Origin of the sequence: Romboutsia sedimentorum (assembly GCF_030131845.1) — a bacterium.
Taxonomy (GTDB): Bacteria; Bacillota; Clostridia; order Peptostreptococcales; family Peptostreptococcaceae; genus Romboutsia_D; species Romboutsia_D sedimentorum.
The window spans coordinates 1-57,671 of the sequence record NZ_JASKYM010000002.1; the positions used below are offsets into that span (position 1 = coordinate 1).

A 57,671-nucleotide genomic window follows, 5' to 3' on the forward strand; every position below is an offset into this window, starting at 1 on the left:
GGATAAGCGCTGAAAGCATCTAAGCGCGAAGCCGACTTCAAGATAAGATTTCCCACCGTAAGGGTAAGACCCCAGGAAGACTACCTGGTTGATAGGTCGAAGGTGTAAGTGCAGTAATGTATTTAGCTTACCGATACTAATAGGTCGAGGACTTGACCAAAATAAAATCTAACGATTTTATATCGCAACTGAAACAGTTGCTAAAAATTTAAATGATTAAAACCTAAATGTATACAGTTTTCAGAGTATTAACTCTAAAATTTAATTAAGAAATTAATTAAAACATAAAGATTATGTGGTTATTATAGCAAAGAGGATACACCTGTTCCCATTCCGAACACAGAAGTTAAGCTCTTTAGCGCTGATGGTACTTGGTGGGCAACTGCCTGGGAGAGTAAGACGTAGCCACGTAATCTTTTTTTTGCGTTCAAAAATATATTATTTTCATATCTCTATTTTAAATACTTATGCATATAATGAAACGTAAGTATTTTATAAAGTCGAGGTGTTTATATTGGATGATAATAAACGTAAAAAGAGAGCTATAGGGTATTCTTTAGCTACAATGTTAATACTTATAGGTGTGTTAGGTCTAATTGTAGATGATGCACTTGCAGGTGACGGATTAATTGGATTAATATTCTTTTTCGTATGTCTAATAATTTCGGTTGGTATGTATGTATATTTAGGATGTATGGATGAACGTGATATAAGTTATGAGCAAAAGAGTAGTAAGAACCATAAGGTAAACTCTCCTATATCAAATATTATTTGGTTAATAGCTACTTCTATTTTCTTTATGATTGGGTTTATATTTGATGGATGGGATTATGCTTGGGTGGCTTTTTTACTTGGGGCAGCGGCTGAATCAATAGCTAGATTATATTTAGATTATAAAACAAAAGATTAATAATATATAAATAAGAAAGGTGGTTTACTCTTTATAAAGAGTAAACTATCTTTCTTATTATTTTTGTAAAAAATAGGTAGTTAAGCCTAAAAACATATAGTATAGCCTCAAAAAACATATTTCAGTCCCTAAAATAGACATTTTAGTCCATAGTACTTGTTTTTTCCTTATATTAATGTAATTAATATAGGTAGTAATTAAAAAAGTTACTATAATTTTTTAAGGGGGAAGTTAAACAATGGGGTGTAAATTTTTTAAGAAAGCGTTAAGTACATTTTTATTCGGGATGATTTTTGTATCAATGGGATGTACATCTAATGCATGGGATGGTAAAAAAGATGGAACAGGTACACATGCTTTAATTGTTGACCAAGCAGTAAAAATAATAGAAAATGATTTAGATGAATCACAGCCACAAATAGTTAGAGATAATATAAATACTCTAAAAACATATTTACAAGACTTAAAAGAGGGTTCTACTTATCCAGATTATAATCCAAATGCGTATGATTTATATCAAGATCACTTTTGGGACCCAGATACAGGGAATAATTTTACAATAGATAATTCTTGGTATGTAGGGCCAGCTATATATGATACTGCTGAATTACAAGTTAGAAAATTCACAGCATCAGCTAAAAATGAATGGTCAAAAGGGAATTATAAACAAGCTACATTTTTATTAGGACAAGGTTTACATTACTTAGGTGACTTAAACAATCCATATCATGCAGCTAACGTAACTGCTATTGATAGTGCCGGGCATGTTAAGTTTGAAACTTATGTTGAAGAGAGGAAAGAAAGCTATGCGCTAAACTCTATGGATTATAACACTCTTGAGGGAGTATATGCAGATGCACTACAAAATAAAGACTTTAATAATTGGATGACTCAAAATTCTACAACATATGCTAAAGAAGCAAAAAAATTATACTATAGCCACTCTACAATGAGCAATAGCTGGGAAGATTGGGAATATTCAGCAAAAGAATCTATGAAAAATTCTCAAGTATGTACAGCAGGATTTATATATAGATTTTTAAATGAAGTATCAGGTACAGTAGAAAACAATACAGATATGAGTAAAATAAATGAATTTAATGTATTAATAAAAACTGGAAATGAAACTTATGCAGGTACAGATAATAATGTATACTTTGGACTTGAAACAGCCGATGGCAAACAATACGAATGGTTATTAGATAATGCAGGAAATGACTTTGAAAAAGGGCAAGAAGATAGCTATATATTAAAAATAAAAGATGGTTCAAGTGTAAGCCTAAATGATATAACTAAGTTTTGGGTTAAAAAAGATAACGTTGCAGGAGTAAGTGATGATTGGAAACTTCAAGATATAAAAGTTATAGCAAATGCACAGATTATACTAGACCAAGAGAGCAACAAGTTATTTAAAGGAAATGAAACATATTTTATAAATAGATAAATTAAATATTTTGGATAAAATTAAAATACATAGTTAAAATTAACTTTTGACATAATTTTAAAGTTATGCTAAAATAGTAGAAGTCAATTGAATATTAAGTAAGCCAGATAATCGCAGGTAGCATTGCTACGTGAGGAAAGTCGGAGCTCCATAGAGCAGGGTGCTAGGTAACGCCTAGTGGGAGTGATCCTAAGGAAAGTGCAACAGAAAATTACCGCCACGCAAGTGGTAAGGTTGAAAAAGTGAGGTAAGAGCTCACTATGGGCTAGGTGACTAGTTTCATGTGTAAACCCCACCTGGAGCAAGACCAAGATAGGGCTAAAAGGATGTAGCTCGCATCCTCCGGTAGGTAGGTCGCTTGAGTCTATTGGCGACAATAGACCTAGAAAGATGATTATCTAATACAGAACTCCGCTTATAGACTTGCTCAATATTTTGATACTAACACTAGATACTCTAGTGTTTTTTTATTGTGAAAATTGAAGAAAAAGTATAAATATGGTATATTAAATAGACAATAGTATAAAATTATGGAGGAAATAAAATATGACAGTAAAAAAAGCTATAATACCAGCGGCTGGGCTAGGGACTAGATTTTTACCTGCAACAAAGTCACAACCAAAGGAAATGCTTCCAATCGTAGATAAACCAACATTACAATATATAATAGAAGAAGCTATAAATTCAGGAATAGAAGAAATATTAATAATAACAGGAAGAAACAAAAAATCAATAGAAGATCACTTTGATAAATCTGTTGAGTTAGAATTAGAACTAGAGCAAAAAGGGAAAACAGAAATGTTAGAAATGGTAAGAGATATATCTAACATGGTAAACATACATTATATAAGACAAAAAGAGCCAAAAGGACTTGGACATGCTATACACTGTGCAAAAAGTTTTATAGGGAATGAGCCTTTTGCAGTTTTATTAGGTGATGATATAGTTGATTGTGAAAAACCTTGTTTAAAGCAATTAATAACTGCATACGATGAGTATAAAACAAGTATATTAGGGGTACAAGAAGTAGCTACAGAAGATGTCAACAAATATGGAATATTAGACGTTAAACATATAGAAGATAGAGTATACAAAGTAAAAGATATGGTAGAAAAGCCTGCAATAGAAGAAGCACCATCAAACGTAGCAATATTAGGTAGATATATAATAACACCTGCTATATTTGACATATTAGAAAACCAAGCACCTGGAAAAGGTGGAGAAATCCAATTAACAGATGCACTTAAAACTCTTGGAAACAACGAAGCAATATATGCATATAACTTTGAAGGTAGAAGATATGATGTTGGAGATAAATTAGGATTCTTAGAAGCAACTATAGACTTTGCTTTAAAAAGAGATAACTTAAAAGATGATTTATTAGCTTATATGAAAAAAGTAATAGAAAAAGAAGAAAAAAATGACAGAGACTACGTACAAGAAGTAGCGATAGATAAGCAATAATATAAGATAAAATATATATTATAGGAAGGTGTGAAATTTATGGCAGTTTTAGTAACTGGAGGAGCGGGATATATTGGGAGTCATACTTGTATAGAACTTTTAGAATCAAATCATGAAGTAATTATAGTAGACAACCTATGTAACAGTGACAAAATAGTAGTAGATAGAATAAAAGAGTTATCAGGGAAAGCTCCTAAATTTTATGAAATAGATATAACAAATAAGAAAGACTTAGAAATAGTATTTAAAGAAAATAAGATAGATTCAATAATACATTTTGCAGCACTTAAAGCAGTAGGAGAATCTGTTAATATGCCTGTAGAATATTATTCAAATAACTTAATAAGTACTTTAGTATTATTTGAACTTATGAAAAAATATGATATCAAGAAATTCGTATTTAGTTCATCAGCAACAGTATATGGAGATCCACATGTATGCCCTATACTAGAAGACTTCCCATTATCAGTTACAAATCCTTATGGAAGAACAAAACTGATAATAGAAGATATGCTAAGGGATATATGCTATGCAGACAAATCATTAGATGTAGCAATACTTAGATACTTCAATCCAATTGGAGCTCACAAAAGCGGTAAAATAGGTGAAGAGCCAAACGGAGTACCAAATAATATAATGCCATATATAACTAAAATAGCTGTAGGTAAATTACCACACTTAAACGTATTTGGAGATGACTACGATACACCAGATGGTAGTGGCGTAAGAGACTATATACACGTACTTGATTTAGCTCATGGACATGTAAAGGCATTAGAAAAATTATCAGAAAAACCTGGATTAGTTACATATAACTTAGGAACTGGTAAAGGATATAGTGTAATAGAATTAGTAAAAGCATTCTCAGAAGCTAATAATATAGAAATACCATATAAAATAGCGCCAAGGAGAGAAGGCGACATAGCGACTTGTTATGCAGACCCATCAAAAGCCGAAAAAGAACTTGGATGGAAAGCTAAATATACAATAGAAGAAATGTGCCAAGACTCATGGAGATGGCAAAGCAACAACCCAGACGGATACAAAAATGGCAAATAGTGTAATAATAGTAGAGCATATATTTGTGATATAATGTATTGAAGGAGTTGAGCTTATGGAAAAACAAATAATAGATATGTTAATGAAAATGCAATTAAGTATAGATGAAGTTAATAATAAAGTTGATGGAATACAAGAACAGGTTAGTAATATAAATGAAGAAGTAACTGGCCTTAAGCAAGAAGTAAACAGTATAAAAAAAGAGATGAACGAAAGATTTGATGTAGTTGACATAAGATTACATTGTATAGAAGGCAAGATTATGCAAGTAAATAGAAAGTTAGACGGAACAACTGATCAAGTTGTAAGAAATATAGAACAATTAGAGTTATTAAAAAATAGAATATAGTATTTATTTTTTTCTAAAAAGCACCTCATTGCGAGGTGCTTATTTTTTTTACAACAAATAATATTTTCTAAAAAGTTGAAAATGGGTAGAAAATGGGGTATTTGCAGGGATATAGGGTGAATAAAACTAAAGGAAACAGGTAGCTATTAGTCTAAATAGTAACTATCATAGGGGGGGAAATAAATGAAGAAAAAAATAAATAAATATTTAGCAACAATGCTAACAATGTGTCTACTAATAGGAAGTACGGGTGTGTTATCACAAGCTGCGACTAAACACCTATTAATTATAAACACTAAGAAAAATACAATGGGGTATTATGTTAACAATAAGTTAGTAAAAGAATTTAGAGTAGCAACAGGTAAATCGAATACACCAACACCAACAGGAAAAACTACAATAGTAAATAAAATAAAAAATAGACCTTACTACTCTGGAGGAATACCAGGAGGAGATCCTAGAAATCCATTAGGGGATAGATGGCTAGGACTAAACTTAAAAGGATCATATGGAGACACTTATGGGATACATGGAAACAATAATGAAAACTCTATAGGCCAACACGTATCAGGTGGGTGCATAAGAATGCATAACAATGATGTAAGATGGCTATTTGATCAAATACCAAATAAAAGTGATGTAATATTAAAATATACAGATCAAAGTTTTAAACAAATAGCAGCAGGATACAAAATAACATTAGATGATAATTCAAAACCTAAGCCACCAGATAAACCAAATCCTCCAGCTAAAAAAGGATGGGAAACTAAGGATGGCAAGAAATACTACTATGATTCAAAAGGTCAAAAGGTAACAAACTTACAAACAATAGATGGAAATAAATATTACTTTGATAAAAATGGAGTAATGCAAACCGGATGGCAAAGTGTAGTAGAGGGTAGAAGAAGTTACTTTGGAAGTGATGGAGCTATGAAGGCAGGATGGCAAGATATAGACGGTAACAGATATTACTTAAATAATAGTAATGGAGTAGCACTTAGATACTGGCAAGAAATAGATGGTAATAAGTATTACTTTGGAAGTGATGAAATAGTAAAAACAGGATGGCAAGACATAGACGGAGGTAAATACTACTTTAACAGTGATGGATCAATGCAACAAAGATGGGAGAATTTAGATGGTAGTATTTATTACTTTGGTGAAGACGGAAGAATAAGAAGTGGATGGCAAGAGATAAATGGAGAAGCATATCACTTCAATAATGATGGAGTAGCACAAGTAGGATTACAAGACATAGATGGTAATAAGTATTACTTCTATGAAGATGGTAAGATGGCAAGAGATACTGTAGTAGAAGATGGAATAGAAATAGATGAAAATGGAATAGTAACAAGCGTGGGAGAAGGAGCTTAATAATAAATAACTATCTAATTTTAGAAGCTATAACTTAGCTGATAAATTTATGATAGTTATTTTTTATATAAATGCTATATTGACGAGATTTATCGGAATATAACGACTAATACTTTACTTGTTTTACTTAATATGTTAAAATATGTAGCGGAAATTAATAAAGTAATATAGATTCGTGAAGGGAGACAAATGACAAAAAAATTTATGTATGAAATTAAGGGTTTTATTAGAAGTAGAAATGTGATTTATTGTTTTCTTTCATCATTATTTTTCGGATTATTATCATATTTATATTTCTTTACAAATAATTTAAATAACTATGATAATATATCGGTTACACCAGTTGGATATGGAACAGGAACAAGTAGTGGAAGATGGTTTTTAGGCGAATTTGGAGATTGGATAGGAGAACTGTGGGGGAATTATAATATTCCTATATTCAATGGAATACTAACGATACTTATATTAGCAGTTACATCTTGTATAATAGTTGAAATTTTCAAAATAAAAAATAAATGGTTATGTATTTTAATAGGAGGAATTACAGTAGTATTTCCACCTATAGCAAGTGCGATGTTTTTCTCATATACAGTTGGATACTATGCATTAGCAATATTTTTTGTTGTTTTAGGAACTTTTTTAGTAAAAGAATGTAAGATTTTAGGATTTATATTTGGGTCACTTTTATTCTCTTTTTCTCTAGGGACATACCAAGCATATTATCCTTTATGTGCATCTATATTTATACTAATATTAATAAAGATGTGTATTGATTCAAAAACTACATGGAAAGAAATAATAGTAACAGGATTTAAGTTCTTATTTTCTTTAGCGCTAGGATACATACTGTATAAGTTGTTTTTAAAATATTACTTATACATAGATAATATACAATTAGGTTCGTATAAAGGTATAGATCAAATGGGTAAAATAGATGTTTATTCATTACCAGCAAAAATCAAAGAAATATTTAATTCAATGTTGCAATTAACTTTTGATGATTACATGTCAATAAGTGCAACAAAAATAATACAACATTCATTTTTAGGCTTATATATCATAACTTTTATTACACTAATATTGCTAACAATAAAGAATATGTTAAATAAAGAATCAATACTTAAATTTATATTATTATTAATGTTTATAGTATTATTATTTATATCTATTAACTTTGTAGTAGTAATGGTACCTAATGGATATATATATACTATAATGCAAATGGGATTTGTATGTATATTCTATCTAGTAATTATACTTATAGATAATTTAGACAAAATTAATTTATCAACTAATAAACTTGTAATACTTGATAAATTTAAGCTAAATAAAGTATTATTAGTTTCTACAATAGTTATAGTGCTAACGTCTATATTAAACTATGCATGGCAAACTAATGGAAATTATCGATTGTTATACTATAATAATAGACAGTTGGAAAATTATTATCAGACTTTATACACTAGAATTAAATCTACAGAAGGTTATAAACAAGATATGAATATTTACTTTGTAGGAAGTGATATTAATGATAAAACATTTAGTAATTTCAAATGGGAAAATACACCCTTTAAATATGGGGGCAATGGTTCTCCATTAAATACATATTCTAGACATTCAACTATAGAAAATTATTTGGGATATTCATTTGCTAAAATTGAAAATGATAGTGAAGAGTACAAAAAATATCAGAATGATATAGAACAAATGGATAAATATCCAAATGATGGTTCAATAAAAATATTAGATAATAATATATTTATTAGATTTGAATAATAGATAAATTATAATGTAGATATGTATTGGAATATGTACATTACTAGTAAATTTAATGGGGTGTCTTAAAATGATTTTTAGAAATCATTTTGAGACACCTTCTTTTTATTAATTTAATATTATTAAGATATATATTTTATGAAAAAAGATATATCTAATTTGTTTTTACGTAACTTTCATTAGGTGGCACAGTTGTCCAATAATAATATTCATATTGTACTTAGCTAGTGCTATGTTTTAAATATTATTAATTTGCTAAATATATAATTTAATACAACTACAATAACCTGAGTGAAAAGTTTTGCATATAAATCATTTAAGTGTAGGGCATCAACAAGTAAAAACATAACGCCCATATCTATAACACCTGAAAGTAATCTGCAATTTACAAAAGTAAACATCTCTTTTAACATCGCACTTAAACTATTACTTTTACTCTCAAATACCCATATGCGGTTAGTCACATATGCAAAAGCAACAGCCAATACCCAAGATATAATATTACTTATAAGGTAGTGGATTTGTAAAATGTCACTACAAAAATAATAACTTACAAAACTAACTATAGTTGTAAGCACTCCAAAGACTAAATATAATATAACTTCCTTATATTTAGTATAAACATTTAATAGACTATTCATATTTTATGCCGTTCCCTTTTTATAAGCTAACTCATCATAATTTTCGCACTCAGAAACAATGAACCTTGGACGATTTTGAGTTTCTTCATATATTTTTGAAATATAATATCCTATAATACCTAAACTTAACATTATAATACTTCCTATTATAAGTAGTAATAATATTACTGTTGTAAATCCTTCTGAAGATTTTCCTATAAAATTAATATAAATTGAATGTATACCTAATATAATTGAAAAAAGTCCGAATATAATTCCTGTAAAAGTTACTATTTGCATAGGTGCAGTTGAAAATGAAGTTATATTTGTAATAGCATACTTTATAAGAGATATTGTAGACCACTTTGAATCTCCAGCTTCTCTTTCTTGAACATCAAATTCAATTGATGTAGTCTTAAATCCAACCCATGATGATAAAGCTCTAAAGAATATATGCTTCTCAGGCATAGATCTAAGTATATCAACGGCTTTTCTATCTAATAATTTAAAATCAGAAGCTTTAGACATATCAATCTTTGTTGCTGAACTAATAATTGAATAGAAAGACTTTGCAGCAAATTTATGTAAGAATGATTCCTTACCTCTAGAAGCTTTTACACCTTCTACGACTTCATATCCCTCTTTCCATTTTTGATACATCTTTACCAAAACCTCAGGCGGGTGTTGAAGATCACAATCTATAACTGCGCAACAGTCGCCCACTGCGTAAGTAAGACCTGCAAAAATAGCAGCCTCTTTGCCAAAGTTTCTTGAAAAATTAAAACCCTTTATATTAGGGTTTTTATCACAAGCTTTGCCAATCTCTTCCCAAGTGTTATCCTTAGAACCATCATTTATAAAAATGATTTCATAAGGAATATTTTCATCACTCAAAAGCGAAGATACTACACTTGAAATGTTACAAATCATTTTATCCTCATTATATGAAGGTATTATCACTGATAATTTGCCCATGTTTACCTCCTTAGTATATATATGTATTGAAATAATTCAATTTAGTATACCATATCTAGTATTAAATTAAAACTGAAAGGGCCTATAAAAAGTCGTCTTATATCGAAAATAGGAAAATATTGTGATATACTTAAGAGGTTAAAAAAAACAGCTAAGAAAAGAGAATATAAATAGGAGGTAAATTTGGCATATTTAAAAATAATGATTTTATCAATGATTCCAATAACGGAATTAAGAGGGGCGATACCTATAGGAATAGCTCTTGGGCTAAACCCAATAGGAGTATATATAGCAAGTGTAGTAGGTTCAACATTAGTATCAATACCATTAATACTAACATTTAGACACATAATACATTTTTTAAGAGATATTAAAATGTGTGAAGGATTGGTAAGAAAAGTAGATAGAAAAATAGCTTCGGGAATGAAAAAATTAAAAAATATATCAATACTAGGAATAATACTTTTTGTAGGAGTGCCACTCCCAACAACAGGAACCTGGACAGCAGCAGCAGTAGCATCTATATTAAAAATGAGAATAAAAGATGCGTTTTTAGGGGTGTTATTAGGTAATATGATGGCAGGGATAATAGTATCTGCATTATCTCTACATCTTATATAAAAAGAATTAAATAGAAATAAGGGGGCAACTAATGAAAAAAATAGCAGTATTAGTACCGTGCTATAACGAAGAACTAACAATAGAAGCTGTAATAAAAGACTTCAAAAATGTAATACCAGAGGCAGACATATATGTATACGATAACAATTCAAAAGATAATACAGCACAAATAGCAAAAGAACTTGGAGCAATAGTAGTACCAGAATACCGTCAAGGAAAAGGTAATGTAGTGAGAAGTATGTTTAGAGATATAGAAGCCGATTGCTATATAATGGTAGATGGTGATGACACTTATCCAGCAGAAGATGCATACAGAGTAGCTCAACTAGTATTAGAAAACAAAGCTGACATGGCAATAGGGGATAGACTATCAAGTACATATTTTACAGAAAACAAAAGACCTTTTCACAATACAGGTAATAAATTAGTAAGGACACTTATAAATAAAATATTCAAAAGTGAAGTAAAAGATATAATGACAGGTTGTAGAGCTTTTAATAGAACATTTGTAAAATCTTTCCCTGTATTATCAAAAGGATTTGAAATAGAAACAGAAATGAGTATACATGCATTAGATAAAAAATTCTTAATAAGAGAAGTACCAATAGCTTATAGAGATAGACCAGATGGTAGTGAATCAAAGCTAAATACTTTCTCAGATGGATTTAGAGTATTAAAAACAATACTAAATTTATATAAAGACTATAAACCATTATCATTCTTTGGACTAATATCAGGGATACTTTGTATAATAGGATTAGCAATGATGATACCTGTATTATCAGGATATTTAAGAACTAGCTTAGTAGCAAAATTCCCAACATTAATAGTAGCTATAGGACTTTTAACGTCATCATTAGTATCATTAGCATGTGGACTTATATTAGATACAGTAAAGAAACATTCAGACCAATTTTATGAAATCTCACTTAATATGCTAGAAATGAACAAACCAAATGGCAAAAGTGAATGTGAAAATAAAATTTAGGGGACGTAAAAATGAAATTTAATAATATAAAAAAACAAAGCACTCGTTTAGCAACAATATATATATCTATGATGGTTGTATTTGTATTAATAATGGCATGTTCATATAAAATACCAAATAAAAGAATAAATTGGCACGTAAGTGAATCAATACAACAACTAAAGACAGAAGGAATTTATCCAAGATCATTTTTTAATACAGCGTCATCACAATTAGATAATTTTACTGATGCATGGATGCTAAACATATCAATAAGTGCAGATAATAAACATCCATTAAAATCATCACTACAAGTTCCTCATAGAGTAGCACAAAAACAAGGTGAAGATAATATTGATAAAATAAGAAACTTAGAACTATCATTAGACAAGAAAAATATTAAAACAACATCATCATACAGTAGATACTGGCATGGATATCTAGGAATACTAAGACCTTTATTAATATTTTTTAGTTATACAGAAATAAGATTTATGAATATGTGTGCATTATTTATGTTATTTATAGTTGTAAATAGCTTAATAAAAAAGAAGCTTGGAACAAAAGTTATGATAAGCTTTTTCATATCAATGATGATGGTAATGTTTCCAATAGTTACAATGTCACTACAATTTTCAAGTATGTTTTATGTAACGTTTATAAGCATGATAGTAGTATTACTATATCATCGAAAAATAGAAGAAAATAAATTAGCCATATGTTTATTTTTCATAATAGGAAGTATGACTAGCTTCTTAGATTTGCTAACAGCACCTCTGATAAGTTTAGGAATACCATTAGTAACTTACATATTGTTAATACAAAATAATGAAATAAAACAAAACTCACGAATTGCAATAAATAATATTAGTAGTAAATACATAGCAGATAACATTATAGAAGTAATAAAAAATAGTATAATGTGGGGATTAGGCTATGGTATGACTTGGGCTAGTAAATGGGTAATAGCCAGTATAGTATTGAAACAAAATGTAATAACAGATGCACTAAATCAAATGTTAGTAAGAACATCTGACCCAGGTGGAGATACAGCATTTACAGTAAATAGTGTAATAAAAGCTACTACTAGCGTAATGTTTACAGACTTTACTCTTAAAATAGTAATAGCTTTATTGATAATAGGAATAATAGCTATGATACTTTGTAGAAAACATACAAATGAAATAATAACAATAACACCAATACTGTTAATAGCACTAATGCCATTTGTATGGTATATAATACTTAAAAACCATTCACAAGTACATTGTTGGTTTACTTATAGAAATTTAAGTATAACTCTGTATGCAGTATTTGCGTTTATAAGCTATAGTATAGATACTAAAAAGATAACATCAGCATTATATCTAAGATAAAGACAAAAAAGATAATCAAAATATATGATTGTCTTTTTTTATACAAAAATAAAATGAAAGCTAAAATTAAGATGTATTGATATACAACTAAAAATAATGTACAATGATGTAATAATAGGAATATATTAACAAATTATATTCTAAGAATAACATGAGGTGAGAGATATGTTAAAGAGAAAAAAGCAAATAATAGCAAAAGTAATGGCTACAACAATGTTGGCTACGACGCTAGCAACAACACTTCCAATAAGTGCAAGTGCACTAGAGCCAAGATCTGCAGCAGTGTCGAGTAGTATTTTAGCAGGAAGTAATAGACAAGCAACAGCTGTAAAGATAAGTGAAAATGGGTGGAGTTCATCAACACACGCAGTAATAATTAATGGGTATGACGGATTAGTAGATGCATTAACAGCAACTCCATACGCAAATCTTAAAAATGCACCAATACTTGTAAGTAAAAAAGATACATTAACATCAGAGACAGAAGCTAGATTAACTAAGTTAGGTGTTAAAACTGTAGATATAGTGGGTGGAACAACAGTTGTATCTGAAAACGTAGTAAAAGAATTAAAATCTATGAACATTTCAGTAAATAGAATAAGTGGAACAAATAGATACACAACAGGTGTAGCAGTAGCAGAAGCTATGGACAAAATATCTGATGTATCTAAAGTAGCAGTAGTAAATGGTGCAACAGGACTTCCTGATGCAGTAAGTGTAGCAGCACCAGCAGCAGATAATAAAATGCCAATAATATTATCAAATCCTAACAATGGACTAGCTGATTCTAAGGAATTTATAAACAAAGAAGATATATACAAATCATATGTAGTTGGTCAAACAGATGTTGTTTCAGATTCTGTAATGAACTCATTACCAGGAACTAAGGTAAGACTTGGTGGAGAGAGAAGACAAGAAACTAATGCAAAAGTTATAAGCGAATTCTATAAGTCTACTTCATTAGACAACATATATGTAGCTAAATCAGGGCAAGTAGAAAAATCTGATGAACTTGTAGATGCACTTGCAGTAGGAGTATTAGCTGCTAAAAATGATGTTCCAGTTATGATAGTTGGAAAAACTTTAGATTATTCTCAAGAAAACTTATTAAAGAATAAGTCATTCTCAAGAATAACTCAAATAGGAGACGGTGTACCAAGTGCGAGTATAGAAGCTATAAGAAATACACAAAACAGTGTTAAAGAAGTTACAACTGTATCAGCTTTAAATAGTGCTATGTCAAGTGCTAGAGATGGTGATGTTATAAACTTTAGACCTACATCTACTGTATCAGAAAATATAACATTAAGCACTTCATCAAATATCACTGTTAATTTATGCGGAACACATAGTGGTGCTGTTACTTCAAATATGAGTAACGGAACTTTAAATATAAACGGAAATATATCAAACAAAGTATCTGTAGACGGAGCTAAATACATAAATGTTAATAGTGGAGTTACAGTTAAGCAAATGGAAATAAGATCAGGTGCTAGAAATGCTTCAATAGTTAATAGAGGAACAATAACAACATTAGATATAGTTGCACAAGGTGTTGTTGTTAGTGGAAGTGGTAATATAACAACTTTAAATGCACAAGGAGATACTGATTTTAGTGGAGTTAGTGGAACTATAGGTAACTTAGATAAAAGCAAGCCAGTTTCTCAAGTAGTAGCTCAAAATGGAAAAGAAATAATAGTAAGATTTAGTAGACCCGTAGATACAACTCCAACTATAGCAATGGATGGAGAAATATTTACAATAGGAACAACTAATGGAGCAACGATAACTAATAGTGATTTTACAACTGAATTAAGTGAAAATAGAATGAGTATGACTATAAAAGCCGAAATAAATAAATACTTTAAAGGCAGTAATGGATTAACTGTATCAAATATAAGAAATAATGGAACAGTATTAGATACATATAGAACGACATTAAAAACAGAAGATAAAACTTCTCCAGAAGTAACAAGCGTATTATTTAACCAAGATACAAATAACTTTGAAGTAACTTTATCAGAGCCAATAGATAAAAAAGATGGTTTAGTGCTTCGTATAAACAACGTGTCAGTAGAAAATACTGCAATATTAGGAAATGCAGATAGTGCATCACAAGCCCCAAAAAGCCCGAGTAATAAAATAATAGTACCAAGAACAAATGCATTAGTTTCATTAGGAACTTCATCAGTACCAGTATATGTAGCTGGAATGAGAGATGCATCAGGAAACTTAATGCAATCTAAAAACACTACTGTATCAGTAACAAAAATGGATTTAACAATAGACAATCCAATAGCTGTAGCTAACAATAAAATACGTATAAAGTTTAATAAAGCATTAAATGCAGCTTCAAAATCAAAGATAGAAAGTGAACAAGGCTTAGTTGTAAATAAATCAAACGATACATCTAGTTCTAAACATAATTATGTAAATAATATTTCTCAAAATACAGCTGTTGATTCTACAGGAAGAACGTATGATATAACATTAAATGATGTTTTAAGTACTAATAGAAGTCAAGGTCTAAACGTTGTTATAACAAAAGATGCATATCAAGATACTACTGATTTAAGTATACCAGCACTTACTAAGTCAGTAACTATAAACAAAGATGAAACTAAGCCAACAATAACTTCAACAGCATTAAGCTCAGGAAAAGATGCAATAGAAGTTACATTTAGTGAGGCTATAGACCCATCAAGTTTAGTTGATGGAGATAAAAACACTAGCATAAAGTTAATGAAAAATACTGTAGAAGTAACTGTAAGTGATATAGAAATAAAAAATGAAAAGACTTTAGTAATAAAATCATCTAGTGAAACATCACAAGGAAGACTTAATGGTGGAAATTACAGAGCTTATTTTGCAGCTAATGCTATAACTGACTTAAGTAACAATGGAATAAATTCTGTAAACTCAGCTATAGTTGAAGTAACAGGAACTAGTACTCCAAGCACTCCATTAGATGTAGATGTTTTAGCAAAAGGAGAAACTCTACCAAGTGGTACTACATTACCAGCTGGCGTTACAATAGAAGACAATGAGTTTGTAATTGTATCAAAAGATGCATTTGATTACAAAATGTTTGGTTCAGGAACAACACCACATAAATATTTTAAAATAGATGGAAAAGAGATACCAGAAACATCAAATATAAGATTTACTGATGGTACTTACAAACAAATAGAAGTAACATTACCAGAAGATTACGTTAAGAGTACAGGAAACTATATGTTAGAAGTATCAGGATTAAAATTATCTGATGCTAACAAGACTATAAATACTAATACTAGAACTATAGCATTAGTAGATAACGCAGCACCTACTTTAAAATCAGCAAAACTTGAGACTGTAAAAAATAGTAATGATAATAACAAAGTTGATAGCTATGAGTTTAAATTAATGTTTGATGAGCCAGTTAAAGTTAGTGGAACTGATTTAAAACTAGGAGCATTCTTAGACAATATGGCAATTAAATATGGAAGTAAAACATATACAAATCCAACTCCAGATTATGCATGTACTTCAGTAGTTAATGCAAATGATTCAAAAGAAGTAATAATAACTGTAGCAGCAAGTACTGTTGCAAGTGATACTTTATGGCAAGAAATATTAGGTTCACAATATAGTGGAGCTACTTTAGAAATAAAGAATGAAATAAATGCAATAAGAGATACAGATTCTATAGGAGCTGATGATTCTAAACTAAGTGCTAGAAAAGTTGCTGCTATGAGTATAAGTAAAACAACAAGAACAGAAGCAAAATAATTATTATAAAATAGTAAAAAGACTTGGTCAAATGACCAAGTCTTTTTTGTGAGAAATACGTTAAAGAGAATAAATTTTTATTTTTTTAACGTATTTTTATTATAGCATTAATTCGACAAAATAAAAATAAAAAATTAGAAAAAAATTCATATATATGTAAAGAATTGAAGAAATGTCTAAAAAATATAATTATAATGAAATAACTGTCATAAAAAATAATAATATGTCGAATGCGTGAATAAATATTAAAAAAATGTAAAAAAATGTAATATTATGACGAACGAAAGTTCGCCAAGAAAGGTATAAAACCATTGAAAATACATTGGAGATAGAATAATATTAATAATGTGAGAAATACGAAATGAAATGCCAATACGGTTTACATAGAAGAGATGAATTCATATAATATTGGGGAGGAAACAAAATTATGTCAAAGAAAAAAAGTATAGCAATGGCAATGGCAGTTGCAACAGTAGCTACTACAGCTGCACCAGCTTTTGCAGCACCAATCCACAGAGCGGTAGTAGATTCTACAAATGAAACAGCAATAAATGAAATGAAAGAAAAAGCATACAAAATGTTCCAAAAGAAATTTACAGAGAATGTGAATTCATTACAAACTGTAAATAAAGCTGGAACAAATGCATACACTGTACAATTACAAGTTGCTACATTAGAAAATGTAACAATAGGAGGTGCAGTAAATCCAACTAATTATGCAGATTTCGTAAAAGAACTTGATAAGTTAGTTGCTGATTTAAAAGAAGGACAAAAAATATTAGTAACATCTACATTCAATGGTAGAGAATTAACAGATGGACAAATAGTTGACTGGAAAGAAACTAAATTAGCAGACGTTACTGCAGATGAATTAGGTTTCACAGAAGGAACAGATGTTGGAACATTCAAGGCTGATAAATTAGCTGATGGAACTCCAATCGCTAAGATAAGAATATCAGATGATAATAAAGACGAAAAAAGATATATAACTGTTAAGGCAGGAGATGCTAAATTAGATTTAGATAAGCCTGTATATAAACAAGTAAATGGACACTACGTAGATAAAGATGGAAACTCTATAGCTAAAGTTGATAATACAATAGCAACACCAGTATTAGCAAATGGTGTTATAGAAGGATATCAAGCTGCAATGACAACACCTGCAGATGCAGTAGTAGAGAGAGATGCTATACTTAAAGATGCATCATCTGTACAAAACAAAGACATGGTAGTAAGTGATATATATGAAGTTGAAACAGGAAGACTTACTGTAGATGGTAATGAACTTGCGAAAACTATCATGAATCAAAGAGACCATGATGATGATAAAGAAAATGTTGTAATAACTGCAACTGATAAAGATGGAGTTGAGTACACTTATACAGGTGGAAAATTTGTAGATGCAACTGTAGCTGCTAATGAGCTAGTTGAAGCAAATGCTTCAAATGTTAAGTTTACATTCCAAAAAACAGATAAAGTAGAAGCTACTCCAGCTAATACTAAATGGGAAACTGTATCTACAGTAACTGTTAAAGGTGAAAGAAAAGCTCCATTATCTCATATCCTTGATATGGTTAAAGGGAAATTAGATATATATACTGCAGCTGGTATGGATAGATACAAGACTGCTGTAGAAGTAAGTAAAGCATTTAACAAAGCTGCAAATGTAGTATTAGTATCAGGAGAAGAAAAATCTTTAGTAGATGGTTTAACAGCTACTCCTTTAGCTAAAAAATTAAGTGCACCAGTATTACTTACTAAGCAAAATGAAATACCAAAAGAAGTAATAGACCAATTAAAAGAATTAGAAACAAAAACTGTTTATATAGTAGGTGGAGAAACAGTAGTATCACAAAACGTTGTTGATACATTACAAAAAACATACGGAATAACAGTTAAGAGATTAGCAGGAGATAACAGATATGAAACTTCATTAGCTGTAGCTAAAGAATTTACTAAAACAGCGAATGCAGAAGAAGCATTCATAGTTGGTGGACACGGTGAAGCTGATGCTTTATCTGCAGCTGGTATAGCTGGAGAGTTAAAAGCACCAATATTATTAACTCCAGCAGAAGGAATAAATAAGGATGTAGAATTATTCTTAAACACTAAGGTTAATCCTACTGCTAGTGCAAAAGATATAACTGTAATAGGTGGAACAACTGTAGTAAGTGAAAATGCTTACAATCAGTTATTAACTATAGATGCAGATGTTAAGAGAGTAGCAGGGGAAAGAAGACAAGATACAAATGCTGCTGTTATAAAAGAATTCTATGCACCATCAGCAACAGTAGCTGCACCAGTTACAGTTGATAATATGATAGTTGCTAAGGCTGATAATAAAGGTTTAGTAGATGCATTAGGTGCAGGAGCTTTATCAGCTGATAAAGGAAATACTCCAGTAGTATTATCAGGAGAAAATTTATCTGATAATCAAGAAGATGTATTAGCTACTGTAAAGGTTGCTGCTGCTGGTAAAAAAGTTCAAGTAGGATACGGAGTATCTCAAGCTGTAGCTAAGTTTGTAAAATCTATAGTAAAATTATAATTAGATATATTAATTTAGATTTGAATTTTATATAAATTAGCATGATAAATAAAAGGTGTTGGTATTTAAATATATCAACACCTTTTTTATTATATAAAACATATACTTATAAAAAATATATGTTATTATACAAACGTGAGAAATACGAATATGAGAGATATTCGGAGGAGCAAATGAGTAAGTATAAATACACAAGCATATTAACAATAGTAGGAATAGTAGCTACAACACCATCTAGCTATGCCACAGCAGAACATTACGCAGTTATAGATTCAGAGGAACAACAGAGGATATTGGAATTAAAAAAACAAACATATCAATTGTTTAATACAAAATATACTACAAATAAAGTCTATATGAATGATCCCAACAAAAGAGGGTGTTCGGCATATAAAATACAAATAGCTGATAATCTAGAAGCGTTAGATAAAGAAGAGTACCTAACTAGCTATGCACAGTTTGATGAGTTATTTAATGAGAAATATTCAAATTTAAAATACAATCAAAAGATAGTGGTAAAATACTCCACAATAAGTAGAAAATTGAAAAATGAAGAATTAGTAGACTACAAGGAACTAAAATATAATGGGAACGAGAAAAACGTAATATGGAAGACACTAGCAGATGGTAATAAACAAGGTAAAATACCAATATCACCAGATACAACTACAGAACAAGCTAGATTTATATATGTAAATGTTGGAGATATCTTGCTGGATATAAATAAGCCTGCTTTTAGACAGAAAAATGGTTACTATATAGATATTAATGAGAATCCTATTAAAAAAGTAGATAAAAATATAATAGAAACTAAAGTAAGTTTACAAAATGGAATTATAGATGGATATTACCAAGATAGTTCAGTAGCTTTAGGACAAGAAGATATAATTCAAAATACAGATGCAATAGTAAAAGATGCAGATGAAATAAGTACACAAGAACTAAAAGTAGATGATATATATGAAGTAAACTCAGGAAGATTGACTATAAGAGGAAATGAGTTATTAAAAAATATAAATGAAATGAATAAATCTCAATACACAATAAGGTTTGAAGCTATTGATAAAATAACAGATGAACCAAGAGAAATATATATTGATAAAAGTGACAGTAGCAATATAGCTGTAAGATATGTTGATAATAATATAGAAGTAAATTATAAAGATTTATCAAGTATAAACATTATAATAGAAGAAACTACAATGGATAATAAATATAGAATAAACAAGCTTATAATAAAGCCTGTGAAAAAAGTAGAACTTGACAATATTATTGAATTAATGAAAGAAAAAATAGAGATAAACATATATGCAGGTTTAGATAGATACAAAACTTCAGTACAGGTTAGCCGAAATACATATAAAAATACTACTGATAATGTAGTGCTTGTATCAGGTGAGGATAATTCACTTGTAGATGGTCTAACATCAACTCCATTAGCATCAAGTTTAGATGCTCCGATACTTATAACCAAAAAGGATGAGATACCAAATGAAGTTCTAGAAGAAATAGATAGGCTAAATGCTAAGAATATATATATAATTGGTGGAGAAAATGCAGTTTCTAAACAAGTATATGATAAACTAAAAACACATTATGGTAAAAATATGAAAAGAATATCAGGGAAAGATAGATATGAAACTTCCTTAGCCGTAGCTAATGAGATTGTAGGAAAAGTAAATCATAAAGTAGATACTTTTATAGTAGCAGGCAATGGAGAGGCAGATGCATTGTCTATATCGTCAGTAGCAGGCAAAAAACAAGTTCCTATAATTTTGACTAAAAAAGAAGGTCTATCTTATGATAATAAGTATTTTTTAATGGAGAATGCAGATAAAGCATACATACTCGGTGGAAGAAATATTATATCTAATTCTGTAGATGAAGATATACTAGATATAAATATGAGTGTTAGAAGAATATACGGAGAGAATAGAAAAGATACAAATGCAGCAATTATAAAGGAATTTTATAGTAATGGTAAGGAATTACATAATAATGGAGGGCTTATAATTTCTAAATCTGATAACAAGGGATTTGTAGATTCTTTATCTGCAGGGGTATTAGGGGCTAAGATGAATGCACCTGTATTTCTTGCGACTGATTCGCTAAGTGAAGAGCAAGGAGATACTTTGCATGACTTAAACTCAAAGAAGAATAAGATTCAAGTAGGGTATGGAATATCTAATTTAGTTGCGGAGTTCATTAATTCAATAAAGTAATATACTTAATATCTATTTTTTATGTGTCCTTGGTATGGGCAACAACTTGAAGGTGAAAGTCCATTGAAGGCTCGATTGTATACTAATTAAATTCTATTATAGGTATATAACAAAATAATAGGAGCGAAAATATATGAACATAGAATTATTACTAACTAAAATTTGTGAAATATCGAATAAATACGATTTAATAAATCAAAAAACAGGAAGCTATTTCAATATATTTGACATAGCTAACATATCTACAGACGAAGTAACAATATGCAGAGTAATACACGAGTTGCTAGACCCTAAAGGTAGTCACTATCAAGGCGACTTATACTTAAGATTGTTTGTAGAACATGTTTTAAACCTAGACTTTACAGAATCGGACTATAAAAATGTAAGAGTACATAGAGAGTATATTATTTTAGGAAATAGAAGAATAGATTTAGTAATTGAGAGTAACGATGAACTAATACCAATAGAAGTGAAAATTTATGCAGGTGATCAAAATAACCAATGTTTTGATTATTATAATCAAGCTAAGAATTCAAAAGTGTTTTATCTGACACTACATGGAAGTATTCCAAGTTCTCAAAGTGCAGGAAGCCTTACTCCTATTTATAATGATAGATGTATTGTAGGCTATGAGGAGATAGTACAACTGTCATTTGAAAATGATATACTTAGTTGGTTAAATAGATGTCTTGAACAACAAGAAACTATTAGAATAGCATCTATTAGAGAAATTATATTACAGTTAATTTTAGTTATAAGAAGAATTACTAACCTGTTGGTGGAGGATAAAGAAGTGGAGATTTCAAATATTATATCATCATCTAAATCAAATATGCAAAGTGCTATAGAGATAGAAAAGAGCTTGAAAGCTTGTAAGATAAAGATGATTAAAAAGGTCTTAAATGCTATAGAAGAACGTATAGATAAAGCTAACTTAAATAATGCCAATAGTTACGATTACAATGATTTTAAGTTAGTTAATGTGTATTACGATAAAAAGGGTTCAAGTTATCCTGGAATTAGTTACTATATAAAAAATATAAAAGATGATATTGACCTATGGTTAAGAATTGAAATAGATAGTGTACTTTTTGTAGGATTTTGTACACCTTGTAATAATGTGTTTAATGGTAAAATGCTAGCTAATGATGAGATAAGAGACGTATTACCTAACTATGAGCCTGAGATTGACGGTTGGTGGATATATTGGGAGTATTTACCTGAAGATAATGAATCAGAGTGTCCAAATTTTAAAGAGTTCAATGATGCTTATTTTGATTTATTTGATGAGGATAAATTTGATGAATTTATTGATAGATGTGTATATAATATTGAAAAATTAATTACATTAAAATAGTTAAAGTGTTATTTTCTTTAGCTATTTTTTAATTGAAGTTATTAATTTTTTTATTAAATATAGTATAGAGTTATCAAGGAGAAAAGTATGGAAATAAGTTTATTAATAGAAGAGTTTATAAAAAACTACGGGAAAGTAAGTATATTTATTATAGTTGCGCTAGAATATGCAAATGCTTCGCTACCTAGTGAATTAGTACTACCACTAGTAGGAATATTAGCACTAATAAAAAACAAATATCCTAAGACTAAAAAATCAATAAAAGCGTCATATAGATGGTTAGCAAAATATGAGAAGATATCGGTAATGTTATCTAGATTAGTCCCATTAGCAAGAACATTTATATCAATAGTAGCGGGAGTAACCAAGATGAATGTAGTTGAATTTGTGGTTTATTCAGGAATTGGTATAGCGATTTGGAATACTATCCCTATATTTATCGGATATATATTAGAGAATAACATGAGCTTAATATCTACTATTTTGAAAAATTACTCTAATGTATTAATAGTTATATTAGGTGTAGTTTTTGTTGGTTATATTATATATACACACAAAAATCATAAAGTAAAAAATTGATGCCTAGAATAGAATTTATGATAACTTTCAGGATACTATAAATCTAGACAAAAGGGTTACTTTAAAAAAACTTTTCACTATCTAGCATTTAATATGCTAGATAGTATAGCGGAAATTAATAACTTAATATAGATTAGTGAAAGGGAAAAAATACATAACTGTATTTAAGGAGGAAAATGACAAAAAAATTTATGCATGAAATTAAGGGTTTTATTAGAAGTAGAAATACTATTTATTGTTTTCTTCCATATAAGTTTAAGTTACGTAAACAAGAAAATAGAACTCAAACATTTGTAATGTCGTTTCACTATCCTGATGAAAACAAAGAGCCATGGGTACATTTATGGAAAAGGTAATAGATAAAATACATATCTCGAGGGGGTTTCTAATATGATGAAAAATAAACATTTATCAAGAGTTATATCAAAACAAGGCTTCTATGAATTTAGGCGACAATTAGAATATAAGTGTAAATTCAGAGGGATTGAGTTAGTTATAGCAGATAGATGGTATCCATCATCAAAGACTTGTAGTCAATGTGGAGAAATTAAAACTGATTTAAAACTTAAAAATAGAATTTACCAGTGTTCTTGTGGATTTACTATTGATAGATATTTAAATGCAAGTATTAATCTTTCAAACTATAAATTAGCATAACATCACCAACAAGACAGTGCTAATATGTACCATTCGTTGTATGGGAATTTACGATTGCGGAGTGTTATATCAAATGAAAGTAGCTTGTTGTAGTTTGACTTGCAAAATCAGACACGTTGAAACGATAATTAAACATACTTTATAAAGTTTTATAAGGTTTTGGCAACGGGATTAAGATTGATATGAAAAAAATGTATATTGTGAATATTGTGATGTATGTAATAATGAAGTATTTGTTGAAGCAATTGATGATGAAAATACAAAAATTATAAAAAAGTTAGATAGTATTAAAGATTATTTCAATATTATTCAAGCAAAGTACAATATGATTACTTTTTTAGATATAAAGGATTATGCGGTAGATATGTTTAATAAGGTGGTATAAGAGAGTGTATCAGATGAAAATAGAATAATAAAGGATATGTAAAAGCTTAGTTCGAAGCTTTTACATATCCTTTATTTATTATTGATGAAATTGTTAGTCCTATGTATCCACCTAAAGTATTTAGCCATAAATCATCTATTTCACAGAATCTATATGGTATAAAGCCTTGGATTATTTCTACTCCTAAAGTTATTGAAAATATAATTATTAATGATTTCTTTATATTTTTATTAGTTTTTATAAATATAAAAAATCCAAGTGGAACAAATAAAGCTATGTTACCTAAAACTTGATATAGGAAGTATCCAAAGCTGTATTGTGTAAACATCATAATTGAAACTTTTAATGGAATTAGGTTATATATTTCAAATTCTTCAAATTTGTACCCAAGCCTTAGTGGAAATATTGTTTGAGATATTATCAGCAGTACTGATAAAAGTAAACCAAGGTTTATGAATTCCTTTTTATAGTTTATTTGTGAATCATTCATGTAATTAAATAATATTATAGTTGCTAAATAGCAAAATATTAATCCGAAAAATATTAAGTTTGAAAATTCTATTATCAATGTGATACCCCTTACTAAATTTGATTTCTAATACATTATGAACTAAAAAGTGAAGAGATATACTTAAGGAATATATAATGAAAAAGAAAAAGTGTGTAAAACTAGGAGCTTAAAAACCTTGTAAGATAAATATTAGATATTTTTAGGTTTATATAAATAAATATGGTAAAATATAGTATGGATATTTAGATTAAAGTAATAAAGACATTTCAAAATTAAATGGGGGTTATTATGAGTAGAATTTGGTTATTTATATTTGATTATGTAAATTATAAAAAATAGATAATAAGTAATTTTCAATACGAGATAAATGCTACAGGAGGAATAAAAAATGATAGATATACATTGCCATATATTACCTGGTATTGATGATGGTGCAAAAGATTTATATGAGTCATTAGAAATGGCAAGAATTGCTGAGCGTGATGGTATAAAAACTATAATCAATACTTCACATTATCATCCGGATTTTGAGTATGTGGTAGGAGATAAGCTTTTAGAAGAATTAAATAATTTTAATAATAAGTTGAAAGAAAACAATATAAATGTTAATGTTTTAATAGGAAATGAACTTTATTATAGTGAAGATTTATTAGAATACATGGATAAAAAAGAATTTTTTACATTAAATAATAGTAAGTACATATTGATAGAGTTTTCGCCTACTAGATTTCCTGAAAATTTATGTGATATAGTATATGAGATTAAAATAAGAGGATACATACCTATACTAGCTCATGTTGAAAGATATAGTGAAGTAAACACGAATCTTATAAATAAAGCTATAGATGAAGGTGGACTTATTCAAGTTAATGCATCTAGTGTATTAGGAAAAGGGCCAAGTCAATGCAACAAAGTTTGTGAAGCTTTACTAAAACACAATATGGTTCATTTTGTAGGTAGTGATGCTCATGGATCTAATAGAAGAAGACCTTTGATTAAGGATGCACATGAATATGTTTATAAAAAGTATGGAGAGTCTAGAGCAAAGATGTTGTTTTTAGATAATCCAGATAGCATTATAAATAATAAAGACATAGTTTTATCAAAAGATTGTACAGAGGTTATTACTAAAAAAAGTTTCTTATCTAAATTATTCAAAAGATAAAATTAGAATTAAGTTAGAGGGGATAAGAATATGGAAATAAGTTTATTAATAGAAGAGTTTATAAAAAACTACGGGATAGTAAGTATATTTATAATAGTTGCGCTAGAATATGCAAATGCTCCGCTACCTAGTGAACTAGTGCTACCGCTAGTAGGAATATTAGCACTTAAATTTGACATGAGTTTAAGTTTAGTAATAATAGCATCAATACTAGGTGGTTTATTTGGATCTATAATTAATTATTATTTGGGGTACAAGTTTGGGCAACCATTATTAGCACTAATAAAAAATAAATATCCTAAGACTAAAAAATCAATAAAAGCGTCATATAGATGGTTAGCAAAATATGAGAAGATATCGGTAATGTTATCTAGATTAGTCCCATTAGCAAGAACATTTATATCAATAGTAGCGGGAGTAACCAAGATGAATGTAGTTGAATTTTCGGTTTATTCAGGAATCGGTATAGCGATTTGGAATACTATTCTTATATTTATCGGATATATATTAGGGAACAATATGAGCTTAATATCTACGATTTTAAAAAATTATTCTAATGTATTGATAGTTATACTAGGTGTAGTTTTTGTTGGTTATTTAATATTTAGACACAAAAATCATAAAGTAAAAAATCAATAACAAATGTAAAAGTCGAAATTATAATATTTCGGCTTTTTTTATGCGATTCAAACCTAAAATATGTTAATAATTAGGAAGTATTTAATTAATACGTATAAGTAATATATAATAGTAAATACTTTAATATATATTAAAAAAGGAACATTTTGTTTCATATATCAAAAAAATATTGAAAAATATAGCATATAATGGTATACATATATTATATAGGAGGTGTATTTATGAGAAGAAGTGTAGTCCGTATACAAGAAATAAAATTAAATAAATTTAAAAATGTAAAACAAGGAACTATTTCATTTAATAGTTATAATAATATAAAAAATAAAGTATTTCATAATAATACAGATATAATGGGCATATACGGTCAAAATGGATCAGGAAAAACTGCTGTTGTGGATTCATTAGGTATATTAAAGGATATGGTATCTGGAGTTAGTATAAATAATAGTGTAAAAAACTTAATATTACATGATAGCAATGAATGTGTATTAGAATATGTATTTATGGTAGAGATAGAAGATGATAAATTTTTAGTTTATTATAGTTTTGAAATAAGTGTAAATAATGAAAATAGTATAGATATTAGTAAGGAAACTATAAGCTATTCTAAGCTAGTTGATGATAAATGGAAAAATAAGATTAAGATTATAGATTATGATATTGAATTTGGAATGCAAACTTTTAGACCTAAGTCTAAATATGATGAGGTAATAAATTGTAATAAAGAAAATATTATTAATTTAGGTGTTGCAAAGGCATTATCAAAAAAAGAAAGAAAGTCATTTATATTTAGTGAGGATTCTTTAAAAATATTTAAAAGTAGCTTTATTGGTGATAATTTATTGATAATTGATAGCTTAATTTATTTTATAAGGCTTAATTTATTTGTTATAAAGAATGAATATTTAGGTGCTATAAATACTAATCAAATAATGCCTTTTAGTTTTAGAATAGAAAGTGATGAAGAAGTTAGCACTGGAGAGATTGGAATTAAATTATTTGATGTATCTGTTATAGATAAGGCAAAGTTTAATGTTTTAAATAAAATAATAAATCAGATTAATATTGTTGTAAATGCAATCATACCTAATTTAAGAATTGATATAAAAAATTATGGAGACCAATTATTAGAAGATGGAGCTGAAGGAACAAAAATAGAGTTATTATCTGTAAGGGATAAAAATAAAGTTCCTTTGAAATATGAGTCTGATGGTATAAAAAAGATTGTATCAATATTAAGTGCACTAATAGCTATGTATAACAACAGAACTATTTGCGTAGTTGTAGATGAATTAGATGCAGGTGTTTTTGAATATCTATTAGGTGAAATATTAGAAGTTATACAAGAAAATGCAAAAGGTCAGCTAATATTTACTTCTCACAATTTACGTGCTTTAGAAAAATTAAATAAGGAATGTATTGTTTTTACTACTACTAACCCATTAAATAGATATATAAAGCTAGCTAATGTAAAGAATAATAATAATTTGAGAGATTTTTATTTAAGAGGAATATTATTAGGTGGACAAAAAGAAGATATATATGAGGAAACTAATAAATTTGAAATAAGCTATGCATTTAAGAAGGCAGGTAGATAAGCAAAATAGCCCTTCAATATATGAAGGGCTATTTTAAAATTAAATCTATTTAATCTCTTTATCAAATTTTTCGGAAGAGCTAATAATTTTAAGACAAAGAGTTTTTTTCTCTAAACTACTAACTTTATCGCTTGTCAGCACACTATCAGCTAGTGCAATTACTCTATCACAATGGTCCATATTAGAACAATCCTTCCCCTTGTTACTCTCTATGTCGAATCTATCTAATATATTATATATCATATAATACCCCCTATAAAAGTAATAGGCAACTATAAAGTTATATATAAATGATAAATGAACGTAAAAATAAAAAATTAAATTAATAAAGGAATGAATACAATATATTACTGCAATTTTGACAATATGTTAGAAATATAATAAATATCTATGAAATGAAATTAATCTATAATGTTGAAGTATATATTTGTAGTATTTTTTTTAAAACCTCGTCTTTTTTATCTCGATCGATACTATCATCACCAAAAAAATTATCAACGTAAGTCATAACCTCAGTTTGTAAATCAGGTTTTTTATCAGGTGAAGAAATCTCTCTATCCTCACTTACTCCAAGTAAATAATCTATAGAAACATTAAAATATAATGCGAAATTCTTAAGTGCTTCAGTTTCTGGTCTTCTTTTTCCATGTTCATATTGTGATATTGATGATTTTGCAAATGTATGTCCATATATCTTATTAAAATCATCTGCTAATTCTTGTTGTTTTAATCCTTTTTCAATTCTTAATTGTTTAAATCTTTGTCCAAAAATCATAACTAACTCACCCCACTATAATTAATCCATCTAACCACAACTAAAGTATAGTACAATGTTTTGTAAAAGTAAACTAAAAAAGAAAATTATAGATAAATTTTATTAATAAGTCTTGAAAGTTGATTTGATGTGAATTAATATTGATAGTATCGAGGTACAAATATTAATTTAGATTTATATTATGGGGGATTTATATGGGATATTGTTTTAATAAAATGAATACTAAGGTGTTAAAGTTTGATATTGATAAGGATATTGATAGGATTAGGTTTAATCATTATGTTATGAGAAGAGAGAATTTAAACCGAATAAAAAATGAGTTTCCAAAGAATCAATTTAGTTTGACTGTGAGTACTGTTATGAAGGATTTGAGTTTATCGCATGGGAAGGCTCAAAGGATGATAAGTGAGTTTGAAAAGCTTGGTATTATAAAAAGTATAAGTAAGGCAAGTTGTGCTAGGGGGTATTCTATATATGAATATATTACAAATGATGATTGGAAATATGATAAGGATAGTGGTATAGAGCATGATATAGGTTATGATATAGCAAAAGATAGTAATTGTAATATAGATGAAACAGATAGTGGTAATGTGATTGAAGTTAAGTCTGGTATGGATATTGATAATTCTAAAAAAGAGAATACAAAAAGAGAATTAAACAAAGAAAATATATATGGTGTGGTAGTTGATTATTTAAATAAAAAAACAAATAAGAATTTTAAAGCGACTACTCAAAAAACTAAGAGTTTTATCAATGCTAGGCTTAAGGAAGGATTTTGTGAAAAAGATTTTTATAATGTGATAGATATTAAGGTTTCTCAATGGATGTATACTGATATGCAAAAGTTTTTAAGACCAGAAACTTTATTTAGCAATAAGTTTGAGGGATATTTGAATGAAGTAGTTATAAAAAGTGAGGAAACATCTGAAATATGGGACATAAAATTTGATTTCTAAAAAAGATTATTAAAAAACGTTGAAAGTTCACTCAAAGAGTATTATCATTAAAAATAGGTAGCTTAAACAAAACTTATAATTAACCATCTACCATAAAATTATAAATTTAGTTTAAGGGGAATATATACTGTGAAAAATTTTGAGGCTATAAATATAGAACAAAGTATATTAGGAAGTTTCATATTTGATGAGTCTTTGGGATATAAGCTTGATGAGTTGAGGGATGATATGTTTACTGTTAGTTACAATAAACATATTTTAAATACTATGAAATATTTACATAAAGAAAAGATGAGTTTAGATATTCAAACTATAAGTGCTAAAATTAGTGAGGATAGTGGTATTAATGTTAGTTATTTGAGCAATCTAGCAGCGATGAGCCAGTGTTTATCTATAGATACTCATATAGGAATTTTAAAAGATAAGTATTTAAGACGTGAAATTATTAAGAATTGTACTAGTCTTTTTCAAGCTTTGGGTGATGAAGGTGAGATCAACTCTATAATATACAATTTTGATAATAGGATGCAAAAGATTTTGAATGAGGGCTATGTAGAAAATGATGATAGTGTAACTTCTATTTGTGAAAGAATATTAGATTTCTTGGGAAATAATGAAGAAATCGGAATAAGGTTTGGTGTCAAATTTTTAGATGATATAATAGGTGGTTTGTTTAAGGGAGAACTTACGACTATTGCTGCTCGAAGTGGAGTGGGAAAAACTGCTTTGGCTTTGCAGATTATGTTAAATTGTATGGAACAAAAGAAGAAAGTGCTGTTTATAAGTAGGGAAATGAGTAACGAACAAGTTTTTATGAGAAATATCACCAAAAGAACTGGCGTAAGTACAAAGTCTATGAAAAATAAGGATTTAGATGAAGAAAGTTGGCAGAGTATTTTAAGGGTTATGGCTGATTTTAATAGTAGTAATTTGATTTATATCAATGATAGGATTAGTACTATTAGTGCGCTTAGAAAGAGAATTAGGACATTAAAGCCTGATTTGGTTATTGTTGATTATATTCAACTTATGAGTGTTGAGGGAAATATGCAAAACAGGGAAAGAGAAGTGGCTACTTTATCAAGGGAGCTTAAAAATATTACACTAGACTTTGATATTCCACTTATTCAGCTTAGTCAGTTAAATGATGAGATGAAGGATTTGAGACCATGGGGTGAGAGACCTATGAGAGATAGTAAGGCAATTTTTCATGATAGCAATAATGTTGTGTATATTCATGAGCCTGTGTTTGGTGATTTTGATGAGGCGGTTAAGGATATAAATAAGAGCAAGGAAAGTATATTAGGTGCTAAGAAAAAGGGTGTTAAGTTGGTTGATTTGATTGTTGCTAAATGTAGGGACGGGGAAACTGGGTTTAGGCATTATTGTTATAATGGTCCAAGGTTACATTTTCAATATATAAATTATTAAGGGGGCTTTTTATGTATGAAGATGTTATATTAGAGGATTTTTCGGAGGAATTAGTTGGTTTTGTGGATTTTATAGGGATAGATAAATTTATTGATATTTGCGATAAGTTTGGAGGAGATTCTATTTATTTTCCAAAGAAAAGCAGTGTACTTAGATGTAGTAGAAACAGGAAGATTAGGGCTATGTATGATGGATATAATATAAAGAATATTGCTAAGGAATTTGGTATTACAAGAGAGCAAGTAAAAAATATCATAAAGGAATAGTTATAAATATGGGATATAATGGGAAATGTTGTTTGTTGGAATTTATAATGATATAATTAAGGTATTATTAAGTTTAGAGGGAGATATTATAAATGGATGATAAGATATTAGAATTATTACAACAAATGAATTCGAAAATGGATAATTTAACAGATAAGGTAGATCGTTTAGAGATAAAGGTAGATACTATAGATGTTCAACAAAAGGAAAATACTCAAATATTAAGAGCTCTAGAAAGTGCTAAAGATGTACATTTTGCTAAATTAGATAAAATAGAAAATGACGTAGCACATTTAAATGGTGAAGTTAAAAATATAAGAGTTAATTTAAATGCTGTTGAAGGTATAACTGCTAAAAATTGGAACGATATAATAGATATGAAGAAATTAATGCAATAAATATAGATAAATTGAGCGGATTATAAAAGGAGTATATTAAAATGATTAAAGCCATTTTAATATACTCCTTTTTTGTTACTTAATGTTTAATATATTTTTAGATAGCTCATTTATACTATCTGTTAGCTTAGATAGTTTTCCTTCTATTCTAATTAGTAAGTACATAGACAGAGTGATTGGAAAGCCTACATTTGCTATTAGAGTTTGTAAGTTAGCATTCATAATAATATCCTTATATTATAATACTAAGTCAAATTCAGTAGTGTTAGTTACAACAACTTTTGCTTCAATTAATGAAACTAAGCTTTCTCCACCAGGTGCAAATATGTTATTTGAAAGTATAGTTTCCATAGCTACCTTTATATCATTTTCATTTAGATCATCCTTAGGTGAGTCTACCCCTATAGATACTTTTTTGTCTCCTGTAGTTTTAAAAGTCATTAATAATCTTTTTTTCATTTCCATGAAATTTATCCCCCTTTAATTTTATAAGTTTATTTTTAGTAATTTTTATAATGATAATGTTGAGTTATCAATTTTAGATATTTCAACTAAGTTGTTTGATTGAAGTGATGATAGTGCAAGTCCTACTGCATGTACTTCTTCATCTGTTGCATCTGCTTTTATATTTGGATAAGTTTTGTTTCTCATTTTAAGCTTACCTGTTAATTCATCCTCCCCACATTCAAATCTCATTTTTAATCCTGATGGATTTTTAGTTACTACTACTGACATTTTAAATTCCCCCTTTTTAATTTTTTAGTAAGGCTTTTGCCTTTCTATAGTTATATAGTACTAGCTAGGCTTAATCTGTAGTGCTAAAGAAATTGTTCAATGTTTATGATGAAAGTATTTTTAAAAATGGTTTTGTAGAAAGTTAGTTTGTAGGAGGGATATTATTAAGATATAAGGGGGGATTAGTTATGAAAATTGAAAATTTAGAGGTTAGTGATAAGTTAGATGCTTTACTTGATATTATTGGTGAGGATAAGTTTTTGGAGGTTACTAAGCTGTATGGTGGAAACAATGTGTACATACCTACATATAGTAGTGCTATTAGAAGTAGCAGAAATAGGGATATTGTAAAAAGATATAATGGTGTAAATGCAGTTGGGTTGGCCTGTGAGTATGGTATTAGTGTGAATCAGCTTAAGAATATAGCTAATGGAGATGTATAAATATGATTCTTCTTGCATTAAGCTATTAAAAAGTGAAACTATTAATATAAACTTATTTAAATAAACATACTCATTTATAGTTAAATGAGTATGTTTATTTGTATTTTAGTATGATAATTTTGAATAAACGTACTCATTTGTGCATAAATGAGTACGTTTGTGGTAAAATGATAATATTAATATAAAACGGAGTGATAAGATGAAATCTATAGAATATAATAAATTACAAAATATAGCTTTACCTATGAATATAGTAAGGCTACTAACAGCAATAAATGAGTATAAGGGAAAACAAGATTTATACAAGCAGCAGTCACCACAAATATTAAACACTTTGAAGGAGGTATCTGTGATTCAAAGTACGGAGTCTTCTAATAGAATAGAAGGTATTTACACTTCAAATAAAAGGTTATCAGAAATTATGAGTAATAAGGTGGAACCCAGAGATAGAAGTGAAAGTGAGATAGCAGGGTATAGAGATGTGTTAAATACTATACATAGTGCATATGATGCGATACCTATTAATTCTAGTGTTATACTTCAGTTACATAGAGACTTGTATAAGTTTTCTCCGGGGACAGGTGGTAGTTATAAAAATTCAAACAATATAATAGAAGAGATTTTGCAAGATGGAAGTAAATTTATAAGATTTAAGCCTGTAGATATGTTTTATACAAGTGAGTATATGGAGCAGTTGTGTAATCTTTATAATTATGAAGTTAGTAAAGAAAGTGTAGAGCCCTTAGTTTTAATTGGATTGTTTGTACTGGATTTTTTATGTATACATCCGTTTAATGATGGTAATGGAAGAATGTCTAGACTTATAACATTACTTCTTTTATATAGAAGTGGATATGATGTTGGTAGATTTATATCTATCGAAAAAATAATTGAGGATAGTAAGGAAACTTATTATGAATCTCTTAACAAATCATCTATGTTATGGCATGAGGGAGAGCATAATATAAATATATGGCTAGAGTATTTTTTAGGTTCTATATTAAGGTCTTACAAAGAACTTGAAGATAGAGTAGGCTTAGTTATAAATACTAAGGGCAGTAAAAGTGAAAGAGTAGAAAAGTCTATTGAAGGTGTATTAGGTTATTTTACTAAGGAACAAATAAGAAATTTATGTCCAGATGTTGCTCAGGCTACTGTAAATAGAGTTTTTGATAAGTTAAAGAATGATAAAAAGATAGAGGTTGTTGGTAGTGGCAGAAATGCTAAATGGAAAAAAATATAATTGTGTTACCAAAGCTATGAGTATAAACTCATAGCTTTTTTATGTTTAAAATAGAAAAAGTATATTACACCATAGTATAAAATAGAATACATTTTAGTATTGCTTAATAGCACTTAAATACCGTAAAAAATATTACTCAAATGTCATCACTTAGGTAGCCTAAAAGATGGTTCTTTTGGTTAATATATTTTTCCCTTACCGTAGACTATTATATTAATTGTAGCAAATGAGAGATGACAGCTCAAAGATAAAATATTAGGGGGATAAAAGGGATGAAAAAGAACAAAACAATAGGATTTATGATGGCGGCAGTTTTACTAGTAGGTGGAACATTTATGGGAACTAAAGCTTTATTTACAGATAAAGCAGAAGCTACTAATAATTTAGTAATAACTATGGGGAATTTAGATATAAACACAAAAGAAGATGAATGGAAAATAATAACTTCAACTGATACGGGTACAGAAACTACTCAAAAGGCATCAGATATTACTAATGTAAAACCAGGAGATAGATTCAGAAAGAAAGTTACTGTAACAAATAATGGATCACTTAATCAAAAATTAGATATAGAAAGAACAGGAACTTCAGCTGACTATCCAAAGGAAATATTAGTTGGTGATACAATCCAATTATTAAAAGGGAAAGTATTAGCAAAAGATGAATCTGTAAATACATATATAGATGTTGTTGTAACACCAGAAATGCTTGGAGAATTTAACAAAGAGGGTAGCCAAAATACAGGTGGCAAGCCTAGCTTTGACTTTAACAAATTAACTCAAAAATATGAAATAAAAGCAACTCAAACTAACGAAAAACCTAGTGACCTTCCAGATGAGATACTTCCAGAGACTATAAAAGGTTCTAAATAAGTAACGTTATTCTATAAAATAAAGGCATTCTTATATAAGGATGCTTTTTTTAAAAAGGTGGTTAAATGAAAAATATAAAAAGAGTAATGAAACTATTAGCAGTAAGTTGTATTGTTTGTATAAGTATTACAGTTCCATCATTTGCATCACAAAATGTATCTATACAAATATATCAGCAACCAAATAATTTATTAAAGCCAGGATCGTCAGAAATAATAAAATTTGTTATAAAAAATAATACAAATCAAAGGATGACTGTAGATAAAATATATATGATGGAAAAATCAAAGACTGTTGATGAAAAGCCTGATTTATCAAAGGGTTTTGAAGAAATGGCTAAATATACAGATATAACTATAAAGCAAACAGGAAATGAATCAAACAAAGTTAAATCAGGATTAAAAGATATGTTAGGCGAAAAAAATGGTGTTAATTTAAAAAATAAGGTGTCTATATATCCAGGTAAAGAGCAAGCATTTGATATGACTATAGATATGAATGAGGCTATTGGAAATGATGCACAATCATTATCAAAAGTATTTAGCTTAGGGACTGTATACAATCTAACAAGTACTGGAGGCGGGGGCGGAACTACCAATCCAGATAAGCCAACAGACCCAGATAAGCCGACAGACCCAGACAAACCAACAGACCCGGATAAACCAACAAACCCGGATAAGCCAACAGATCCAGATAAACCAACGAACCCAGATAAACCGACAGACCCGGATAATGCAATTGATCCAGATAAGCCAATACTTCCAGACAAACCAACATGGCCAGACAAACCAATATTTCCGGATAGACCAGTAAATCCAAGTAAGCCAGGTCAATCACATAAGCTAAGCAACAGTAATAGAAGTAATGTAGGTGGATTGACTGATAAATTGCCTCAAACAGGTAGTATAGTAAACTCTACTACTCTTACTGTTTTAGGTATAGCTGTAGCTGGATTAGGGATAGCATTAGATAGAAAATCTTCTAATAAAGGAGGCAAATCTGATGAGTAGAATGGTGAAGTTAAAGTCAAATAGACGTAAATCTAAAGATAAAGTAAAAGCAACTATAGGTGGATTAGCATTAGCTTTGACTATAGGTACAGTAGGTAGTATGGGAAGTTATGCTTATTTCGTAGATAAAGCAAAGGCCCAAAATGATTTAGTAATAACTATGGGCAACTTAAATACAGACATAGAAGGTAGCTTAGATATGGGCTTAGATAAGGATAATAAGTGCGTTACGAAAACATTTAACATAAAAAATAATGGAAGCCTTAAGCAAAATGTAGCTTTAGGTTTTTCTAAAAATAGTATGAAAGATAACGGAAGTCTTAAGGAATATATAGCTTTAGGCATTTATAAAAATATCAATAGTATGAATGCTTCACAATTAGAAAATCTTAGTTGTACATTGAACATAAGTTATAATGGCAAAGTTGTTATACCAAAAGGATATAGCATAAATACCTTTAATGACCTTATAAATATGCAAAATAAAGAATTGGTTTATAGCAATGGGAAAACATTAGTATCATTAGACCCAAACAAAGAACTAAATTGTACGGTTAGTATATCTATAAAAGATGGATTATCAGAAGAACAAATGAAAAGCCTTCAAGAAAAACAATTTGAATTTGATACAGAGGTAGATGCAATTCAAATAGACAGCAAGGGAGGCAGTAATAATGAAATTTAATAGTAGATTTATTGCTTTGGGACTTGGTATATCGATATTTTTTACTGGCAGTTGCTTAGGTTATAGTTATTTTTCAGATAGTGCTACTAAATCTAATGTATTAAAAATTGGCAAATTGGTAGAGGAAAAACCACCACAACCAACAATTGAAACAGAAGCAGAAATTGACGATGGCAAAGAGCTAGAACTTAAATTAGAAAATACTGGTATAAAGAAATCGGATATTAAAAGTGTTGAATTTATATCTGGTAGTGGTGAATTTAATAAAACCTCATATTCAGCTGAAGTAGATAAAGATAAACATGATAACGAAATACAAATAAGATTTAATAAGCATATAAAAATAAAAAATATATCTACTCAAATGCCATCAAAAGACAGAGTGACAATAAAGATAAATTATAAAGATAGAGAAGATACTTATGAAATTTCATTGACACAAAAGTTTAAGGGGCATGACGATTTATATGCATTCTGGCAAATGATTGATAGTAAGTCACTTACTATAGAGGAAGATTTAGAAGCACAGCCACCTAGTGTAGAAAAACTAGAGGAGCCAATTGAACCTAAAGCAGAAGTTAAACCAGAAGAAACTCCATCAAAACCTGATGAAGTTTTAGAAAAACCAACTCAAAAACCAGAGGTGGAAGTACCAATTGAACCTAAACCAGAAGTTAAGCCTGAAGTAACACCAGAAGTACCAAAAGATGAAAGTACAGAACAAATATAATTATAAAATGTTGTTAAAAAAGAAGTATATAGTTATATCCTTCTTTTTTAACTATAAAAGGGGAGAATCATGAATATAGCAAATATAAGTAAATCAAAGAGCACTCCAAAAGAAAAAATATCAACATTTATATATTATTTTTCGATTATAGCATGCATTATTTTAGTGTTAAACACTTTATCAGCAAGATCAGAAGCTGTATACAAGTTAATAGGATTTAGGAGCTATACAGTTTTATCAGGGAGTATGGAGCCAGAGTTTTATCCTGGAGATTTAGTTGTAAGTCTTCATAAAAATAGAGCAAATATTAAAGAAGGGGATATTATAACTTTTAGAGATAATGATGAAATAGTAACTCATAGAATAATAGATAAAACACAAGAAGGATATATAACAAAAGGCGATAATAACAACGCAGCAGATTCCTTTGCAGTAAGTAACGACAATATAATAGGAAAAGTTTTATTTGATATACCAAATGCAGGATATATAATACAGTTTTTAGCTAAGCCAATGGTAATTGCGATAGAGCTAATGTTAGGGGCAATAATAATATTGTTGTATAACAGAGATTAATTATTTATAAAAAGAGGAAACTAAATGAGAAAAATAGTATCAAAGTGTTTAATATTAACAGGGATATTAATATTATCGGCGACAACTTATTTAAGTTATGACGTAAAAAAATCTAACAATGAAATAGTGGACAAATACGAAAAAGCAATACAATCTTCTTATATAGAAGAACATAAAAAAACACCAAATAATATAAATGAAAATATACCAAGTAATATAATTGGGATTTTAGAAATACCTAAGATTGATATAAAAGTAGCAGTACAAGAGGGTACAGATGAAAAAACTTTGAATTATGCAGTAGGCCATTTCAAAGAAAGTGTAATGCCTGGAGAAATTGGAAATTTTGCAGTAGCGGGTCATAGAAATTACACTTACAATAAATTTTTTAGCAACTTAGATAAGCTTGAAGATGGAGATAAGATAAAGGTGATTACTAAGGATGATGCTTATACATATACAGTATGTAGTTTAGAAGTTGTTACTCCAGATAAAGTAGAAGTGTTAAATTCAAAAGATAATGATAAAACTATAACGTTGATTACTTGTACTCCAAAATATTTGGGAACACACAGGTTAATAATAAAAGGAAAATTATAATTTTAATTATAATTATTATTTTAAAAGTGAATGGTGTAATACACTAGAGTTTAATAAAATAAGTAAAATCTTAAAAAAGGTATATTATAGAGGGGAATAGTTATGGATACATTAATTATATCAGAGTCATTTATAGTAAAAGAAGCAATATCATGTTTATTTAGAAATACGTTTAGCAGTAGCTACATAGAAGCTACTAAAAACATAAATACTGTTGAAGAAAAATTAAAATCACTTGATTTAATATTTATAGATATAAATGAAGATAAAATGAAAGAAGTTGAAGTTGCAACAAAGTACAAAAAAATAAACAGTAAATTAAAAATAATAGTATTAGATTTATTAGAAAATGAAAAACTGTGTAACAAAGCTATTAAGCTAAATGTAGACGGATATATAACTGATTTAGAAGATAATGATGAGTTTGAGTATATATTACATAAAATTATGTTGGGGAAAAAATATTATGATGCTTCTATAATACAAAAGACTTTAAGTAGTAAAAATTTAAATACAAATGATGCTTTGACAAATAGAGAAAATGAAGTTGTGGCTCAAGTAGCAAAGGGATTAAATAATAGAGAAATAGCTAAAAATTTAAGTGTTACAGAATTTACTATAAAAAAGCATCTTAGTAGTATATTTAATAAGTTGAATTTAAAAAATAGACAGGACATAATAATAAGATACAAAGATGGAAGTATAAATTAAAAAAGCAAGAAAAATGATACAAAATAAGATAATTTGACGTATGAAAAAACAGAAAAAAAACGGTTGATATGATATTATATATGATATAAGAAAGAATGAAACTATGAAGTATATCCTGTATATGGGCACTTGGGATATATGAAGTTAGTAGTGCAACCGGCATCTCTAAAAAGGGGGATTGCCGGTTTTTTGTAGTCTGAAATATTATTTGGTTGAAAAATCATGGGGGTATTAAAAAATGGGAATATTAATAGTATCAGATTCATTTATAGTAAGGGATGCGCTATATTATATGTTTAATAAGAAGTATGGAATGGAAACTAAAATATTGGCATCAAATTTTTTAGATTTAGAGAAAAACTTAAAAAAAATTGAAATATCTAAAGTTAACTGTATGATATTAGATATAGAAAAGGAAAATATGAAATATATAGAATTTATGAAGGATGATATATGTGAAAATAAAATAGTAGTTCTAGATTTACATAGAAGTAAAGAAGTATGTGCAACATCTATAAAACAGGGGGTAGATGGATATATATTAAATATAGCAGAAAAAGAAGAATTTATGGATAAGGTAAATAGTATTATTGAAAAGGGAAAAAAATTCTATGATATAGATTTATTACAAAATATATTGCAAGATGAGTATGTTGAGTGTGAAACTTTAACAAATAGAGAAAATGAAATACTAGAAGAAGTTGGAAAGGGATATAGTAATAAGGAAATAGCCAAGCACTTATACATAACTGAGTATACTGTTAAAAAGCATATAAGTAGTATATTACTTAAGTTAAATCTTAGAAGTAGAAAAAATATTATTATTTATTTTAAAGAAAAATATAGTGAAAAATGTGCAAATTTGTAGAATGATATAATTAAATTTTATTTGGGATTTTATAAAAAAATAAAGTGATATTTTTTTATAAAAAAGTATTTTTATTATAGATTTTTGTGTAAAATAATGTTATATTTTATATATAGACAACTTGAAGAGACAAAATATAACAAAAAGGAGCTTAGCTCAAGGTTCCTTATTAAATTTAAATAGATAAAAATACTATCTCAATTCAATTGAATTGTATTTGGACTCTCAATCTCCCTATTAAAAAAGACTGTAACGGAAACAGTCTTTTTTTGTTTTATAAACAGATTTTTATTTTAAATAGTCGATAATTGGTATAATATATAAGATAGAATATTTAAAGACGGGGAGGACTATTATGAATTTATATAATGATATATTAAATAGAAAAGAAAAAATTGCCGTGGTAGGATTAGGGTACGTAGGCATACCTTTAGCAGTAGAATTTGCTAAGCATGTTGATGTTATAGGTTTTGATATTAATGAAGAAAAAGTGAGTTCTTATATAGATGGATATGATGTTACTAAAGAAGTTGGGGACGAAAATTTAAAAAACACTTCTGTAGAATTTACCACTGATGAAAATAAGTTAAAAGAAGCTAAGTTTTATATAGTAGCAGTGCCTACTCCAATAAATAGTGATAAGACACCAAATTTAAGACCTGTTATAGGAGCTACTGAAACGGTGGCTAGGAACATTACTGAGGGTTCTATAGTTGTGTACGAATCAACTGTATATCCTGGTACTACTGAGGAGATATGTATACCGATATTAGAAAAAATATCTGGACTTAAATATGGTGAGGACTTTAAGATAGGTTATTCTCCAGAGCGAATAAATCCAGGCGACAAAATAAATAGACTTACAACTATAGTTAAAATTGTGTCTGGTTGTGACGTGAAAACTTTAGATACTGTAGCGAAGGTATATGAGTTAATTATAGAAGCTGGAGTTTATAGAGCTGAGAGTATAAAGGTGGCTGAAGCTGCTAAGGTTATAGAAAATTCTCAAAGAGATATAAATATAGCTTTTATGAATGAATTAGCTATGGTGTTTAATAAAATGGGAATTGATACTAAAGAAGTTTTAAAAGCTGCTGGCACTAAATGGAACTTCTTAAACTTTACGCCAGGTTTAGTTGGAGGGCATTGTATTGGAGTTGACCCATATTATTTTGTGTATAAAGCTGAAGAATTAGGATATCATTCACAAATAATTTTAGCAGGAAGAAAAATAAATGATGGTATGGCTAAATATGTGGCAGAAAATACTATAAAGAGTTTAATAAAAGCAGATAAAAAAATAAAAGGCGCTAAGGTTTTAGTTATGGGATTAACTTTTAAAGAAAATTGCCCAGATACTAGAAATACTAAGGTTGTTGATATAATAGAAGAGCTTAAAGATTATGGTGTAGATGTACTTATATATGATCCTGTTGCAGATTCTGATGAAGCATTTAGTGAATATGGTATAAAGCTTAATTCTAAAGACGATTTGAAAAATGTGGATGCTGTTATATGTGCTGTGGCTCATGAAAATCTAAAGTCAATTAATTTAGAGCAATTAGAAGGTATGTATAATGAAGGCAGTAAGGTTTTAATTGATATAAAAGGAGTTTATGATAAAGTTGAAGCTCAAAATAGAGGATTAATATACTGGAGATTATAGTGAGGTAAATTTATGAAAGTATTACATATATGTTCTTATTATATAACATCAAAATTATATAGGAACTTAGTAGAAAATTTAGAAAAAGAAGGTATATATAATGATGTATATATACCTGTTTGTAGTGAGAGCTTAATGAATAAATTTGCAGGTGTTAATAATGAAAAAACTAACTATATTTATTCTAAGTGCTTTAATAAGTTTGATAGAGTAAGCTTTAGATTGAAAAATAAAAAAATATATGATGACTTAAAAACTAAAATTGATTTTGAAGGTGTAGATGTAGTACATGCACATTCTTTATTTGTAAACGGATACGCAGCATATAAGCTTAAAAAAGAAAAAAATATAGATTATATTGTTGCAGTAAGAAACACAGATGCTAATGTGTTTTTCAAAAAAATGATTCATTTAAGAAAAATTGGTGTTGAGATAATGAAAAATGCAAAACAAGTTATTTTTATATCATCAAAGTATAAAAGTTCTGTAATAGAAAATTATGTACCTAAAGAATTTCAAGAAATGATATATGAAAAATCGGTTGTTATTCCAAATGGAATAGATAAGTTTTGGTTTGATAATTTAGATATGAACGATAAAGTATTTAATGATAAAAAAATAAAGTTAATATATGTAGGAAAATTAGACAAAAATAAAAATTTATATACTTCTATTAATGTTGTAAAAAAATTAAATGATTTAGGATATGAAGCTTCATTAGACATTGTAGGTGATGGTGAATTGATGAATGATATAACTAAATTAGTTGATGAACAATACAAAGATATTGTAGTATTACATGGTTTTATGAACAAAGAGCAAATTTTAGATTTATATAGAAAAAGTGATATATTTATAATGCCTTCAAAGTATGAAACTTTTGGACTTGTATATATAGAAGCAATTAGTCAAGGTTTGCCTGTGATTTATACAAAAAATCAAGGATTTGATGGATATTTTAAAGAAGGGGAAGTAGGCTATAGTGTAGAGTATGATGATGTAGATGAAATATCTAAAAAAGTAATAGATATTATCAATAAACCTGTATGGAAATTTGAACAATTAAAGCCTGAAATAGAAAAATCTTTTGTATGGAAAAATATCGCTAAAGAATATGTAAATATTTATTCTAAAAAATAATGTGGATTTTTAAGAGAAGGGTAAGTTTATGAATATATTATATTTAGTAAATATGAATGAAAAAAATAGAAAAGGGTTATTTACTGCAACGCATGAAAAGTTAAAGGAAATTATTAAGCATGATGATATAGATGAATATAAAGTATATTCTATTCAGTTTTGTGATGCTGGGTTAATGAAACTTTTAAAAAAGATAAAAAACAAAGAAATTAGAAATAAGGGTGCCAATCATTTTGAATATGAAGGAATAACGTATGAAAAAATATACATAAAGGTTGGAGTTTTTAATAAAATATTTGAAGCTTTAAATTTAGATGTTTTGAACTTTTTACCGACTTTAATAAAATATAAAAATATTATAAAACAATCGGACTTGATAAGTTGTCATTGGGGGTATCCTCATGGAAGAATTGCTTTTTGGATGGGGAAAATATATAAGAAAAAATATATAGTTACTTATCATGGAAGTGATGTTCATACAATGCCAGTAAAAAGTTCTCATATAAAAAGAAAAGTAATTTGTGTAATGGAGAATGCTTATAAAAATATATTTGTAAGTAATAAGCTACATATAGATGCTACAAAACTTGGTTATGATAAATCAAATTATGTAATAACTAAAAATGGTGTTAATTTTGATAAGTTTTATGAAATAACTCAAAAAGAAAAAAATGAAATTAAAAATGATTTAAATTTAACTGGTAAAGTTGTGGGATTTGTAGGCAACTTAAACAAAATCAAAAGAGCTGATAAGCTTGTAGAGATATTTGATAATGTTAGTAAAAACATTGATGAAGAAATTAGCTTTGTAATAGCTGGTGATGGTCCGTTAAAGCAAAGTATGATAAATGATTCTAAACTTAAACATTTGAATATAGCTTTTACAGGTAATGTAGATGTAGATGAAGTTAGAAGACTAATGAATATAATGGATGTTATGGTATTGCCAAGTGAAAATGAGGGATTTGGATGTGTTATAATAGAAGCTAATGCTTGTGGAACTAGAGTTGTAGCTAGTAATGTAGGCGGAATAGAAGAAGCAATTGGAAATAAAGATATGCTTGTTGAAAGTGGGCAAGATTTTGAAAAAAGATTTGCTGACAAAATTTGTGATGTTTTAAATTCTAATTATGAAAAGGAAAAGCTTATAAAAAGAGTACATTCTAATTTCACATGGGAGATAGTTGCACAAGATGAAATAAATGTATATAAAGGAGCAAAATATGAGTAAAATGGCAAAAGCAACACTGGCACTTATGATAGTTACCATGTTGTCTAAGTTTTTAGGATTTGGGAGAGAGTTAGTACTTGCTGCATTTTATGGGACAGGCATATATAGCCAGGCGTATATATCAGCTATGAGTATACCATCAACTTTATTTACTATAATAGCTACTGCTATAGTAACTACTTTTATGCCCTTATACTTTGAAAATTACAGTTTGGGTAATGACGAACAAGGAAATAAGTTTACAAGTAATATATTAAATATAGTAGTGGTAATCGGAATAGTAATCGGAATATTAGGAATGGTATTTACAGATGAACTTGTAAAAATATTTGCAATGGGATATGAAGGCGAAAAATTCGCTTTAACAGTAAAATTCACAAGAATAATGATTTTTGGAGGATTGTTTATAGCTCTTAGTAGGATAATGGCATCATTCTTACAAGCTAAAGAAAGTTTTGCTATATCTGGAATGTCAGGAATTCCTTTTAATATAATAATTATTACTTCTATTATGCTTAGTGTGAAGGTTAATATATATATATTACCAATTGGAACTTTACTTGCTATGGCAAGTCAGTTTATATTTCAATATATTTTTGCACGGAAAAAAGGGTATAAATATAAGTTTGTTTTAGATGTAAAAGATGAGTATGTAAAAAAAATGATATGGCTATTAGGGCCAGTTATTATAGGTGTTTGTTTTAATCAGTTGAATACTGTTATAGATAGAACACTTGCAACAAATATTGGAGGGGGTAGTGCTGTATCTGTTTTAAATTATGCAAATAAATTAAATGGATTTGTAATGGGGCTTTTTATAACATCTATTGCAGCAGTTGTTTACCCTATATTATCTAATTGTTTATCAAGTGATGATAAAGAAGGTTTTTCAAAGTCTATTGTTAAAAGTGTAAATAGTGCGATTTTATTAGTTGTTCCAGTATCTGTAGGTGCGATAGTACTTTCAAAGCCTATTGTAAGCCTTTTATTTGAAAGAGGGGCTTTTGATGAGAGAGATACACATATGACAGCTATTGCTTTGATTTTCTATTCATTAGGTATGGTTGCATTTGGACTAAGGGATATATTAGGAAAAGTATTTTACTCACTACAAGATACTAAAACACCTATGATAAATGGTATTATATCTGTTATTATAAATATAATATTGAACTTAGTATTATCTAAATTTATGGGGTATGCAGGACTTGCATTTGCCACTAGTATCTCATCTACTATTTGTATATTCTTATTGTTTAATAGTTTGAAAAAAAAGATTGGATATTTTGGACAAGATAAAATTATAAAGGCTACTATTAAATCGTTAATAGCTGCGATTGTGATGGGAGTTACAACATACTTTGCATATGAAGTTATGATAAGTATGTTAGGAGTCGGATCAATGAGCGAGGCAATTAGCTTATTTACATCTATTGGATTAGGGGCTATTGTTTATGGATCATTAGTTATTTTATTCAAAATTGAAGAAGTTAATGTTATAACTAACATGATAAAAAATAAGGTTAAAAAAGTAAAGAGATAGCAAAAAGGAGCTAGAAAAATTCTAGCTCCTTTTAATGTGAGAAATACTAAAAAAAGAGATGTTTTCATTTTTTTAGTAATATCATTATACAATAATGGCTGTGATATGTCTATAAAATATACAAAATATAGCATAATTAAACTTACATTTAATTACAAATAATATGTAAATTAATGTATAATAAAATTAGTAAAATAAGTAAGGGGAGAAATTACATGTCAGTTTTAGATAAGATACTAAGTAAGTCAGACGAAGCGGAAATAAATATATTAAATAAGATAGTTGATAAAATAGATGAAGTAGAAGAGTCTGTACAAAAATTAAGTGATAATGAATTAAAAAACATGACAAATGTTTTTAAGGAGAGATTAAATAGCGGTGAAACTCTAGACGATATCTTAATCGAAGCATTTGCAGTTTGTCGTGAAGCTTCAAAGAGAGTTTTAGGTATGCGTCAATACAGAGTACAATTAATAGGTGGGATTGTACTTCATCAAGGTAAGATTGCTGAGATGAGAACTGGAGAAGGTAAAACTTTAGTTGCTGTTGCTCCAGTTTATTTAAATGCACTAAGTGGTATGGGAGTTCACGTTATAACTGTTAATGATTATTTAGCTAAGCGTGATAAAGAACTTATGCAACCTGTGTATGAATTTTTAGGTATGAGTGTAGGGGTTATAGTAAACGGTCAAGATCCTACTGAGAGGAAAGCTCAATATGAGTGCGATATAACTTATGGTACTAACAATGAGTATGGATTTGATTATTTAAAAGATAACATGGTAACTAGAAATGAAGAGAAAGTACAAAGAAAATTAAACTATGCTATAGTCGATGAAGTTGACTCTATACTTATAGATGAAGCTAGAACTCCACTTATAATATCTGGTAGCGGAGATGAAAGTACTAAATTATATGATATAGCAGATGCTTTTATAAAAACTTTAGTAGAAGATGATTATGAATTAGATGAAAAAGAAAATACTATAGCACTTAGTGAAGATGGTATGACTAAGGCTGAGTCTTTCTTTGGAGTAGAATCTATAAATAGTATAGAAAATATAGAAATATGTCACCATATCAATCAAGCACTAAGAGCTTATAAATTAATGGATAAAGATGTAGATTATGTAGTTAAAAATAATGAAATAATGATAGTAGATGAATTTACAGGAAGAATAATGGATGGTAGAAGATATTCAGATGGTCTTCATCAGGCTATAGAAGCTAAGGAAAAAGTTGAAATAAAAAGAGAATCTAAGACTTTAGCTACTGTAACTTTCCAAAACTTCTTTAGAATGTATTCTAAACTTTCAGGAATGACAGGTACTGCTAAAACAGAAGAAGGAGAATTCCAATCTACTTATAGTATGAATGTTGTTACTATACCTACTAATAAGCCTATACTTAGAGCAGACTTAAATGATTTGGTATTTAAAACTGAAGAAGCGAAATATGATGCGGTAGTTAAAGAGATAGCAAGGATACATGAAAGTGGACAACCTGTATTAGTTGGTACTGTATCTATTGATAAGTCAGAATATTTATCAAGTTTACTTAAGAAAAAAGGAATAAAACATGAAGTATTAAATGCTAAAAATCATGAAAAAGAAGCAGAAATAGTTAAAAAAGCTGGTAAATTAAATTCTGTAACTATAGCTACTAATATGGCTGGTCGTGGAACTGATATATCTTTAGGAGACTCTGATAAAGGAGAGGGAACTAAGGTATGTGAACTTGGTGGACTTTATGTTATAGGTACTGAAAGACATGAAACAAGAAGAATAGACAATCAGTTAAGAGGACGTTCTGGTCGTCAAGGTGACCCTGGTACTTCAAGATTCTTTGTTAGTTTAGAAGATGAAGTTATAAAACTATATGGAGGAAGAAGTATAGAAAAGATAATGAAAAGAATGAATGCTGATGAAAATTCTGCACTAGAAGGTAAGAATTTAATGAAAGCAATCGAAAGAGCACAAAGAGGAATAGAAGGACGTAACTTCGAGATAAGAAAGAACGTTATAAAATACGATGATACTATAAATGAACAAAGAAAAGTTATTTATGCTGAAAGAAACAAGGTATTAGATAACTTAGATTTAGAAGAAGAAATTCAAAAAGTGGTTAAAGATGTTATAAGTGATACAGCACAAAAATACCTTAAAAAGAATAAAGATTATTATGGATTCTTAAATAGCATATGCAATAAATTTATGCCAAAAGAAGCTTTAATAATTCCTGATATGGATAAAATGAGCGTAGAAGAAATTATAGAATATACTTATGATTTATCGAAAAGAGTTTACGATTTTAAAAAAATTGTTTGTGGAATTGAAGAATTAAGAAACTTAGAAAGAAGAGTTTTATTAGAAGTGGTTGATTCTCGTTGGATAGAACATATTGATGCTATGGATCAGCTAAGACAATGTATTGGATTAGCTGCTATTGGTCAAAAGGATCCTGTAAAAGAATATGCTATTCAGGGATATGATATGTTTGAAGAGTTAAATAGAAATATTAGAACAGAAACTATAAAGTATTTATATAAATTTAATTAATATGAAATATTATATTGAAATGAAAAGACCCTATACAAATGCATAGGGTCTTTTCTGTGAGAAATACCGAAAAAAGAGATGTTTAAAATTCTTTTTTCTAATAAAATTATACTATATAAATTGACAAAAGTCGAGCAATATAAAATTAAATAAATATGAAAAAATAATGAATTCAAAATAGTCAACAAAAAAAGAGTAACAAAAAAATTGAAAAATATGACTTGTGAAAAATTTACCTAAAATTACAAAAATTGTCCTTTAAACTCTATATATGTTATAATATATTGCGAATGAAAAAAAAGGGGGAGTTTTATGAGAAAATCAACGAAAATGCTTGCAACAACAGGAATGGCAATAACTTTAGTTGTGCCAAATGTTGCAATGGCAACTGAAAAAATAGAAAACAATTCAAATATTAACATAAATCTAGAGAAAAGAACTGTGTTATTGGGAGATAAATCTAAAATAAGCGTATCTTTTAAAGAAAAGCAAAACGCTAACAGTATAACATTAAATTATTTATGTTATGACATGCCACTTAGTACAACTCTAAATTATAATGAACAAACTGATTCATATGAGGGCGAGATAAACTTTAATAAAGATCCAGAATACTTAAATGTATGGGAAATTGAAAATATAACTATAAATTCAGATACTGAAAAAGTATTAAGCAGTACTGATTTACAAAACTTAGGATTAAATTTAGATGATTATAAAGTAACACAAGAATATATAGTTACAACTCCAAAGTCACTTGCAACATATCTTCAAAAATCAGCAGCACCAGTTAAGAAACTTGTAGGGGATAATAGACAAGATACTGCTGTTGAGATAAGTAAAGAAGGATGGGCAAATGGATCAAGTAAAGTAATATTAGTAAATGGGAATGCAATAGCAGATGGTATAACAGCTACACCACTAGCTACAACTTATGATGCACCTATACTTCTTGTAAATAAAGACAATATACCAGCAAGTACACTACAAGAAATATCTCGTTTAAATCCAAGTGAAATAATAGTAGTTGGAGGAGAGTCAGTTATATCTAACAATGCTATAAATAATTTAAAACAGAATGTATCTACAAACAATGTTAGACGTTTAGCGGGTATTAACAGATATGAAACATCTTTAAAGATAGCTCAAGAGATAGACAATAATCATGATGTTAATAAAATTTACATAGCTAATGGATATAAAGGCGAAGTAGATGCACTTACTATAGCTGCAAAAGCAGGTCAAGATAAGCAACCTATAATATTAAGTGAAAAAACTAATATACCAACTTCAACTTACAATTGGTTAAAAAATGAAAACTTAACTGATGCTTACTTTATAGGTGGGGAAAATGTTATAACAACAGATGTTATACACCAAATAGCAGAGATAACAAAACCAGCGGCTGGTCAAAGTGTTTATAGAAATAGAGTGTATGGAACTGATAGACATGAAACAAATGCTAAGGTTATAGAAAGATTTTATCCTCAAGCAGACTTAGAATCTGTTTTAGTTGCTAAATCAGATGTATTAGTAGATGCTCTAGCGGCAGGACCATTAGCTGCTAAATTAAACTCTCCAATACTTATAAACCCTACAACTTATGTATCAAATTATCATCAAGACAACTTAAGCAATAAAAGTGCTAAGTTGGTATATCAAGTTGGTGGAGGAATAAAGGACAGTGTTATAAATGATATAGCATATAAATTATCTGAGCGTAACTTAGGAAATCATACAGTTGTAATTGACCCAGGTCATGGAGGAGCAGATTCTGGTGCACTAAACCAAGCAAATAAAAACATAAAAGAAAAAGATTATACTTTAGACACTTCTCTAGCATCAGCACAGTACTTAAGAGATAGTGGTGTAAATGTCGTACTTACTAGAGATAAAGATGTTACTACGGCTTTAGGTTCTAGAACTGACTTATCAAATTCAATAAATCCAGACTTACTTGTAAGTGTACATTTTAATTCATATAATACACAAGCTAAGGGAAGCGAAATATATTATAAGTATAAAGATAGAAATGGTGGAACTAGTAAAACTGCAGCAACTAACATATTAAATAGCATATTAGAAAAATTCAATTTCTCTAATAGAGGTATAAAGACTAGAACTGCGGACTCGGGAGCTGATTATTATCATATGATAAGAGAGAGTGTTGCACCTTCTGTAATAGTTGAATCTTCATTTATAGATAGTGAACAAGACCAATTACTTGTAAATACTCTTGAAAAAAGAAAAAATCTAGGAATCCAAATAGGTAAAGGTATAGAAAAAACTGTAAAAAATTAATTTTGTTTATTTATAAAAATAAAAAATGTACAATTTACCAACTATACCGATACTTGTAACCGTAAGGAGGAATTACTCAAAGTAACATTTATTTTATTGATAATCTAACTAATATTGAGTATAATATAGAAATAAGTCGAATTACATTTCCAAGAATCTTAATAAAATGGAGGCAATTATGACTGATTATACTAGTGAAGGATGCAAAAAAATGAATGTGAGTAGTTTTGAGTATAAAGATAATATGGAATTATTAGAGAATATTGATTATAGTGCTGTTAAAGGGTCAATGTTTTTTAACCTATATCAACGATTATTAGATATAGTTTTATCATTAATAGGATTAGTAATAGGTTTACCTATAATAGTTATATTTGGAATACTTATAAAAATAGAAGATAACGGACCGATAACTTATAAACAAGAAAGAATGGGAAAAGGCGGAAGTAGATTTGATATATACAAATTAAGGTCTATGAGAACTGATGCTGAAAAATTTGGTGCTCAATGGGCAACAAAGGATGATCCTAGAATAACTAAAGTTGGTAATTTTATTAGAAAAACTAGAATTGATGAACTCCCACAATTATTTAATATACTAAAGGGAGATATGAGTGTTATAGGACCAAGACCGGAAAGACCATCTTTTACTGAAGAATTCAACAATGATATACCTGGATTTATCAATAGACTTGCTATAAAGCCTGGACTTACAGGTTGGGCACAAGTTAATGGTGGTTATGATATCAATCCTAAGGAAAAGCTAATAGAGGATATGTACTATATTAAAAATAGGAGTATATTATTAGACTTTAAGATACTCTTTAAAACTGTTAAGGTCGTATTAACAGGAGACGGAGCTAGATAATTTTTTAAAATTAGATTATTAACCACTAAAAGGGCTCTTTATAAAGAGCCCTTTTAGTTTATATTACCAAAAATTTGAGAAGGATATGATTGCATATGATAAAGAAAATTACAACTATATTATCTATTAGTTTGTTGTGCTTTACTTCAACTAAATTAGATATTTATGCAAATGAAAAGTACAATAGAAATGTTATAAAAGGGACTCCTATGGAAATATCTATGGAGCTTAATAAAAGTGCGTTTAAAAAGTCAAAAGAAGCAATTCTTATAAATGAAGAAGCGCTTGTAGACGGTGTAAGTACTACACCTTTGGCTTATGCTAAAAATGCTCCTATTATTGCAGTTAAGTGGAAATCAATAGATAAAGAAACTAAAAATTACCTAAAAACATTAGGTGTAGAAAAGATAACAATTATAGGTGGTTTAAAAAATGTATCTAAAACTAGTGAAATGTATCTAAAAGACTTGGGATATGAAGTTAAAAGAATAAGTGGAGACAATAGATACAAGACATGTATAAAGTTAGCTAATGAAATGAACAAAATTAATAAAGTGAAAAGTGTAATGTTGCTTAACTCAAAGTCGGGTTTTGAAAATGCATTAGGAGTATATTCTTATGCCGCTCAAAATAATATGCCAATAATCTGGTGTGATGATGAGGATTTTAGTCTGTCTAAATCTTATATAAAAAAAAATAAAATAGAAAAAGTATTTACTATTGGTGATAAACAAAAGTATACAGATGTGATTGAAAAAAATATTAGAAATGTTAAAGTCTTAGAAGAAGCAAATAAAGCAGATGCTAATATAGGGATAATAAAAGAATTACAAAAGAACAAATTTAACAGCATGTATACTGTAAACTTGGAATATGGAAATCATTCTCAAAGTATAGAATGTATTTCACTAGGAGTTGTTGCAGCTAAGCAAAATATACCTATATTGATAGGTGATGAAATGCTAAATAAACCTCAAGAAAAGTTTTTAGATGACAATAATGTAGATACTCTTAACCAAGTTGGTTCAAATATAAAAGATTATAGCATGTTAGATACTATAATGAGTAAAAGTTTTTTATCTAGTATACTATTAATTTTATTATTAACAATAATGGTGTTTAGATCATTTAGAAACAAAGCATAAAACAAGTTTTAGAGTTTACTTAAAATAAGGAGAAAATAAAATGTCAAAAACAGCTAAAGCAGCTTTATGGATTATGATTGCCACAATGCTTTCTAAAGTATTGGGATTATTTAGAGAACTTGTGATTGGAAACTTTTATGGAACAGGAAAACTTTCAGATGTATTTTTATATACATTAAATATACCTGGGATAATTGTTGCCGTAGTAGGTTCTGCTATTGCCACTACTTATATACCCTTGTATTTTGAATTGAAAGAGAAAAAAGGTGAGGAAGAAGCCTTAAAATTTACTAATAACATAATTAATATTTGTGCAATTATAACTGTTATAATTGCAATTTTAGGTTTAGTGTTTACTGAAGAATTTGTAAAAATATTTGCTGGTGGATTTAGTGGTGATAAATTTGATTTAGCAGTAGACTTTACAAAAATCATGATATCAGGAGTCTTATTCTTAGGAGTAAGTAAGATACTTAGTTCATATTTACAGGTTAATGATAACTTTGTAATACCAGGGCTTATAGGTATACCATACAACATAATAATAATTATAGCTGTTGTTATAAGTACTAAAACAAACATACGTGTATTAGCTATAGGTGCATTAATTGCTATGGCGAGTCAGTTGTTTTTCCAAATACCTTCTGCAATGAAAAAGTCCTTTAAATATAAACCGTATTTAAATGTAAAAGATGAAACAGTTAAACAACTGACAATTTTAGTAATGCCTATGCTTATAGGTGTTGGAATCGGTCAGTTAAATACATTTGTAGATAAAGCATTAGCGACAACTTTATCAGATGGAAAATTGTCAGCTCTATACTATGCTGGAAAATTAAATGAGTTTGTTATGGCTTTATTTGTTACATCTATAGTAACAGTTATTTACCCTAAGTTAGCTAAGATGTCAAATACTAAAAATAACAGTGGATTTGTAAGCACTATTGTTACGTCATCTAACTCTATAACACTAGTAGTTATGCCAATAGCTATAGGTGCAATAGTTTTAGCTGACCCGATAGTTAGAATAATATTTCAAAGAGGAGCATTTGATGCACAGTCTGTTAATATGACAGCTATGGCTTTAAGATTCTTTTCTATAGGACTGTTAGCTAGTGGAATAAGAGATGTTTTATATAGAGTTTTCTATTCTATATCTGACACCAAAACTCCTATGATAAATGGAAGTATTGCACTACTTATAAACATAGTATTAAACTTTGCGTTAATAGGAAGTTTAGATTATATAGGACTTGCACTTTCAACAAGTATTTCTTCTGTAGTTACAGTTATACTACTATTTGGATCACTTAAAAAGAAAGTGGGATACTTTGGAGGAGATAAGATAGTAAAAACCGTGCTAAAGACTTTTGGTTCATCTATGGTTATGGGAGCTGTAGCATTCTTTGTATTCAAGAATATTAGCGCGATTATGGGAATTGGAAAGTTAGGCGACATAGTATCTACAAGTGTAGCTGTTTTATTAGGAGCACTAGTTTATACAGTGTTAATAATGATATTAAAAGTAGAAGAATTAGATTTAATTTTCGATATGATTAAAAAAACAAAAAATAAATTATTAAAAAGGTAGTAAAAGAAAGGAAGAGACTATGAGTTATAAAGCAGCATATGAGGCGTGGTTAAACTCTCCTTATTTTGATGAAGATACAAAAGTAGAATTATTAGGGATAAAAAATGATGATAAAGAGATTCAAGAAAGATTTTATAAAAACTTAGAGTTTGGTACTGGTGGGCTAAGAGGTATCATTGGAGCTGGAACTAACAGAATAAATATATATACTGTTAGACGAGCTACTTTAGGTGTAGCAAATTATATAATAAATAATATGGGGCAAAATGGTAGAGACAAAGGTGTTGTAATAGCTCATGACAGTAGATATATGTCTAGAGAATTTTGTATAGAAGTTTCAAAAACTTTAGCAGTGTATGGTATTAAAGCATATATATTTGATGATTTAAGAACAACGCCTATACTTTCTTTTGCACTTAGATATTTAAATTGTGCTATGGGGATTGTTATAACTGCTAGCCATAATCCAAAGGAATACAATGGCTATAAAGTATATGGTCCAGATGGTGGACAAGTATGTATAGATATGGCTAATTCTATAATAGATGAAGTTAATAAAATAGATGATTATAGTACTATAAAAACTATAGATTTTGATGAAGCTGTAAAAAATAATCTTATAGTGAATTTAGATTCTAAAGTAGATATAGCTTTTAAAGAGGCAGTTAAATCTCAAATATTAAGACAAGATATAATAGATGAGTACGGAAAAGATTTAAAAGTTATATTTACACCAATTCATGGTACGGGAAATATACCAGTAAGAGAAGTATTAAAAGAAGCTGGATTTAAAAATGTAGAAGTTGTTAAAGAACAAGAAATGCCAGATTGCAATTTTTCAACTGTACAATATCCAAATCCAGAAGAAAAGTCTGTATTTAACATAGCTATAGAAATGGCAAAACAAGATGGAACTGATTTAATAATAGGTACTGACCCTGATTGTGATAGAGTTGGTGTTGTTGTTAAAAATGCAAATGGAGAGTACACTGTCTTAAATGGTAATCAAGTAGGATCACTACTTGTTAGATATGTAATAGAAAGTTTAGTTGAGAAAAATAAATTGCCTAAAAATCCTGCAATAGTAAAAACTATAGTTACTTCAGAACTTGGAGGAAAAATTGCAAAACACTATGGTGTTGATTGTCTAGATACCTTAACTGGATTTAAGTTTATAGGCGAAAAAATAAATGAGTTTGAAAATGATAAAAGTGAAGATGCCAAAAGTTTCATAATGGGTTATGAGGAAAGCTACGGATATTTAGTAGGAACTCATGCTAGAGATAAAGATGGAGTTGTAGCAGCTTTATTGATATGTGAAATGGCAGCTTATTATATGTCTAAAAATCTAAGTTTATATGAAGGATTAGTTGATACTTACAATAAGTTTGGATACTACAAAGAAGATTTAAAATCTATAACTTTAAAAGGTATAGAAGGAATAGAAAAAATAAAAGAAATTATGAACCACTTTAGAAACACTAATATAGAGAGTATAAGTGATATAAAAGTTTTAAAAATACTTGATTATAATAATTGTGTTGATGATTTACCTAAGTCTGATGTACTTAAGTTTATACTAGAAGATGGGTCTTGGATAGCTGTTAGACCATCTGGTACGGAGCCTAAGATTAAGTTTTACTTTGGTGTGAATTCTGATAATGAAGAAGAAGTAGAATCTAAATTATCTAAATTAATGTCTTCTATGACAGAGAAAGTTAATTCTATATAAATATTAAGGAGTGATTTTATTGATACCTAAAAAGATACACTATGTTTGGATTGGTGGTGCAAAAGGCACTGTAGAAAATATATGTATTAATTCTTGGAAAGAAAAACTTCCAGATTATGAAATAATAGAGTGGAATGAAAAAAATGTTGATATAGAAAAAGTAATAAAAGGTAAAAAATTCTTAGAAGAATGTTATAAGAAAAAATTATGGGCTTATATATCTGATTATATAAGACTAAAGTCTTTATATGAACATGGTGGAGTTTACATGGACACTGATATGCAAATCCTAAAGGACATAACACCGCTATTAGATAAGAGTGAAATATTTATGGGATATGAATGTGAAAAATATGTAAATGGAGCTATAATAGGTTCTGTTAAAGGTCATAAATTACTTAAAGATTTACTAGATTTTTATGAAAGTGAAATTTTAAGTTGTGACTTTTTCACAATACCAAAAGTTATAACTCATATTATAGAAACTAAATATACAAAAATAGATAGAAATAATTATAGTGATAATATAGCACTTTATGATGAAAGATATTTTTACCCATTTAGTTATAAAGAAAGTTTTTATGATGAATGTATAAAAGAAGATACTTACGGAATACATTGGTGGGGCAAAAGTTGGGCTAAGAAAAGAGATTATTTCTTAGAGAGCAAACATCTAAGTGGTACAGATAAGGCATTTAAGTGTTCTAAAATATTTGCAAGTAACACTCTACTAAAGTTAAAAGGGAGAAAGTAATATGAATAGTTTAAGTAAAAAAACAAATGTAAAAAATGTGATTTTTACTCTTGTATTATTTTCTATTATTTTAAGAAAATATATGATATCTTTTGTAGACCCTAGCATAAATATAGGGTTGATTAAGTCATTATTATTTTATGGTGCAATAGCTATATTAGGGATACTTTTTTTATTAGATAGTAAAAAAAGTATCACAGAAATTTTATTAGTAGGTGGTTGTAGTATTCTTTATATAATAAATAGAGAAGGTGCAATATTGCTAATTGTATTATTAGCTGTTGCTGCAAAAAATATAGATGATAAGTACGTAGTTAAAAATTACCTTATTATATCAGCTATTTTCTTGATAATAAGTATATTAATATTTAACCTTTTTCCGTGGTTAGAATCTAACCATGAAGTTCACTATAGATATATAGATGCACTAGATATTTCAGTCCCTAGACTTGACTATGGATTAGGTAATCCAA

General features: G+C 28.5%; 53 protein-coding genes, 2 rRNA genes, 1 other RNA gene and 1 riboswitch (1 of these 57 running past the window's edge). Of the genes, 48 read left to right on the forward strand and 8 right to left on the reverse strand.

Translation table 11 applies throughout. The features are described 5' to 3' along the window. The 10 genes from QOZ84_RS05155 to QOZ84_RS05200 form a co-directional block, all read left to right on the forward strand. Nucleotides 1-160, forward strand: a 23S ribosomal RNA gene (locus QOZ84_RS05155); the annotation flags it as partial. A gap of 134 nt (nucleotides 161-294) precedes the next feature. Continuing rightward, nucleotides 295-411 (forward strand): 5S ribosomal RNA (rrf, locus tag QOZ84_RS05160). 103 nt (nucleotides 412-514) lie between these two features. After that, nucleotides 515-910, forward strand: a complete 396-nt coding sequence (locus tag QOZ84_RS05165; RefSeq protein WP_284131897.1) for a hypothetical protein — start codon at nucleotides 515-517, stop codon at nucleotides 908-910. 238 nt (nucleotides 911-1,148) lie between these two features. Further along, on the forward strand, nucleotides 1,149-2,354 hold the full coding sequence (locus QOZ84_RS05170; protein WP_284131898.1) for a zinc dependent phospholipase C family protein: 1,206 nt from the start codon (nucleotides 1,149-1,151) through the stop codon (nucleotides 2,352-2,354). 95 nt (nucleotides 2,355-2,449) lie between these two features. Continuing rightward, nucleotides 2,450-2,788, forward strand: an RNA gene (rnpB, locus tag QOZ84_RS05175) — RNase P RNA component class A. 112 nt (nucleotides 2,789-2,900) lie between these two features. Then, nucleotides 2,901-3,818: a UTP--glucose-1-phosphate uridylyltransferase GalU gene (gene galU / locus QOZ84_RS05180; protein ID WP_284131899.1), complete on the forward strand. Its 918-nt coding sequence runs from the start codon at nucleotides 2,901-2,903 to the stop codon at nucleotides 3,816-3,818. Nucleotides 3,819-3,857: 39 nt separating this feature from the next. Then, nucleotides 3,858-4,877, forward strand: a complete 1,020-nt coding sequence (galE, locus tag QOZ84_RS05185) for a UDP-glucose 4-epimerase GalE (RefSeq protein WP_284131900.1) — start codon at nucleotides 3,858-3,860, stop codon at nucleotides 4,875-4,877. Between the two features lie 55 nt (nucleotides 4,878-4,932). Next, nucleotides 4,933-5,226: a hypothetical protein gene (locus QOZ84_RS05190; protein ID WP_284131901.1), complete on the forward strand. Its 294-nt coding sequence runs from the start codon at nucleotides 4,933-4,935 to the stop codon at nucleotides 5,224-5,226. Between the two features lie 183 nt (nucleotides 5,227-5,409). Beyond that, nucleotides 5,410-6,600, forward strand: coding sequence for an N-acetylmuramoyl-L-alanine amidase family protein (locus QOZ84_RS05195; RefSeq protein WP_284131902.1), 1,191 nt, complete (start codon nucleotides 5,410-5,412; stop codon nucleotides 6,598-6,600). A 189-nt stretch (nucleotides 6,601-6,789) separates the two neighbouring features. Beyond that, nucleotides 6,790-8,376 carry a glucosyltransferase domain-containing protein gene (locus QOZ84_RS05200; RefSeq protein ID WP_284131903.1) on the forward strand — a complete coding sequence of 529 codons (1,587 nt, stop codon included), beginning with the start codon at nucleotides 6,790-6,792 and terminating at the stop codon, nucleotides 8,374-8,376. A gap of 230 nt (nucleotides 8,377-8,606) precedes the next feature. Here QOZ84_RS05200 and QOZ84_RS05205 read toward each other — a convergent pair whose 3' ends face one another. Together QOZ84_RS05205 and QOZ84_RS05210 are read right to left on the reverse strand one after the other, a co-directional pair. Further along, the gene (locus tag QOZ84_RS05205; RefSeq protein ID WP_284131904.1) at nucleotides 8,607-9,017 is read right to left on the reverse strand and encodes a GtrA family protein; all 411 of its coding nucleotides are present in this window, start codon (nucleotides 9,015-9,017) and stop codon (nucleotides 8,607-8,609) included. Nucleotides 9,018-9,020: 3 nt separating this feature from the next. Beyond that, nucleotides 9,021-9,971, reverse strand: a complete 951-nt coding sequence (locus QOZ84_RS05210) for a glycosyltransferase family 2 protein (protein WP_284131905.1) — start codon at nucleotides 9,969-9,971, stop codon at nucleotides 9,021-9,023. Between the two features lie 183 nt (nucleotides 9,972-10,154). On the opposite strand from QOZ84_RS05210, the gene QOZ84_RS05215 reads away from it, so the two are divergent. From QOZ84_RS05215 to QOZ84_RS05255, 9 genes are all read left to right on the forward strand, one after another. Then, nucleotides 10,155-10,592: a COG2426 family protein gene (locus tag QOZ84_RS05215; protein ID WP_284131906.1), complete on the forward strand. Its 438-nt coding sequence runs from the start codon at nucleotides 10,155-10,157 to the stop codon at nucleotides 10,590-10,592. 31 nt (nucleotides 10,593-10,623) lie between these two features. After that, nucleotides 10,624-11,580 carry a glycosyltransferase family 2 protein gene (locus QOZ84_RS05220; RefSeq protein ID WP_284131907.1) on the forward strand — a complete coding sequence of 319 codons (957 nt, stop codon included), beginning with the start codon at nucleotides 10,624-10,626 and terminating at the stop codon, nucleotides 11,578-11,580. Nucleotides 11,581-11,591: 11 nt separating this feature from the next. Next, a complete protein-coding gene (locus QOZ84_RS05225; RefSeq protein WP_284131908.1) occupies nucleotides 11,592-12,935 on the forward strand; it encodes a hypothetical protein in 1,344 nt (447 codons plus the stop codon). A 165-nt stretch (nucleotides 12,936-13,100) separates the two neighbouring features. Then, nucleotides 13,101-16,706 (forward strand): cell wall-binding repeat-containing protein, encoded by a 3,606-nt coding sequence (locus QOZ84_RS05230; protein WP_284131909.1) that lies wholly within the window; start codon nucleotides 13,101-13,103, stop codon nucleotides 16,704-16,706. Nucleotides 16,707-17,133: 427 nt separating this feature from the next. Beyond that, nucleotides 17,134-19,254: a cell wall-binding repeat-containing protein gene (locus QOZ84_RS05235; RefSeq protein WP_284131910.1), complete on the forward strand. Its 2,121-nt coding sequence runs from the start codon at nucleotides 17,134-17,136 to the stop codon at nucleotides 19,252-19,254. A 173-nt stretch (nucleotides 19,255-19,427) separates the two neighbouring features. Continuing rightward, nucleotides 19,428-21,476 carry a cell wall-binding repeat-containing protein gene (locus QOZ84_RS05240; RefSeq protein ID WP_284131911.1) on the forward strand — a complete coding sequence of 683 codons (2,049 nt, stop codon included), beginning with the start codon at nucleotides 19,428-19,430 and terminating at the stop codon, nucleotides 21,474-21,476. Nucleotides 21,477-21,609: 133 nt separating this feature from the next. Continuing rightward, the gene (locus QOZ84_RS05245; RefSeq protein ID WP_284131912.1) at nucleotides 21,610-22,833 is read left to right on the forward strand and encodes a PDDEXK-like family protein; all 1,224 of its coding nucleotides are present in this window, start codon (nucleotides 21,610-21,612) and stop codon (nucleotides 22,831-22,833) included. An 87-nt stretch (nucleotides 22,834-22,920) separates the two neighbouring features. Then, nucleotides 22,921-23,412 (forward strand): DedA family protein, encoded by a 492-nt coding sequence (locus QOZ84_RS05250; RefSeq protein ID WP_284131913.1) that lies wholly within the window; start codon nucleotides 22,921-22,923, stop codon nucleotides 23,410-23,412. Nucleotides 23,413-23,802: 390 nt separating this feature from the next. After that, entirely contained in the window at nucleotides 23,803-24,069 is a 267-nt protein-coding gene (locus QOZ84_RS05255; RefSeq protein WP_331496523.1) for an RNA-guided endonuclease InsQ/TnpB family protein, read from the forward strand. Nucleotides 24,070-24,500: 431 nt separating this feature from the next. Here QOZ84_RS05255 and QOZ84_RS05260 read toward each other — a convergent pair whose 3' ends face one another. Next, the gene (locus QOZ84_RS05260) at nucleotides 24,501-25,022 is read right to left on the reverse strand and encodes a VanZ family protein (RefSeq protein WP_284131914.1); all 522 of its coding nucleotides are present in this window, start codon (nucleotides 25,020-25,022) and stop codon (nucleotides 24,501-24,503) included. Between the two features lie 331 nt (nucleotides 25,023-25,353). Here QOZ84_RS05260 and QOZ84_RS05265 point away from each other — a divergent pair, with 331 nt between their 5' ends. From QOZ84_RS05265 to QOZ84_RS05275, 3 genes are all read left to right on the forward strand, one after another. Further along, nucleotides 25,354-26,130, forward strand: coding sequence for a tyrosine-protein phosphatase (locus QOZ84_RS05265; protein WP_284131915.1), 777 nt, complete (start codon nucleotides 25,354-25,356; stop codon nucleotides 26,128-26,130). 30 nt (nucleotides 26,131-26,160) lie between these two features. After that, nucleotides 26,161-26,769: a DedA family protein gene (locus QOZ84_RS05270; protein ID WP_284131916.1), complete on the forward strand. Its 609-nt coding sequence runs from the start codon at nucleotides 26,161-26,163 to the stop codon at nucleotides 26,767-26,769. 221 nt (nucleotides 26,770-26,990) lie between these two features. Beyond that, nucleotides 26,991-28,367, forward strand: a complete 1,377-nt coding sequence (locus QOZ84_RS05275) for an AAA family ATPase (protein ID WP_284131917.1) — start codon at nucleotides 26,991-26,993, stop codon at nucleotides 28,365-28,367. A gap of 45 nt (nucleotides 28,368-28,412) precedes the next feature. Here QOZ84_RS05275 and QOZ84_RS05280 read toward each other — a convergent pair whose 3' ends face one another. Further along, the gene (locus QOZ84_RS05280) at nucleotides 28,413-28,610 is read right to left on the reverse strand and encodes a hypothetical protein (protein WP_284131918.1); all 198 of its coding nucleotides are present in this window, start codon (nucleotides 28,608-28,610) and stop codon (nucleotides 28,413-28,415) included. 163 nt (nucleotides 28,611-28,773) lie between these two features. Beyond that, entirely contained in the window at nucleotides 28,774-29,142 is a 369-nt protein-coding gene (locus QOZ84_RS05285; protein ID WP_284131919.1) for a helix-turn-helix domain-containing protein, read from the reverse strand. Between the two features lie 194 nt (nucleotides 29,143-29,336). On the opposite strand from QOZ84_RS05285, the gene QOZ84_RS05290 reads away from it, so the two are divergent. From QOZ84_RS05290 to QOZ84_RS05305, 4 genes are all read left to right on the forward strand, one after another. Beyond that, the gene (locus QOZ84_RS05290) at nucleotides 29,337-30,101 is read left to right on the forward strand and encodes a conserved phage C-terminal domain-containing protein (RefSeq protein WP_284131920.1); all 765 of its coding nucleotides are present in this window, start codon (nucleotides 29,337-29,339) and stop codon (nucleotides 30,099-30,101) included. A 129-nt stretch (nucleotides 30,102-30,230) separates the two neighbouring features. Continuing rightward, nucleotides 30,231-31,532: a replicative DNA helicase gene (locus QOZ84_RS05295; RefSeq protein WP_284131921.1), complete on the forward strand. Its 1,302-nt coding sequence runs from the start codon at nucleotides 30,231-30,233 to the stop codon at nucleotides 31,530-31,532. A gap of 11 nt (nucleotides 31,533-31,543) precedes the next feature. Continuing rightward, entirely contained in the window at nucleotides 31,544-31,798 is a 255-nt protein-coding gene (locus QOZ84_RS05300; protein ID WP_284131922.1) for a Mor transcription activator family protein, read from the forward strand. A gap of 92 nt (nucleotides 31,799-31,890) precedes the next feature. Then, nucleotides 31,891-32,196: a hypothetical protein gene (locus QOZ84_RS05305; RefSeq protein WP_284131923.1), complete on the forward strand. Its 306-nt coding sequence runs from the start codon at nucleotides 31,891-31,893 to the stop codon at nucleotides 32,194-32,196. Between the two features lie 75 nt (nucleotides 32,197-32,271). Here the strand turns inward: QOZ84_RS05305 and QOZ84_RS05310 are convergent, their stop codons facing one another. The 3 genes from QOZ84_RS05310 to QOZ84_RS05320 are packed head-to-tail and all read right to left on the reverse strand — an operon-like array spanning nucleotide 32,272 to nucleotide 32,931. Beyond that, complete coding sequence (locus tag QOZ84_RS05310) at nucleotides 32,272-32,418, reverse strand: YvrJ family protein (protein WP_284131924.1); 147 nt, start codon at nucleotides 32,416-32,418, stop codon at nucleotides 32,272-32,274. A gap of 15 nt (nucleotides 32,419-32,433) precedes the next feature. Continuing rightward, nucleotides 32,434-32,661 (reverse strand): DUF2922 domain-containing protein, encoded by a 228-nt coding sequence (locus QOZ84_RS05315; protein WP_284131925.1) that lies wholly within the window; start codon nucleotides 32,659-32,661, stop codon nucleotides 32,434-32,436. 45 nt (nucleotides 32,662-32,706) lie between these two features. After that, complete coding sequence (locus QOZ84_RS05320; protein WP_284131926.1) at nucleotides 32,707-32,931, reverse strand: DUF1659 domain-containing protein; 225 nt, start codon at nucleotides 32,929-32,931, stop codon at nucleotides 32,707-32,709. Nucleotides 32,932-33,119: 188 nt separating this feature from the next. On the opposite strand from QOZ84_RS05320, the gene QOZ84_RS05325 reads away from it, so the two are divergent. From QOZ84_RS05325 to QOZ84_RS05430, 22 genes are all read left to right on the forward strand, one after another. Continuing rightward, entirely contained in the window at nucleotides 33,120-33,374 is a 255-nt protein-coding gene (locus QOZ84_RS05325) for a Mor transcription activator family protein (RefSeq protein WP_284131927.1), read from the forward strand. A gap of 199 nt (nucleotides 33,375-33,573) precedes the next feature. Next, nucleotides 33,574-34,617: a Fic family protein gene (locus QOZ84_RS05330; RefSeq protein WP_284131928.1), complete on the forward strand. Its 1,044-nt coding sequence runs from the start codon at nucleotides 33,574-33,576 to the stop codon at nucleotides 34,615-34,617. A 272-nt stretch (nucleotides 34,618-34,889) separates the two neighbouring features. After that, nucleotides 34,890-35,489, forward strand: coding sequence for a TasA family protein (locus tag QOZ84_RS05335; protein ID WP_284131929.1), 600 nt, complete (start codon nucleotides 34,890-34,892; stop codon nucleotides 35,487-35,489). Nucleotides 35,490-35,554: 65 nt separating this feature from the next. Further along, complete coding sequence (locus QOZ84_RS05340; protein WP_284131930.1) at nucleotides 35,555-36,499, forward strand: LPXTG cell wall anchor domain-containing protein; 945 nt, start codon at nucleotides 35,555-35,557, stop codon at nucleotides 36,497-36,499. Beyond that, complete coding sequence (locus QOZ84_RS05345) at nucleotides 36,492-37,184, forward strand: TasA family protein (RefSeq protein ID WP_284131931.1); 693 nt, start codon at nucleotides 36,492-36,494, stop codon at nucleotides 37,182-37,184. Before QOZ84_RS05340 ends, QOZ84_RS05345 begins: the two co-directional genes overlap by 8 nt. Next, complete coding sequence (locus QOZ84_RS05350) at nucleotides 37,174-37,914, forward strand: hypothetical protein (RefSeq protein ID WP_284131932.1); 741 nt, start codon at nucleotides 37,174-37,176, stop codon at nucleotides 37,912-37,914. Before QOZ84_RS05345 ends, QOZ84_RS05350 begins: the two co-directional genes overlap by 11 nt. Nucleotides 37,915-37,983: 69 nt before the next feature. Next, on the forward strand, nucleotides 37,984-38,490 hold the full coding sequence (locus tag QOZ84_RS05355) for a signal peptidase I (RefSeq protein WP_284131933.1): 507 nt from the start codon (nucleotides 37,984-37,986) through the stop codon (nucleotides 38,488-38,490). Between the two features lie 24 nt (nucleotides 38,491-38,514). Then, on the forward strand, nucleotides 38,515-39,090 hold the full coding sequence (locus tag QOZ84_RS05360) for a class D sortase (protein ID WP_284131934.1): 576 nt from the start codon (nucleotides 38,515-38,517) through the stop codon (nucleotides 39,088-39,090). Between the two features lie 102 nt (nucleotides 39,091-39,192). After that, a complete protein-coding gene (locus QOZ84_RS05365) occupies nucleotides 39,193-39,801 on the forward strand; it encodes a response regulator transcription factor (RefSeq protein ID WP_284131935.1) in 609 nt (202 codons plus the stop codon). A gap of 88 nt (nucleotides 39,802-39,889) precedes the next feature. Continuing rightward, nucleotides 39,890-39,972, forward strand: a riboswitch (cyclic di-GMP riboswitch). 67 nt (nucleotides 39,973-40,039) lie between these two features. Next, nucleotides 40,040-40,669 (forward strand): LuxR C-terminal-related transcriptional regulator, encoded by a 630-nt coding sequence (locus QOZ84_RS05370; protein WP_284131936.1) that lies wholly within the window; start codon nucleotides 40,040-40,042, stop codon nucleotides 40,667-40,669. A 355-nt stretch (nucleotides 40,670-41,024) separates the two neighbouring features. Beyond that, nucleotides 41,025-42,335 (forward strand): nucleotide sugar dehydrogenase, encoded by a 1,311-nt coding sequence (locus QOZ84_RS05375; RefSeq protein ID WP_284131937.1) that lies wholly within the window; start codon nucleotides 41,025-41,027, stop codon nucleotides 42,333-42,335. 12 nt (nucleotides 42,336-42,347) lie between these two features. Further along, complete coding sequence (locus QOZ84_RS05380) at nucleotides 42,348-43,475, forward strand: glycosyltransferase family 4 protein (protein ID WP_284131938.1); 1,128 nt, start codon at nucleotides 42,348-42,350, stop codon at nucleotides 43,473-43,475. A 28-nt stretch (nucleotides 43,476-43,503) separates the two neighbouring features. Beyond that, nucleotides 43,504-44,706 carry a glycosyltransferase gene (locus QOZ84_RS05385; RefSeq protein ID WP_284131939.1) on the forward strand — a complete coding sequence of 401 codons (1,203 nt, stop codon included), beginning with the start codon at nucleotides 43,504-43,506 and terminating at the stop codon, nucleotides 44,704-44,706. Beyond that, a complete protein-coding gene (gene murJ, locus QOZ84_RS05390; RefSeq protein ID WP_284131940.1) occupies nucleotides 44,699-46,249 on the forward strand; it encodes a murein biosynthesis integral membrane protein MurJ in 1,551 nt (516 codons plus the stop codon). The genes QOZ84_RS05385 and murJ (QOZ84_RS05390) overlap by 8 nt, the downstream gene beginning before the upstream one ends. Nucleotides 46,250-46,464: 215 nt before the next feature. Further along, complete coding sequence (secA, locus tag QOZ84_RS05395; RefSeq protein ID WP_284131941.1) at nucleotides 46,465-48,807, forward strand: preprotein translocase subunit SecA; 2,343 nt, start codon at nucleotides 46,465-46,467, stop codon at nucleotides 48,805-48,807. Nucleotides 48,808-49,119: 312 nt separating this feature from the next. Next, complete coding sequence (locus QOZ84_RS05400) at nucleotides 49,120-51,108, forward strand: cell wall-binding repeat-containing protein (RefSeq protein WP_284131942.1); 1,989 nt, start codon at nucleotides 49,120-49,122, stop codon at nucleotides 51,106-51,108. Between the two features lie 211 nt (nucleotides 51,109-51,319). After that, nucleotides 51,320-51,976 carry an exopolysaccharide biosynthesis polyprenyl glycosylphosphotransferase gene (locus tag QOZ84_RS05405; protein WP_416390344.1) on the forward strand — a complete coding sequence of 219 codons (657 nt, stop codon included), beginning with the start codon at nucleotides 51,320-51,322 and terminating at the stop codon, nucleotides 51,974-51,976. Nucleotides 51,977-52,071: 95 nt separating this feature from the next. Continuing rightward, nucleotides 52,072-53,121: a cell wall-binding repeat-containing protein gene (locus QOZ84_RS05410; RefSeq protein WP_284131944.1), complete on the forward strand. Its 1,050-nt coding sequence runs from the start codon at nucleotides 52,072-52,074 to the stop codon at nucleotides 53,119-53,121. Between the two features lie 40 nt (nucleotides 53,122-53,161). After that, nucleotides 53,162-54,712 carry a murein biosynthesis integral membrane protein MurJ gene (gene murJ, locus QOZ84_RS05415; protein ID WP_284131945.1) on the forward strand — a complete coding sequence of 517 codons (1,551 nt, stop codon included), beginning with the start codon at nucleotides 53,162-53,164 and terminating at the stop codon, nucleotides 54,710-54,712. Between the two features lie 19 nt (nucleotides 54,713-54,731). Then, on the forward strand, nucleotides 54,732-56,444 hold the full coding sequence (locus QOZ84_RS05420; RefSeq protein ID WP_284131946.1) for a phospho-sugar mutase: 1,713 nt from the start codon (nucleotides 54,732-54,734) through the stop codon (nucleotides 56,442-56,444). Between the two features lie 10 nt (nucleotides 56,445-56,454). Beyond that, complete coding sequence (locus QOZ84_RS05425; RefSeq protein ID WP_284131947.1) at nucleotides 56,455-57,198, forward strand: glycosyltransferase family 32 protein; 744 nt, start codon at nucleotides 56,455-56,457, stop codon at nucleotides 57,196-57,198. A gap of 40 nt (nucleotides 57,199-57,238) precedes the next feature. After that, nucleotides 57,239-57,671: the beginning of a polysaccharide polymerase gene (locus tag QOZ84_RS05430; protein WP_416390345.1), read on the forward strand. The gene runs 683 nt beyond the window's last position; only the first 433 of its 1,116 coding nucleotides appear in the window; its start codon is at nucleotides 57,239-57,241; the stop codon falls past the right edge of the window.

Excerpts from the sequence above, each read along its gene's own strand:
- QOZ84_RS05170 (WP_284131898.1), top strand. The coding sequence starts at position 1,149 with ATGGGGTGTAAATTTTTTAAGAAAGCGTTAAGTACATTTTTATTCGGG.
- galU (WP_284131899.1), top strand. The coding sequence starts at position 2,901 with ATGACAGTAAAAAAAGCTATAATACCAGCGGCTGGGCTAGGGACTAGA.
- galE (WP_284131900.1), top strand. The coding sequence starts at position 3,858 with ATGGCAGTTTTAGTAACTGGAGGAGCGGGATATATTGGGAGTCATACT.
- QOZ84_RS05190 (WP_284131901.1), top strand. The coding sequence starts at position 4,933 with ATGGAAAAACAAATAATAGATATGTTAATGAAAATGCAATTAAGTATA.
- QOZ84_RS05195 (WP_284131902.1), top strand. The coding sequence starts at position 5,410 with ATGAAGAAAAAAATAAATAAATATTTAGCAACAATGCTAACAATGTGT.
- QOZ84_RS05200 (WP_284131903.1), top strand. The coding sequence starts at position 6,790 with ATGACAAAAAAATTTATGTATGAAATTAAGGGTTTTATTAGAAGTAGA.
- QOZ84_RS05205 (WP_284131904.1), bottom strand. The coding sequence starts at position 9,017 with ATGAATAGTCTATTAAATGTTTATACTAAATATAAGGAAGTTATATTA.
- QOZ84_RS05210 (WP_284131905.1), bottom strand. The coding sequence starts at position 9,971 with ATGGGCAAATTATCAGTGATAATACCTTCATATAATGAGGATAAAATG.
- QOZ84_RS05220 (WP_284131907.1), top strand. The coding sequence starts at position 10,624 with ATGAAAAAAATAGCAGTATTAGTACCGTGCTATAACGAAGAACTAACA.
- QOZ84_RS05225 (WP_284131908.1), top strand. The coding sequence starts at position 11,592 with ATGAAATTTAATAATATAAAAAAACAAAGCACTCGTTTAGCAACAATA.
- QOZ84_RS05230 (WP_284131909.1), top strand. The coding sequence starts at position 13,101 with ATGTTAAAGAGAAAAAAGCAAATAATAGCAAAAGTAATGGCTACAACA.
- QOZ84_RS05235 (WP_284131910.1), top strand. The coding sequence starts at position 17,134 with ATGTCAAAGAAAAAAAGTATAGCAATGGCAATGGCAGTTGCAACAGTA.
- QOZ84_RS05240 (WP_284131911.1), top strand. The coding sequence starts at position 19,428 with ATGAGTAAGTATAAATACACAAGCATATTAACAATAGTAGGAATAGTA.
- QOZ84_RS05245 (WP_284131912.1), top strand. The coding sequence starts at position 21,610 with ATGAACATAGAATTATTACTAACTAAAATTTGTGAAATATCGAATAAA.
- QOZ84_RS05250 (WP_284131913.1), top strand. The coding sequence starts at position 22,921 with ATGGAAATAAGTTTATTAATAGAAGAGTTTATAAAAAACTACGGGAAA.
- QOZ84_RS05255 (WP_331496523.1), top strand. The coding sequence starts at position 23,803 with ATGATGAAAAATAAACATTTATCAAGAGTTATATCAAAACAAGGCTTC.
- QOZ84_RS05265 (WP_284131915.1), top strand. The coding sequence starts at position 25,354 with ATGATAGATATACATTGCCATATATTACCTGGTATTGATGATGGTGCA.
- QOZ84_RS05270 (WP_284131916.1), top strand. The coding sequence starts at position 26,161 with ATGGAAATAAGTTTATTAATAGAAGAGTTTATAAAAAACTACGGGATA.
- QOZ84_RS05275 (WP_284131917.1), top strand. The coding sequence starts at position 26,991 with ATGAGAAGAAGTGTAGTCCGTATACAAGAAATAAAATTAAATAAATTT.
- QOZ84_RS05280 (WP_284131918.1), bottom strand. The coding sequence starts at position 28,610 with ATGATATATAATATATTAGATAGATTCGACATAGAGAGTAACAAGGGG.
- QOZ84_RS05285 (WP_284131919.1), bottom strand. The coding sequence starts at position 29,142 with ATGATTTTTGGACAAAGATTTAAACAATTAAGAATTGAAAAAGGATTA.
- QOZ84_RS05290 (WP_284131920.1), top strand. The coding sequence starts at position 29,337 with ATGGGATATTGTTTTAATAAAATGAATACTAAGGTGTTAAAGTTTGAT.
- QOZ84_RS05300 (WP_284131922.1), top strand. The coding sequence starts at position 31,544 with ATGTATGAAGATGTTATATTAGAGGATTTTTCGGAGGAATTAGTTGGT.
- QOZ84_RS05305 (WP_284131923.1), top strand. The coding sequence starts at position 31,891 with ATGGATGATAAGATATTAGAATTATTACAACAAATGAATTCGAAAATG.
- QOZ84_RS05310 (WP_284131924.1), bottom strand. The coding sequence starts at position 32,418 with ATGAATGCTAACTTACAAACTCTAATAGCAAATGTAGGCTTTCCAATC.
- QOZ84_RS05315 (WP_284131925.1), bottom strand. The coding sequence starts at position 32,661 with ATGGAAATGAAAAAAAGATTATTAATGACTTTTAAAACTACAGGAGAC.
- QOZ84_RS05320 (WP_284131926.1), bottom strand. The coding sequence starts at position 32,931 with ATGTCAGTAGTAGTAACTAAAAATCCATCAGGATTAAAAATGAGATTT.
- QOZ84_RS05325 (WP_284131927.1), top strand. The coding sequence starts at position 33,120 with ATGAAAATTGAAAATTTAGAGGTTAGTGATAAGTTAGATGCTTTACTT.
- QOZ84_RS05330 (WP_284131928.1), top strand. The coding sequence starts at position 33,574 with ATGAAATCTATAGAATATAATAAATTACAAAATATAGCTTTACCTATG.
- QOZ84_RS05335 (WP_284131929.1), top strand. The coding sequence starts at position 34,890 with ATGAAAAAGAACAAAACAATAGGATTTATGATGGCGGCAGTTTTACTA.
- QOZ84_RS05340 (WP_284131930.1), top strand. The coding sequence starts at position 35,555 with ATGAAAAATATAAAAAGAGTAATGAAACTATTAGCAGTAAGTTGTATT.
- QOZ84_RS05345 (WP_284131931.1), top strand. The coding sequence starts at position 36,492 with ATGAGTAGAATGGTGAAGTTAAAGTCAAATAGACGTAAATCTAAAGAT.
- QOZ84_RS05350 (WP_284131932.1), top strand. The coding sequence starts at position 37,174 with ATGAAATTTAATAGTAGATTTATTGCTTTGGGACTTGGTATATCGATA.
- QOZ84_RS05355 (WP_284131933.1), top strand. The coding sequence starts at position 37,984 with ATGAATATAGCAAATATAAGTAAATCAAAGAGCACTCCAAAAGAAAAA.
- QOZ84_RS05360 (WP_284131934.1), top strand. The coding sequence starts at position 38,515 with ATGAGAAAAATAGTATCAAAGTGTTTAATATTAACAGGGATATTAATA.
- QOZ84_RS05365 (WP_284131935.1), top strand. The coding sequence starts at position 39,193 with ATGGATACATTAATTATATCAGAGTCATTTATAGTAAAAGAAGCAATA.
- QOZ84_RS05370 (WP_284131936.1), top strand. The coding sequence starts at position 40,040 with ATGGGAATATTAATAGTATCAGATTCATTTATAGTAAGGGATGCGCTA.
- QOZ84_RS05375 (WP_284131937.1), top strand. The coding sequence starts at position 41,025 with ATGAATTTATATAATGATATATTAAATAGAAAAGAAAAAATTGCCGTG.
- QOZ84_RS05380 (WP_284131938.1), top strand. The coding sequence starts at position 42,348 with ATGAAAGTATTACATATATGTTCTTATTATATAACATCAAAATTATAT.
- QOZ84_RS05385 (WP_284131939.1), top strand. The coding sequence starts at position 43,504 with ATGAATATATTATATTTAGTAAATATGAATGAAAAAAATAGAAAAGGG.
- murJ (WP_284131940.1), top strand. The coding sequence starts at position 44,699 with ATGAGTAAAATGGCAAAAGCAACACTGGCACTTATGATAGTTACCATG.
- secA (WP_284131941.1), top strand. The coding sequence starts at position 46,465 with ATGTCAGTTTTAGATAAGATACTAAGTAAGTCAGACGAAGCGGAAATA.
- QOZ84_RS05400 (WP_284131942.1), top strand. The coding sequence starts at position 49,120 with ATGAGAAAATCAACGAAAATGCTTGCAACAACAGGAATGGCAATAACT.
- QOZ84_RS05405 (WP_416390344.1), top strand. The coding sequence starts at position 51,320 with ATGAATGTGAGTAGTTTTGAGTATAAAGATAATATGGAATTATTAGAG.
- QOZ84_RS05410 (WP_284131944.1), top strand. The coding sequence starts at position 52,072 with ATGATAAAGAAAATTACAACTATATTATCTATTAGTTTGTTGTGCTTT.
- murJ (WP_284131945.1), top strand. The coding sequence starts at position 53,162 with ATGTCAAAAACAGCTAAAGCAGCTTTATGGATTATGATTGCCACAATG.
- QOZ84_RS05420 (WP_284131946.1), top strand. The coding sequence starts at position 54,732 with ATGAGTTATAAAGCAGCATATGAGGCGTGGTTAAACTCTCCTTATTTT.